Source organism: Pseudomonas sp. GW456-12-1-14-TSB6, from assembly GCF_059424205.1.
Window position 1 is genome coordinate 114,265 of record NZ_JBWKZE010000004.1, and the last position, 56,586, is coordinate 170,850.

General features: G+C 61.0%; 50 protein-coding genes (2 of these 50 cut by a window edge). 20 read left to right on the forward strand and 30 right to left on the reverse strand.

The window, feature by feature from the left end; translation table 11 throughout:
* The 5 genes from AC07Y2_RS05095 to AC07Y2_RS05115 form a co-directional block, all read left to right on the forward strand.
* On the forward strand, positions 1-741 hold the 3' portion of the coding sequence (locus AC07Y2_RS05095) for a MetQ/NlpA family ABC transporter substrate-binding protein (protein WP_011331930.1). The gene continues 57 nt to the left of window position 1, outside the view; only the last 741 of its 798 coding nucleotides appear in the window; the start codon falls outside the window, past its left edge; its stop codon occupies positions 739-741.
* Between the two features lie 599 nt (positions 742-1,340).
* Complete coding sequence (locus AC07Y2_RS05100) at positions 1,341-2,006, forward strand: amino acid ABC transporter permease (RefSeq protein ID WP_074689410.1); 666 nt, start codon at positions 1,341-1,343, stop codon at positions 2,004-2,006.
* Complete coding sequence (locus AC07Y2_RS05105) at positions 1,987-2,646, forward strand: amino acid ABC transporter permease (RefSeq protein ID WP_007952770.1); 660 nt, start codon at positions 1,987-1,989, stop codon at positions 2,644-2,646. The genes AC07Y2_RS05100 and AC07Y2_RS05105 overlap by 20 nt, the downstream gene beginning before the upstream one ends.
* On the forward strand, positions 2,643-3,440 hold the full coding sequence (locus AC07Y2_RS05110) for an amino acid ABC transporter ATP-binding protein (RefSeq protein WP_103385561.1): 798 nt from the start codon (positions 2,643-2,645) through the stop codon (positions 3,438-3,440). The genes AC07Y2_RS05105 and AC07Y2_RS05110 overlap by 4 nt, the downstream gene beginning before the upstream one ends.
* Positions 3,437-4,315: a transporter substrate-binding domain-containing protein gene (locus AC07Y2_RS05115; protein WP_103385562.1), complete on the forward strand. Its 879-nt coding sequence runs from the start codon at positions 3,437-3,439 to the stop codon at positions 4,313-4,315. The genes AC07Y2_RS05110 and AC07Y2_RS05115 overlap by 4 nt, the downstream gene beginning before the upstream one ends.
* A gap of 151 nt (positions 4,316-4,466) precedes the next feature.
* Here AC07Y2_RS05115 and AC07Y2_RS05120 read toward each other — a convergent pair whose 3' ends face one another.
* On the reverse strand, positions 4,467-5,627 hold the full coding sequence (locus tag AC07Y2_RS05120; protein WP_103385563.1) for an AAA family ATPase: 1,161 nt from the start codon (positions 5,625-5,627) through the stop codon (positions 4,467-4,469).
* Positions 5,628-5,771: 144 nt separating this feature from the next.
* Here AC07Y2_RS05120 and AC07Y2_RS05125 point away from each other — a divergent pair, with 144 nt between their 5' ends.
* The 4 genes from AC07Y2_RS05125 (at position 5,772) to AC07Y2_RS05140 (ending at position 13,341) form a co-directional block, all read left to right on the forward strand.
* Positions 5,772-6,875: an efflux RND transporter periplasmic adaptor subunit gene (locus AC07Y2_RS05125; RefSeq protein ID WP_039764525.1), complete on the forward strand. Its 1,104-nt coding sequence runs from the start codon at positions 5,772-5,774 to the stop codon at positions 6,873-6,875.
* Entirely contained in the window at positions 6,872-7,936 is a 1,065-nt protein-coding gene (locus AC07Y2_RS05130; RefSeq protein ID WP_103385564.1) for an efflux RND transporter periplasmic adaptor subunit, read from the forward strand. The genes AC07Y2_RS05125 and AC07Y2_RS05130 overlap by 4 nt, the downstream gene beginning before the upstream one ends.
* Positions 7,933-10,998: an efflux RND transporter permease subunit gene (locus tag AC07Y2_RS05135; protein ID WP_103385565.1), complete on the forward strand. Its 3,066-nt coding sequence runs from the start codon at positions 7,933-7,935 to the stop codon at positions 10,996-10,998. The genes AC07Y2_RS05130 and AC07Y2_RS05135 overlap by 4 nt, the downstream gene beginning before the upstream one ends.
* Before the next feature lie 90 nt (positions 10,999-11,088).
* The gene (locus AC07Y2_RS05140; protein ID WP_103385566.1) at positions 11,089-13,341 is read left to right on the forward strand and encodes a glycoside hydrolase; all 2,253 of its coding nucleotides are present in this window, start codon (positions 11,089-11,091) and stop codon (positions 13,339-13,341) included.
* 3 nt (positions 13,342-13,344) lie between these two features.
* On the opposite strand, the gene AC07Y2_RS05145 is transcribed toward AC07Y2_RS05140, so the two are convergent.
* A complete protein-coding gene (locus tag AC07Y2_RS05145; protein WP_039764532.1) occupies positions 13,345-13,971 on the reverse strand; it encodes a class I SAM-dependent methyltransferase in 627 nt (208 codons plus the stop codon).
* A gap of 217 nt (positions 13,972-14,188) precedes the next feature.
* Between AC07Y2_RS05145 and AC07Y2_RS05150 the strand changes: the two genes are divergently transcribed.
* The gene (locus AC07Y2_RS05150) at positions 14,189-15,559 is read left to right on the forward strand and encodes a hypothetical protein (protein ID WP_052266505.1); all 1,371 of its coding nucleotides are present in this window, start codon (positions 14,189-14,191) and stop codon (positions 15,557-15,559) included.
* A 53-nt stretch (positions 15,560-15,612) separates the two neighbouring features.
* Here AC07Y2_RS05150 and AC07Y2_RS05155 read toward each other — a convergent pair whose 3' ends face one another.
* The 11 genes from AC07Y2_RS05155 to AC07Y2_RS05205 form a co-directional block, all read right to left on the reverse strand.
* Positions 15,613-16,257, reverse strand: coding sequence for a methionine ABC transporter permease (locus tag AC07Y2_RS05155; protein ID WP_103385567.1), 645 nt, complete (start codon positions 16,255-16,257; stop codon positions 15,613-15,615).
* Positions 16,247-17,371: a methionine ABC transporter ATP-binding protein gene (locus tag AC07Y2_RS05160; protein WP_074689424.1), complete on the reverse strand. Its 1,125-nt coding sequence runs from the start codon at positions 17,369-17,371 to the stop codon at positions 16,247-16,249. The genes AC07Y2_RS05155 and AC07Y2_RS05160 overlap by 11 nt, the downstream gene beginning before the upstream one ends.
* Positions 17,372-17,373: 2 nt before the next feature.
* The gene (locus tag AC07Y2_RS05165) at positions 17,374-18,183 is read right to left on the reverse strand and encodes a MetQ/NlpA family ABC transporter substrate-binding protein (protein ID WP_007952748.1); all 810 of its coding nucleotides are present in this window, start codon (positions 18,181-18,183) and stop codon (positions 17,374-17,376) included.
* A gap of 67 nt (positions 18,184-18,250) precedes the next feature.
* Positions 18,251-19,603: an LLM class flavin-dependent oxidoreductase gene (locus AC07Y2_RS05170; RefSeq protein WP_074689426.1), complete on the reverse strand. Its 1,353-nt coding sequence runs from the start codon at positions 19,601-19,603 to the stop codon at positions 18,251-18,253.
* Positions 19,603-20,796: an SfnB family sulfur acquisition oxidoreductase gene (locus AC07Y2_RS05175; protein ID WP_039764543.1), complete on the reverse strand. Its 1,194-nt coding sequence runs from the start codon at positions 20,794-20,796 to the stop codon at positions 19,603-19,605. The genes AC07Y2_RS05170 and AC07Y2_RS05175 overlap by 1 nt, the downstream gene beginning before the upstream one ends.
* Before the next feature lie 24 nt (positions 20,797-20,820).
* The gene (locus tag AC07Y2_RS05180) at positions 20,821-22,062 is read right to left on the reverse strand and encodes an SfnB family sulfur acquisition oxidoreductase (protein WP_039764545.1); all 1,242 of its coding nucleotides are present in this window, start codon (positions 22,060-22,062) and stop codon (positions 20,821-20,823) included.
* 266 nt (positions 22,063-22,328) lie between these two features.
* Entirely contained in the window at positions 22,329-23,093 is a 765-nt protein-coding gene (locus AC07Y2_RS05185; protein ID WP_103385568.1) for a hypothetical protein, read from the reverse strand.
* 453 nt (positions 23,094-23,546) lie between these two features.
* Positions 23,547-24,296 carry an L-cystine ABC transporter ATP-binding protein TcyN gene (gene tcyN / locus AC07Y2_RS05190; protein WP_064382730.1) on the reverse strand — a complete coding sequence of 250 codons (750 nt, stop codon included), beginning with the start codon at positions 24,294-24,296 and terminating at the stop codon, positions 23,547-23,549.
* 4 nt (positions 24,297-24,300) lie between these two features.
* A complete protein-coding gene (tcyL, locus tag AC07Y2_RS05195; protein ID WP_007952735.1) occupies positions 24,301-24,966 on the reverse strand; it encodes a cystine ABC transporter permease in 666 nt (221 codons plus the stop codon).
* A complete protein-coding gene (gene tcyJ / locus AC07Y2_RS05200; protein WP_039764552.1) occupies positions 24,966-25,766 on the reverse strand; it encodes a cystine ABC transporter substrate-binding protein in 801 nt (266 codons plus the stop codon). The genes tcyL and tcyJ overlap by 1 nt, the downstream gene beginning before the upstream one ends.
* 245 nt (positions 25,767-26,011) lie before the next feature.
* The gene (locus AC07Y2_RS05205) at positions 26,012-27,016 is read right to left on the reverse strand and encodes a D-cysteine desulfhydrase (RefSeq protein WP_039764555.1); all 1,005 of its coding nucleotides are present in this window, start codon (positions 27,014-27,016) and stop codon (positions 26,012-26,014) included.
* A gap of 190 nt (positions 27,017-27,206) precedes the next feature.
* Between AC07Y2_RS05205 and epsC the strand changes: the two genes are divergently transcribed.
* The gene (gene epsC, locus AC07Y2_RS05210; protein WP_007952730.1) at positions 27,207-28,133 is read left to right on the forward strand and encodes a serine O-acetyltransferase EpsC; all 927 of its coding nucleotides are present in this window, start codon (positions 27,207-27,209) and stop codon (positions 28,131-28,133) included.
* A gap of 408 nt (positions 28,134-28,541) precedes the next feature.
* On the forward strand, positions 28,542-30,503 hold the full coding sequence (gene betT / locus AC07Y2_RS05215) for a choline transporter BetT (RefSeq protein ID WP_178082843.1): 1,962 nt from the start codon (positions 28,542-28,544) through the stop codon (positions 30,501-30,503).
* Positions 30,504-30,527: 24 nt separating this feature from the next.
* Here the strand turns inward: betT and AC07Y2_RS05220 are convergent, their stop codons facing one another.
* Together AC07Y2_RS05220 and AC07Y2_RS05225 are read right to left on the reverse strand one after the other, a co-directional pair.
* Positions 30,528-30,788 carry a hypothetical protein gene (locus AC07Y2_RS05220; RefSeq protein ID WP_007952727.1) on the reverse strand — a complete coding sequence of 87 codons (261 nt, stop codon included), beginning with the start codon at positions 30,786-30,788 and terminating at the stop codon, positions 30,528-30,530.
* A gap of 87 nt (positions 30,789-30,875) precedes the next feature.
* Complete coding sequence (locus tag AC07Y2_RS05225) at positions 30,876-31,913, reverse strand: LacI family DNA-binding transcriptional regulator (RefSeq protein ID WP_039764559.1); 1,038 nt, start codon at positions 31,911-31,913, stop codon at positions 30,876-30,878.
* A gap of 206 nt (positions 31,914-32,119) precedes the next feature.
* Between AC07Y2_RS05225 and AC07Y2_RS05230 the strand changes: the two genes are divergently transcribed.
* The 3 genes from AC07Y2_RS05230 to mgrA are packed head-to-tail and all read left to right on the forward strand — an operon-like array spanning position 32,120 to position 36,743.
* Positions 32,120-34,345, forward strand: coding sequence for a TonB-dependent receptor (locus AC07Y2_RS05230; RefSeq protein ID WP_103385570.1), 2,226 nt, complete (start codon positions 32,120-32,122; stop codon positions 34,343-34,345).
* A 1-nt stretch (position 34,346) separates the two neighbouring features.
* Positions 34,347-35,666 (forward strand): LLM class flavin-dependent oxidoreductase, encoded by a 1,320-nt coding sequence (locus AC07Y2_RS05235; RefSeq protein ID WP_103385571.1) that lies wholly within the window; start codon positions 34,347-34,349, stop codon positions 35,664-35,666.
* Positions 35,667-35,705: 39 nt separating this feature from the next.
* Positions 35,706-36,743, forward strand: coding sequence for an L-glyceraldehyde 3-phosphate reductase (mgrA, locus tag AC07Y2_RS05240; protein WP_008087334.1), 1,038 nt, complete (start codon positions 35,706-35,708; stop codon positions 36,741-36,743).
* A gap of 143 nt (positions 36,744-36,886) precedes the next feature.
* Here mgrA and tauD read toward each other — a convergent pair whose 3' ends face one another.
* From tauD to AC07Y2_RS05275, 7 genes are all read right to left on the reverse strand, one after another.
* Positions 36,887-37,729 (reverse strand): taurine dioxygenase, encoded by an 843-nt coding sequence (gene tauD / locus AC07Y2_RS05245; protein WP_074689444.1) that lies wholly within the window; start codon positions 37,727-37,729, stop codon positions 36,887-36,889.
* 57 nt (positions 37,730-37,786) lie between these two features.
* Positions 37,787-38,626, reverse strand: a complete 840-nt coding sequence (gene tauC / locus AC07Y2_RS05250; protein WP_085647943.1) for a taurine ABC transporter permease TauC — start codon at positions 38,624-38,626, stop codon at positions 37,787-37,789.
* Positions 38,623-39,417, reverse strand: a complete 795-nt coding sequence (gene tauB, locus AC07Y2_RS05255; RefSeq protein ID WP_011331959.1) for a taurine ABC transporter ATP-binding subunit — start codon at positions 39,415-39,417, stop codon at positions 38,623-38,625. The genes tauC and tauB overlap by 4 nt, the downstream gene beginning before the upstream one ends.
* Positions 39,418-39,433: 16 nt before the next feature.
* Positions 39,434-40,411: a taurine ABC transporter substrate-binding protein gene (tauA, locus tag AC07Y2_RS05260; protein ID WP_007952702.1), complete on the reverse strand. Its 978-nt coding sequence runs from the start codon at positions 40,409-40,411 to the stop codon at positions 39,434-39,436.
* 341 nt (positions 40,412-40,752) lie between these two features.
* A complete protein-coding gene (gene gshA / locus AC07Y2_RS05265) occupies positions 40,753-42,336 on the reverse strand; it encodes a glutamate--cysteine ligase (RefSeq protein ID WP_039764572.1) in 1,584 nt (527 codons plus the stop codon).
* Between the two features lie 214 nt (positions 42,337-42,550).
* Positions 42,551-42,934, reverse strand: a complete 384-nt coding sequence (locus tag AC07Y2_RS05270; RefSeq protein WP_064382742.1) for a PaaI family thioesterase — start codon at positions 42,932-42,934, stop codon at positions 42,551-42,553.
* Positions 42,934-45,258, reverse strand: coding sequence for a Tex family protein (locus AC07Y2_RS05275; RefSeq protein WP_074689448.1), 2,325 nt, complete (start codon positions 45,256-45,258; stop codon positions 42,934-42,936). The genes AC07Y2_RS05270 and AC07Y2_RS05275 overlap by 1 nt, the downstream gene beginning before the upstream one ends.
* Positions 45,259-45,618: 360 nt before the next feature.
* Between AC07Y2_RS05275 and ompR the strand changes: the two genes are divergently transcribed.
* Positions 45,619-46,359, forward strand: a complete 741-nt coding sequence (ompR, locus tag AC07Y2_RS05280) for an osmolarity response regulator transcription factor OmpR (protein ID WP_007952694.1) — start codon at positions 45,619-45,621, stop codon at positions 46,357-46,359.
* 114 nt (positions 46,360-46,473) lie between these two features.
* Positions 46,474-47,787, forward strand: a complete 1,314-nt coding sequence (locus tag AC07Y2_RS05285; RefSeq protein WP_039764576.1) for an ATP-binding protein — start codon at positions 46,474-46,476, stop codon at positions 47,785-47,787.
* Positions 47,788-47,884: 97 nt separating this feature from the next.
* Here the strand turns inward: AC07Y2_RS05285 and rimK are convergent, their stop codons facing one another.
* Genes rimK through rimA form a run of 3 tightly spaced genes read right to left on the reverse strand, consistent with a single transcriptional unit; the run spans position 47,885 to position 50,062 of the window.
* Entirely contained in the window at positions 47,885-48,790 is a 906-nt protein-coding gene (gene rimK, locus AC07Y2_RS05290; RefSeq protein ID WP_007949201.1) for a 30S ribosomal protein S6--L-glutamate ligase, read from the reverse strand.
* Positions 48,787-49,266: a retropepsin-like aspartic endopeptidase RimB gene (gene rimB / locus AC07Y2_RS05295; RefSeq protein WP_011331964.1), complete on the reverse strand. Its 480-nt coding sequence runs from the start codon at positions 49,264-49,266 to the stop codon at positions 48,787-48,789. Before rimB ends, rimK begins: the two co-directional genes overlap by 4 nt.
* Positions 49,267-49,282: 16 nt before the next feature.
* On the reverse strand, positions 49,283-50,062 hold the full coding sequence (rimA, locus tag AC07Y2_RS05300; RefSeq protein WP_007952688.1) for a S6 modification regulatory phosphodiesterase RimA: 780 nt from the start codon (positions 50,060-50,062) through the stop codon (positions 49,283-49,285).
* A 116-nt stretch (positions 50,063-50,178) separates the two neighbouring features.
* On the opposite strand from rimA, the gene AC07Y2_RS05305 reads away from it, so the two are divergent.
* Positions 50,179-50,586, forward strand: coding sequence for an RNA-binding S4 domain-containing protein (locus tag AC07Y2_RS05305; protein ID WP_011331966.1), 408 nt, complete (start codon positions 50,179-50,181; stop codon positions 50,584-50,586).
* A gap of 70 nt (positions 50,587-50,656) precedes the next feature.
* Here AC07Y2_RS05305 and AC07Y2_RS05310 read toward each other — a convergent pair whose 3' ends face one another.
* Positions 50,657-51,457: a phosphatase PAP2 family protein gene (locus tag AC07Y2_RS05310; protein ID WP_064592738.1), complete on the reverse strand. Its 801-nt coding sequence runs from the start codon at positions 51,455-51,457 to the stop codon at positions 50,657-50,659.
* A gap of 104 nt (positions 51,458-51,561) precedes the next feature.
* On the opposite strand from AC07Y2_RS05310, the gene hslO reads away from it, so the two are divergent.
* The gene (hslO, locus tag AC07Y2_RS05315; RefSeq protein WP_011331968.1) at positions 51,562-52,464 is read left to right on the forward strand and encodes an Hsp33 family molecular chaperone HslO; all 903 of its coding nucleotides are present in this window, start codon (positions 51,562-51,564) and stop codon (positions 52,462-52,464) included.
* 181 nt (positions 52,465-52,645) lie between these two features.
* Complete coding sequence (locus AC07Y2_RS05320) at positions 52,646-54,187, forward strand: phosphoenolpyruvate carboxykinase (RefSeq protein ID WP_007952682.1); 1,542 nt, start codon at positions 52,646-52,648, stop codon at positions 54,185-54,187.
* Positions 54,188-54,252: 65 nt separating this feature from the next.
* On the opposite strand, the gene nadS is transcribed toward AC07Y2_RS05320, so the two are convergent.
* The 4 genes from nadS to AC07Y2_RS05340 all read right to left on the reverse strand — a co-directional run.
* A complete protein-coding gene (gene nadS / locus AC07Y2_RS05325) occupies positions 54,253-54,540 on the reverse strand; it encodes a NadS family protein (RefSeq protein ID WP_041475108.1) in 288 nt (95 codons plus the stop codon).
* A 2-nt stretch (positions 54,541-54,542) separates the two neighbouring features.
* The gene (locus AC07Y2_RS05330; RefSeq protein ID WP_011331970.1) at positions 54,543-54,857 is read right to left on the reverse strand and encodes a type II toxin-antitoxin system RelE/ParE family toxin; all 315 of its coding nucleotides are present in this window, start codon (positions 54,855-54,857) and stop codon (positions 54,543-54,545) included.
* Between the two features lie 111 nt (positions 54,858-54,968).
* Positions 54,969-55,268, reverse strand: coding sequence for a hypothetical protein (locus AC07Y2_RS05335; protein WP_103385572.1), 300 nt, complete (start codon positions 55,266-55,268; stop codon positions 54,969-54,971).
* A gap of 550 nt (positions 55,269-55,818) precedes the next feature.
* Positions 55,819-56,586, reverse strand: the 3' portion of a protein-coding gene (locus AC07Y2_RS05340; protein ID WP_103385573.1) for a hypothetical protein. The gene runs 360 nt beyond the window's last position; the window shows 768 of its 1,128 coding nt (coding positions 361-1,128); the start codon falls outside the window, past its right edge — the gene reads right to left on this strand; its stop codon occupies positions 55,819-55,821.

Below are 56,586 nucleotides of genomic sequence, written 5' to 3' on the forward strand. Positions count from 1 at the left end.
CAGGCCGGCGAGAAACTGGTGGTTGCTGCGACGCCGGTACCGCACGCCGAGATCCTCGAACTGATCAAGCCGACCCTTGCCAAAGAAGGTGTGGATCTGGAAATCAAGGTCTTCACCGACTACGTACAGCCGAACGTACAGGTTGGCGAGAAGCGTCTGGACGCCAACTACTTCCAGACCAAGCCTTACCTGGACAGCTTCAACGCCGGCAAATACAAGGACGACAAGGCCAAGTACCTGGTGACCGTGCAAGGCGTGCACGTTGAACCGTTCGGTGGCTACTCGAGCAAGTACAAGACCCTGGCTGAACTGCCGGACGGCGCTACCATCGCCATTCCGAACGAAGGCAGCAACAGCGGTCGCGCTCTGATCCTGCTGCAGAAGGCTGGCCTGATCGAACTGAAAGATCCGAAGAACGCCCTGGCCACGCCGAAAGACATCGCCAAGAACCCGCACAACTTCAAGTTCAAGGAACTGGAGTCGGCCCTGCTGCCGCGTGTTCTGAAAGAAGTCGACCTGGACATGATCAACACCAACTACGCGCTGGAAGCCAAGTTGAACCCGACCAAGGACGCCCTGGTGATCGAAGGCGCGGATTCGCCTTACGTGAACTTCCTGGTCGCCCGTGAAGACAACAAGAACAGCGACGCCATCAAGAAACTGGCCGCTGCCCTGACCAGCCCTGAAGTCAAAGCGTTCATCGAGAAGAAGTACAACGGCGCGGTACTGCCGGCGTTCTGATCCGACGCAACAGCAACCCCCTTCAAGGTTGAAAAAAAACGCCGATGACCAGCGATGGTCATCGGCGTTTTTGTGTGTGCGTTTGCGATGATCGTTCCCACGCTCTGCGTGGGAATGCCTCATCGGACGCTCTGCGTTCGGCTCTTGATGGGACGCGGAGCGTCCCGGGCTGCATTCCCACGCGGACGGTTCGACGCCTCGACGTGGGAACGATCGAAGTGGGGGCTACGCAGCGCTGGTTTTCAGCGCCCTGCGCAAAGCCACCAGCCATTTCACGAAATCCTGCGGGTCCGGTCGCTGCGGCACTTTTACGTCCATGTTCTCTTCCTTGTTATGGGTTTGGCCGGGGGAGTCTGGCCAAAAGCTGTTCGTCCTTGGAGGGCTTTCATGAAAAAAAGATCCGTCCTACAGCGAAAGGAAAAATAGCCTTCTTATTCTGTCGGGGCAAACCCGCAGGATAGTTTTTTGCGTGATATCAATATGCTTTAACGGTATTTAAATTCTTTTTCTTATACCTTTAAAGTCGGTGCCTGCCGGACAGTTACCCGCTGTCCATGGACTGCACCACCGTCGCTTACCGAGCGGCGTCAGGATGTTTCATGACCTTCGATTACGCATTTATCCTCAGCACTCTGCCGGCGTTTCTCAAGGCCGTGGGCGTGACGCTCCAGGTCGGTTTGATCGCCATTGGCACGTCGCTGCTGGTGGCGTTGCTCAATGCGACGATTCTGGTGTTCCGCACGCCTTACCTGCAAAAGCTGGTCGGCCTGTATGTGGAGCTGGCGCGCAACACACCGCTGCTGATCCAGCTGTTCTTCGTCTACTTCGCGTTGCCGGCCCTGGGAATCAAGGTTTCGGGATTCAGCGCCGCGATCATCACCATGACGTTTCTCGGCGGCGCCTACCTCACTGAAGTGCTGCGCGCCGGTGTCGATGCGGTGCCTCAGGCGCAGCTTGAATCGGGCCGCTCCATCGGTTTGTCCCACGGCCAGTTGCTGCGCTACGTGATCCTGCCGCAGGCGGGAATCCTCAGCCTGCCGTCGCTGTTCGCCAATTTCATTTTTCTGCTCAAGGAGACCACCGTGGTCTCGGCCGTGGCGGTGCCGGAAATACTTTACACCACCAAGAGCTACATCGCGCTCTACTACAAGACCTACGAAATGCTCGCCGTGCTGACGCTGATCTGCGTGCTGCTGTTCCTGCCGCTGTCGCTGCTGTTGAGCCGTCTGGAAAGGAGGCTCCAGCATGGCCAGTTCGGGTCTTGAACTGCTCTGGGTGTCGTTGCCGCAACTGGCCAAAGGCGCCGGGCAAACCCTGTCGATCTCGTTCCTCAGTATCGCCATCAGCACCGTCGGCGGCGTGCTCTACGGCGTGCTGCGCACGCTCAACGTGACGTGGCTGAACGCGCTGCTGCGGATCTATCTGGAGCTGTTCCGGGCGATCCCGGTGCTGGTCTGGTTGTACCTGCTGTTTTTCGGCCTGCCGATTTTCTTCGGTCTGAGCCTGCCGAGCTTCTGGTGTGCGGTGCTGGTGCTGTCGCTGTGGGGCGCCAGCGAGGTTGGCGAAGTGGCGCGCGGTGCGTTGCATTCGTTGCCGCGCGGGCAGCGTGAAGCGGGGCTGTCGATCGGGCTGAACGCGGCGCAGCTCTACGGCTATGTGCTGCTGCCCCAGGCGCTGAAACGCATGACACCTCCGACCATCAACGTCTACACGCGGATCATCAAGACCAGTTCGCTGGCGGTGCTGATTGGCGTGGTGGATGTGATCAAGGTTGGCCAGCAGATCATCGAACGCACCTACGAATCGGTGCTGATCTACGGCGCGCTGTTTCTGTTTTTCTTTTTCATCTGCTACCCGCTGTCGGCCGCTTCGCGCGTGCTGGAGCGGCGCTGGACGCAAGCATGAGCGCATTGATCGAGTTTCAGGGTTTCAACAAATTCTTCGGCGAACAGCAGGTGCTCAAGGGCATCGACCTGCAAGTGAAATCCGGCGAAGTCATCGTCATCCTCGGCCCCAGCGGCTGCGGCAAAAGCACCCTGCTGCGCTGCCTCAACGGTCTGGAAACCGCCCACAGCGGTCACCTGAAGTTCGCCGGCCGTGAATTGCTGGACAAGGCCACCGACTGGCGCGAAGTGCGTCAGCAGATCGGCATGGTGTTCCAGAGTTATCACCTGTTTCCGCACATGAGCGTGCTCGACAACCTGCTGCTCGGCCCGCTGAAAGTGCAGAAACGCGAACGCCGCGAAGCACAGCAACAAGCCGAAGCGTTGCTCGAACGCGTGGGCCTGGCGGACAAACGCGACGCCTTCCCGCGCCAGCTCTCCGGCGGCCAGCAGCAACGCATCGCCATCGTCCGCTCGTTGTGCATGAACCCGCGGGTCATGCTCTTCGACGAAGTCACCGCCGCCCTTGATCCGGAGATGGTCAAGGAAGTGCTGGAAGTGATTCAGGGCCTGGCCCGCGAAGGCATGACCCTGTTGATCGTCACCCACGAAATGGCCTTCGCCCGCGCGGTGGCCGATCGCATCGTGTTCATGGATGGCGGGCGCATCCTTGAGCAGAACCCGCCCGAGCTTTTCTTTACGAACCCGCAAACCGCACGCGCGCAGCAGTTCCTGGAGAAGTTCTCCTACGTCGAAGCGCTGACTTCAACGACTTCGCCCACAACGTCTCAAACCAAGGAACTGGAACTGCCATGAAAACTGCCAAAGCCTTATTCGCACTACCGCTGATCAGCCTCGCGCTGTTGGCCGGCTGCAACAAGACCGAAGAACCGGCCAAGCCGAAAGTCGCCAGCGAAAGCACCGCGCCGGCCGGTTACCTGGACAAGATCAAGGCCCGCGACAAACTGATCGTCGGCGTGTTCACCGACAAGCCGCCGTTCGGTTTCGTCAACGAAGCGGGGCGTTACGTCGGCTTCGATACCGATATCGGCCGTCAATTCGCCAAGGATCTGCTGGGCGATGAAAACAAGGTCGAGTTCGTGGCCGTGGAGCCGGCGAGCCGAATTCCGTTCCTGCAAAGTGACAAGGTCGACCTGATCCTCGCCAACATGACCGTGACCCCGGAGCGCAAGGAAGCGGTGGAATTCACCAACCCGAACCTGAAGGTCGCGGTGCAGGCGCTGGTGCCCCAGGGCAGCGAGGTGAAAAAACTGGATGACCTGGCGACCCGCACCACCATCGTCACCACCGGCACTACCGCCGATATCTGGCTGACCAAAAACCATCCGGACTGGAAACTGCTGAAGTTCGAGAAAAACTCCGAGTCCCTGCAAGCCCTGGCCAACGGCCGTGGCGATGCCTACGCGCAGGACAATCTGGTGCTGTTCAGCTGGGCCAAGCAGAACCCGGGCTACCGAGTGCTGGATGAAAAACTCGGTGCCGAAGCGCCGATTGCGCCGGCGGTTAAGAAGGGCAACATCGAATTGCGCGATTGGGTGAACGCGGAGTTGGCCAAGCTGGGGGAAGAGAAATACCTGCTCAAGCTGTATGACCAATATGTGCGTAAAGATCTGAGTGATGACACCAAGCCTGAGAGCGTGATTGTCGAAGGCGGGAAGTGGCAGGGTTAACTCCCTGGTAGATGATCGTTGATCGTTCCCACGCTCCGCGTGGGAATGCAGCCCGTGACGCTCCGCGTCACTGGACGCGGAGCGTCCCCAGAGGCATTCCCACGCAGAGCGTGGGAACGATCAGGTACGGTGTGGGAGCGAGAGTGTGAGGCTAATCAGGCCAATTCCACGCAGGCTCATCCAGAACCCTCTGCCCGACGATCCCGGTCTGGCCGAGGGTCTTTTCCAGCACGATGCAATTGCATTCCGGGTCTTCCTGCAGCGCCGAAATCAATCGCCGGGCATGGGACACCACCCACACCTGACACTGCTCCGACACCCGGATGATCAACCGCGCCAGCGCCGGCAGCAGATCTGGGTGCAGGCTGGTTTCCGGTTCGTTCAGCACCATCAGCGACGGCGGGCGTGGCGTCAGCAGCGCGGCGACCAGCAGCAGATAACGCAACGTGCCATCCGACAGTTCCGCTGCCGACAACGGCCGCAACAACCCTTCCTGAAAGAACTCGATGGCGAAGCGGCCGCCCGCCAGCGGTGCGATGTTCAGCCGTGCGCCGGGAAAGGCGTCGCTGATCGCCGCCTGCAACGCCTCGGGATCGCCGATCTCGCGGATGGTCTGCAACGCAGCCGCCAGATCGCGGCCATCGTGATGCAGCACCGGCGTGCGCGTGCCCAGTTGCGGCTGGCGCACCGGGGCGTCGGCGTCGCTGCGAAAGTGATCGTAGAAGCGCCAGCGGCGGATGAACTCGCGCATCTGGAACACCTCCGGCGAGGAGCGCAGGCTGCCGACCTGATCGAACAGGCTGTCGAAGTTCGGCGTGTGCTGGGCCAGCACGTCCCAGCTGCGACCCTCACGGGTGCGGATCATCGGCCCGTCGCGATCCACCAGCAGGCTGGCCGGACGATAGAGCGGTCCGGCCCAGATGCATTCCTTTTTGATTTCCGGGTCGAGGGAAAAGAACGAAAGGCTCGGCTCCGGCAAGCCCAGGGCGATCGAATAGCTGAAATCTTCCCCGGCAAAGCCCAGGCGCAGGCGTTTGACGCCCTGGCGCACGGTGGACTGGATCGGCACCTCGCCGTTGCGCATGCGCCGGCTGATGGTTTCCGGCCCGGCCCAGAACGTCGAGTCGAGCCCGCCCTCACGGGCCAGCGCATTGACCACGCCGCCCTGAGCGGTTTCCGCGAGCAACCGCAGCGCCCGGTACAGGTTGGATTTGCCGCTGCCGTTGGGGCCGGTGATCAGGTTCAGACGGCCCAGCGGAATCACCAATTTATTGATCGAGCGGTAATTGGCCACCGCGAGGGTCTTGAGCATGAAAATCCTTCTTGAGTGCCCCGAAATCCGGGTCAGGATACTCGCTGCACAGAAATGCATATATCGCCCGGACGAAGGTTGAACCCTGTTCTAAGCTCACAGTCGTATCGTCACTTGCACGTTCGTACACAGGAAGGAGTCTGCATGGCGAGTCCCGGATTGAAAACAGCGGTCATGCTGAGTCTGCTCGCTTTATTGAGCGCATGCGGCGAGAAAAAGGCCCCCGCCGAATACCTGCCCCGGGTCTTCGTGCAGGAGGTCAACCCCGCCAATTACGCCGCCGCCGTGACTCTCACCGGCGACGTCCAGGCCCGCGTGCAGACCGAACTGTCGTTCCGGGTCGGCGGCAAGATCATCCAGCGCATGGTCGATGTCGGTGACCGCGTCTCGGCCAAACAAGTGCTGGCCAAGCTTGATCCGAAGGATTTGCAGACCAACGTCGATTCCGCACAGGCTCAGGTAGTGGCCGAGCAGGCGCGGGTCAAACAGAGCGCCGCCGCGTTCGTCCGCCAGCAGAAACTGTTGCCCAAGGGCTACACCAGCCAGAGCGAATACGATTCCGCGCAGGCTGCATTGCGCAGCAGCCAGAGTGCTTTGAGCGCAGCGCAGGCGCAGTTGGCCAACGCCAAGGATCAATTGAGCTACACCGCGCTGATCGCCGATGCGCCCGGCGTTATAACCGAGCGTCAGGCCGAAGTCGGCCAGGTGGTTCAGGCCACGGCGCCGATATTCAGCCTGGCCCGTGACGGTGACCGCGACGCCGTGTTCAACGTTTATGAATCCCTGCTGGCCGAACGGCCGGCGGAGCGTTCGATTGTCGTCAGCCTGCTCGACAACCCCGCCATCAAGACCACCGGCACCGTGCGCGAAATCACCCCGGCGGTGTCCGCGCAGTCCGGCACGGTGCAGGTCAAGGTCAGCCTCGACAGCCTGCCGCAGGGGATGCAGCTGGGCTCGGTGGTGAGCGCCACGGCCAAGGGCACCGGCAAGTCGGCCGTTGAATTACCGTGGTCGGCGCTGACCAAGAACGTCAGCGATCCGGCGGTGTGGATGGTCGACGACAAAGGTGAAGCGCAGTTGCACAACGTCACCGTCAGCCGCTACCTGATCGGCAAGGTCATCATCAGCGAGGGCCTCAAGGGTGGGGAAAAAGTCATTGTCGCGGGTGGGCAGTTGCTGCATCCGGGCATGAAGGTCGAAATTGCCGAAAACACCTACAAGGATCTGCAACCGGGAGCACAGCCATGAAGCGTCTGGGGCTGTTATCCATTGGCGTGTTGCTGGCCGCCTGTTCGAAAAGCGAGCCACCGCCGGAACCAGTACGGCCGGTGTTGTCGGTCAAGGTCGAAGCGATGAGCGAGGAAAACCTCGGGCGTTTCGCCGGCAGCATTCAGGCGCGCTATGAAAGCAACACCGGTTTTCGTGTCGGCGGGCGCATTGCCAGCCGTAACGTCGATGTCGGCACCGAAGTGCAGAAGGGCACGCTGCTTGCCACCCTCGATCCGACCGATCAGCAGAACCAGTTGCGTTCGGCCCAGGGCGACCTCGCCAGGGTTCAGGCACAACTGATCAATGCCCAGGCCAATGCCCGCCGTCAGCAAGCGCTGTTCGACCGTGGTGTCGGCGCGCAGGCACAACTGGACATTGCCATGACGGACCTGAAGACCACTCAGGCCTCGCTGGATCAGGCGCGCGCGGCGGTCAACCAGAGCAAGGATCAACTTGATTACACCCAGCTACGCTCCGACCACAAGGCGGTGGTCACCGCGTGGAACGCCGAGGCCGGACAAGTGGTGACGGCGGGCCAGCAGGTGGTGACCCTGGCGCAACCGGACATCAAGGAAGCCGTGATCGATCTGCCGGACACCCTGGTCGATGAGATCCCGTCCGACGTGGTGTTTCTGGTGGCCGGACAGCTCGACCCGAGCATCAACACCACGGCCACCCTGCGCGAGATCGAACCCCAGGCACAAAGTGCGACGCGCACCCGCCGCGCACGGTTGACCCTGGCCAATACGCCCGAAGGCTTTCGCCTCGGCACCGCGATCAGCGTCACCCTCAGCTCGGCGATCAAGCCGCGTATCGAATTGCCTGCCACGGCATTGCAGGAGGTCGATGGAAAACCGCGAATCTGGGTCATCGACACCCAAAGCAAAACCGTCAGTCCGCGCGACGTCAGCGTGATCAGCCGCACCGACAGCAGTGTTGTACTTGCGGGGGGCGTGAAGAACGGCGAGCGTGTGGTCAGCGCCGGCGTCAACAGTCTCAAACCCGGACAATCCGTGAAACTTGACGAGGACAGTCAATGAAAGGCTCTTTCAATCTCTCCGAATGGGCCCTCAAACATCAGTCGTTCGTCTGGTATCTGATGTTCGTCGCATTGCTCATGGGGGTGTTCTCCTACTTCAATCTGGGGCGCGAGGAAGACCCGTCGTTCACCATCAAGACCATGGTGATCCAGACCAAATGGCCGGGCGCGACCCAGGAGGAAACCCTCAAGCAGGTCACCGACCGCATCGAGAAAAAACTCGAAGAACTCGATTCCCTCGACTACGTGAAAAGCTACACGCGCCCCGGCGAATCGACGGTGTACGTGTACCTGCGCGACACCACCAGCGCCAAGGACATTCCGGAAATCTGGTACCAGGTGCGCAAGAAGATCGACGATATCCGCGGGCAGTTTCCTCAAGGTATCCAGGGGCCGGGATTCAACGACGAGTTCGGTGATGTGTTCGGCTCGGTGTACGCCTTCACCGCCGACGGCCTGACCATGCGCCAGTTGCGCGATTACGTGGAACAGGCGCGGGCCGAGATCCGCAATGTCCCGGGGCTGGGCAAGATCGAAATGATCGGCCAGCAGGACGAAGTGATTTACCTGAACTTCTCCACCCGCAAACTCGCGGCGCTGGGCATCGATCAGCGCCAGGTGGTGCAGAGCCTGCAGTCGCAGAACGCCGTGACTCCGGCCGGTGTGATCGAGGCGGGTCCGGAGCGGATTTCCGTGCGGACTTCGGGCCAGTTCGCTTCGGAGAAAGACCTGGCCGAGGTCAATCTCAAGCTCAACGACCGCTTCTATCGCCTGGCAGACGTCGCCGACATCACTCGCGGTTACACCGACCCGGCCACGCCGGAATTCCGCTTCGACGGCAAACCGGCGATCGGGCTGGCGATTGCCATGCAGAAGGGCGGCAACGTTCAGGAATTCGGCAAGGCCCTGCACAAGCGCATCGATGAACTGACCGCGGATCTGCCGGTTGGCGTGGATGTGCACACGGTGTCCGATCAGGCCGTGGTGGTGGAGGAAGCCGTCGGCGGCTTCACCAGTGCCTTGTTCGAAGCGGTGGTGATCGTGCTGGTGGTCAGCTTCATCAGCCTCGGCGTGCGCGCCGGGCTGGTGGTGGCGTGCTCGATCCCGCTGGTGCTGGCGATGGTATTTGTGTTCATGGAATACAGCGGCATCACCATGCAGAGGATTTCCCTCGGCGCTCTGATCATTGCCCTCGGCCTGTTGGTGGACGATGCGATGATCACCGTGGAAATGATGGTCACGCGCCTGGAAATGGGCGAGAGCAAGGAGGAGGCTGCGACGTTCGCCTACACCTCGACCGCGTTCCCGATGCTCACCGGTACGCTGGTGACGGTCGCCGGTTTCGTCCCCATCGGCCTCAACGCCAGTTCTGCCGGCGAGTACACCTACACGCTGTTCGCGGTGATTGCCGTGGCGATGATCGTGTCCTGGATCGTGGCGGTGTTCTTCGCCCCGGTGATCGGCGTGCACATTCTCAGCACCAACGTGAAACCCCATGAAGCCGAACCGGGGCGCGTTGGTCGGGCGTTCAATGGCGGTTTGCTGTGGTGCATGCGCAATCGCTGGTGGGCCATCGGCATCACCGTGCTGTTGTTTGTGCTGGCGGTGTTCTGCATGCGATTTGTGCAGAATCAGTTCTTCCCGTCCTCGGATCGACCGGAAATTCTGGTCGACCTCAACCTGCCGCAAAACGCCTCGATCGACGAGACCCGCAAGGCCGTCGACAAGCTCGAGGCCACGCTCAAGGGCGACGCGGACATCGTGCGCTGGAGCACCTACATCGGTCAGGGCGCGATCCGTTTCTACCTGCCACTCGACCAGCAATTGCAGAACCCGTACTACGCGCAACTGGTGATCGTCAGCAAAGACTTCGAAGCCCGCGAGGCCCTGAGCCAGCGCCTGCGCGAACGGCTGCACAAGGACTTCGTCGGCATCGGCAGTTACGTGCAGGCGCTGGAAATGGGCCCACCGGTAGGGCGTCCGATCCAGTACCGGATCAGCGGCAAGGACATCGACCAAGTGCGCAAGCATGCCATCGACCTGGCGACTGAACTGGACAAGAACGAGCACATCGGCGAGATCATTTACGACTGGAACGAGCCGGGCAAGGTCCTGCGAATCGATATCGCCCAGGACAAGGCGCGCCAGCTCGGGCTGTCGTCCGAAGACGTGGCGAACCTGATGAACAGCATCGTCAGTGGCGCGCCGCTGACCCAGGTCAACGACGACATCTACCTGATCAACGTGGTCGGTCGGGCGGTGAACTCGGAACGCGGTACGCCGGAAACCCTGCAGAACCTGCAGATCGTCACGCCCAACGGCACGTCGATCCCCTTGCTGGCCTTCGCCACCGTTCGTTATGAGCTGGAGCAGCCGCTGGTGTGGCGCCGTGACCGCTTGCCGACCATCACCATCAAGGCGTCGGTGCGTGACGAGATTCAGCCGACCGATCTGGTGAAACTGTTGAAGCCGTCCATCGACGCGTTCGCCGAAAAACTGCCCGTTGGCTACAAGGTCGCCACCGGCGGTACGGTCGAGGAGAGTGGCAAGGCCCAAGGGCCGATTGCGAAAGTGCTGCCGTTGATGCTGTTTTTGATGGCGACGTTCCTGATGATCCAGTTGCACAGTGTGCAGAAGCTGTTCCTGGTGGCCAGTGTCGCGCCGCTGGGGCTGATCGGCGTGGTGCTGGCGCTGGTGCCGACCGGTACGCCGATGGGCTTCGTGGCGATCCTCGGGATTCTGGCGTTGATCGGCATCATCATCCGCAACTCGGTGATCCTTGTGACCCAGATCGACGAGTTCGAGCGCAAAGGCTACGCGCCATGGGATGCGGTGGTGGAAGCCACCGAACACCGGCGCCGGCCGATCCTGCTGACCGCCGCCGCAGCGAGCATGGGCATGATCCCGATCGCCCGGGAAGTGTTCTGGGGGCCGATGGCGTACGCGATGATCGGTGGGATCGTGATTGCGACCCTGCTGACGCTGCTGTTCCTGCCGGCGCTGTACGTGGCCTGGTACAAGATTCGCGAGCCGAAGAAGGACGCTGCGTCATCGGCACAGTGAGTACGCCTGTTACATATTTGCGAAGGGTCTGACTTACAGCATCGGAGTATTCGGTTACCGTCCCTTCTCCTCCAGGAGAAGGGATGTCTGATGCTTACCGTTACCTTCTGGCTGCGCGTGTTATTGCTGATTGCCGGTTTGAGCCTGCCGTCCCCGTCACAGGCCGATACGGTATTGGAGAACCCGCTTTGGCGCGTGCAACTCGATCCGGCAACGCTGGCTGTTCGTATCACGCCTGCAAACGGTGCGACGGTGCAGGCCTCGGCGGGCGTTGCCGCGCATAAGGTCAGCCACTTGAGCAGACGGGGTGATCGTATCGATTGGCAATGGGATGACGGAGCCTGGACCCTCAGTGTCGCGCTCGATCAACGTGATCTGTCCTTCTCGATCACGGCGCGCGAGCCCGCGGAACTGGAATTTCTGCGTCAGCCCGCCAGCGCGATGGGCAAGGGACTGATCTGGCCCCTGGCCGAGGGGCACTATGTGCCGCGAGGCGATCCGGTGTGGCAGGCATTCCTTTTGAGTCAGGGCGAATTCAATACCACTCAGGATCTGAGTCTGCCGCTCTGGGGTGTTGAACAGGATGGCTTCAGCCTGCATTGGCTGATGACCAATCCCTTCAACAATCGGCTGTTGTTCAGTGCCCAGGGCAAGGCTTTGGCACTGTCCGCGCGGCATCACTTCACTTCGCTCGATCCGTCCGCGCCATTGACGTTCACGCTGTTTCTCGGGGCGGCGGACCCGCTGGCTGGCGCCAAACGCTACCGGCAATGGCTGATCGATAACGGTCGCTATGAAACGCTGAGCAGCAAAATCGAGAAAACGCCTCAGGCGAAGCGGCTGCCGGGAGCCAGTCATCTGTATCTTTGGGGCAACGATCTGCTGGGGGCCAAGGATGTGCGCAGCTGGCCCGTGCTGCTCGACACGTTGCGCGGCAGCGGCTCACTGGCCCGTGAGCTGAAAACGGGGATGGACCGTGAGGCGTTGCAGATACTTGCCACTGGCGGGGAGTTGAACGGTTATCAGAAAAAAGTGCTTTTACGCAGTCTCAACCACGCCCTGAATACCCTTGCACGCAAGACCTGGCAGGCCCGAGCGGTGCCGGACATGCAGGCTCTCGTCAAAGGTTACGCTGAAGTACGCGCGAAAGTGGCAGCCGATCTCGGCGACGCATTGATTCCCGAGCCGGAGCGATGGGGCAGCACTCTGTCACTGGACACGATCAAGCAATTGCAGAACGCCGGACTGTCCCGTTTGTGGTTGGGACTTGGTGAGGGCTGGGAAGGCGGCCTCTGGCACCCCGAGACGATCAAGGCGGGCGTGGCGGCGGGCTATCTGATCGCGCCTTACGATTCCTATGAGACGGCGCTGAGCCGCAGTGAAAATCCTGACTGGACCACCGCACACCTGGGGGACAAGGCGAATCTTGAATGCGCAATCGTGAAGAGCGATGGAACGCTGAAAAGCGGCTTCCAGCAATCGGGGCATTACACCGATCCCCGGTGCGTGCGCCCACTGCTTGAGCGACGTGTGACGGCCATTCGGGATGCCGCCGGTTTCAATAGCTGGTTTCTCGATGCCTATGCCACCGGGATGCTGTTCGACAGCTACCGTCCCGGGGCAACGATGACCCAGGCACAGAATGCCGAGGGCAACATCGGAGCATCACGCTGGATCAATGAAGTGCTTAAGCTGCCTGCCGGTTCGGAGGATGGCAACGCAACGACCGCGCAAGGCGTGCTGTTCGCCCATGGAATGCAGACCCCGGTGATCGGTTGGGGCGACGTCGAAATGAGCAAGAACACCAAGTCCAGGTATTTTGCAGGCAAGTGGTATCCGCCGGAGCAGCCGGAGGTTTTTTTCAAACCTGTGCCGATCAAGGAATCTTTGCGCCGTATTCACTTTGATCCGGCCAGCCGTCTGCCGTTGTATCAGGCGGTGTTCCATGGCTCGGTCATCACGTCCCACCATTGGCTGTTCGATAGCCTGAAACTGACCAATGTACGGGCAGATAACGAACTCGCTCAGTTGCTCTACAACGTCGCGCCGCTGTATCACCTCAGCGCCGACACTCTGGCGCAACGCATACCGCTGATTGCCCGTCAGGATGCTTTTTTCCGTCCTTTGCATGAACGTCTGGCGCCCCAGGCGCTCACCGGTTTCGAATGGTTGAGCGAAGATCGGCTGGTGCAGCAGACAGCCTTTGAAGACGGCACGCAATTGCTGGCCAATTTTGATGTGCAGGGGCGTGAAGTACAGGGGCAGACATTGCCCGCACGGAGCATCACTGTGCGCTCGCCCGAGCAGGCGCCAGCTTACTTTCAGGTTGAGACAGGGCCCTGAGTCTCAGGTCTTGCGCCAGACACTCGCCAGCCAGGGCTGCTGCTCACGCGGCAGCCCCGCTGGCCGGTAGTAATGCTCCAGCTCGACAAACCCGGCAGCGGTCAACAACCCGCGCCATGCTTGCAGATCGTGATACGAGCCATAACGCGGCCCGTTCCAGCCCTCACGGTTATCCCCGCGCGGATTGGAACTGAACAGCACGCCGCCCGGTTTCAATGTCCCGTGCAGTTGTTTCAAGACCCGGGGCAACTCCTGCAACGGCACATGAAACAGCACCGCATTGGCGAAGATCCCGTCGAAGCGTTCTGCCGGCAGATCCAGCTTCAGAAAGTCCTGACACCATACTTCACAGCCACTGTCATCCCGCGCCATCTGCGCGAATTTCTCCGCGCCGTCGAGACCGACGGCGACGTGTCCCATCCGGGTGAATGTCTGCAAATCCCGCCCCGGCCCGCAGCCGAAATCGAGGATGGAAAACGGCGCGTCACCCTGGATGTGCCGCAACAGGGCGTCGATGTTCTGGCTGACATCGTGATCGCGGGTGCCTTCACGAAAATCCTCGGCCACCGAATTGTAGTGGCCGAGGGTGGTGGAGGTGATCTGCTCAAGGTCGAGAGGATTCTGTTTCATGGTCGGGCTGCGGTGGCAATCGGGTTATCGGAATATACGCCATGCGTGCGAGGCCTGTGAGACCAGGGATCCGCAATGAGGTCGGTGTCGATGTCATAACTATTTACCGCACGGCGTGTTCGGGCGACTGCTGAAATAGCGCCCGTGCGATAGATGGCTGTCGCGTTGTCTGCCCTTTTCAATCAGGAGGGACTCACTTGGAAAAACAGGATTTCCCATGATCACGGGTCGCAAAACCACCGTTACCTCACCGCCCCCTCGTTCTGCGACGGACACGACCTTCAACCGCTTGCGGCCTGGCAGGACGCATTCGATCGACGAGCCTGCGGTGAAGGTGTCACGAGTTGCACAACCAGTCGCCGACAGTCAGCCCGGGCTCCCGATATTTTCCGATCACATCACGACCAGTCCGCTGCCGCTTGTTGAAAGTGCTTCCATTCAATCGGTGCTGCCATCGCTGAACAACTACCGATTGACACTTCCCGCTCAATTGCCAGCGGCCGACGCCAAGGGCATCAGGCACTTCAAGGGGCGCCAGTTCGTCGACATCGCACCGGGCGAAGTCGTGCAGATTCGGCAGGACGCGACAACAGGCGAGTATCGCGCCACTTTATCGTCCGAAGGGGTTGCATCAGGACCTGCGCTGGTACTCGATCGTCGGACGATGATCTGGAAGCCGGTGCACGCTTCGATTCTGTCCGACATCAGTAACGTCATGAACACCCGGACAGACGCGCCGGGAAAATTCTACGAGGGCCGCGATGACCGGTTCGAGCAACGGGTTTCCGAGTCCGTAACCATTGTCGCGCGCGGTCTGGGACAGTTTTCCCCCCAGCATTCAGCCATTTTGCGTTCGGAGCTTGGAAGGGCGCAGGGAATGTTCTCCGATGCAAAGGACTGCATCGGGGCGAACTATGTCGAGACCACAGAAGTATTGCAGGGGTACTTCGGTCAGCATTATGAACTCGTCAGGGAGCGACTCGGCGATTGCCTGTCGCGGGGCGAGGCGCTGTCCAGGGAGTATCAGGGACCGTGGGGGCAGGACAAGTTCGTGGGCGTGGAGTTTGACCCGGATCGCAGGGCCCGGATGTTCACACTCGACTTCCATGGCCGGTTCTTCATCAGCCAGAATCTCATCGAGCCAGGGGGATTTGCGGCTGTTTTGGGCCACGAAATGATGCACACCAACCGGATCAATCGATTCAAGAGCGTAGGGCCCGGTGCAGTGGATTTCTTTTACCTGGATGTCCTGATGGGAAAAGCACTGGATCGTCCCGTCCCTGCCTACGACATTGCCGAGCGCGGTGTGTCCGAGGTCATCATGCAGGGTGGATTGACGGTGGCGTATCTGAACGGCTTCACGAGTGACCATGACAGCTTCATCGCTGGAGTCGCGCAGGCTTTGGGGGTTTCGGATGCGCTGGATGTTCAGAGTGCCGTTGAGCTGTTCAACGCCCATCCGACGGTGCGGACACAGATGGCTTCGAACAATGCCGACAGCATTGTTTATGCTGCGAAAAGCCTGCAGCAATTGCATCTGGCGAGAACGGCCGACAGCCGCTTGATGAGCAGTTTGTTGGTGAGCTGAACCCTTGGCCCGGCAAGGCGCGAAAGCGGACATTTGCGCTTTCGTGCGAGAAATCAGCGCTTGTTCAAACCCCGCGCCAGGCGATCGCCACCCAGCTGAATCACCGCCACCAGTGCCACCAGCAGCACGATCACGGTCAGCATGATCTGGCTGTCGAAGCGCTGATAGCCGTAGCGATAGGCGATGTCGCCCAGACCGCCGGCGCCAATCGCTCCGGCCATGGCCGATGAGTTGATCATCGTCACCAGGGTGATGGTGAAGCCACCGACAATCCCCGGCAGCGCCTCGGGCAGCAGCACATGCCAGACGATGTGCCAGCGCCGGCAGCCCATGGCCTGCGCGGCTTCGATCAGGCCGTAGTCGACTTCACGCAGGCTCACCTCGGCGATACGCGCGAAGAACGGCGTGGCCGCAATGGTCAACGGCACGACCGCCGCCCACACGCCGTAGGTGGTGCCGACGATCAGGCGGGTGAACGGAATCAGTGCCACCATCAGAATCAGAAACGGGATCGAGCGAAACAGGTTCACGAACGCACCCAACGCGCGATTGAGCACTGGCGCTTCGTAAATGCCGCCCTTGTCGCTGGTGACCAGAGTCACTGCCATCGGAATCCCGACGAGCAACGCGATCAGCGACGACACGCCGACCATCAGAAACGTGTCGATAAAACCCTGCAGCAAGCGATCAAACCACATAACCCAGCACCTCCGTGCGTTGTGCCCATTGCCCGGCGCGCTCACGCAATTGCTCGGCATTCAGCTGCGAACCCGCGACCGCCAGCAACAGTTGCCCGAGCGCGTGGCCCTGAATCCGTTCCACGCCGCCCTGGAGCAATTTCACCCGGCCACCGAGCGCGGCGAACAGCGCGGCCAGATCCGGTTCGTCCTGTTGGCTGCCAGTGAACTGCAAGCGCAGCACCACGGCCGCATCGGGCGACGACGGTTGCGCCTGCAAACGGCTTTGCAATTCTTCGGGCAAGGCGTGTTGCAGCGGCGCGAGCAAGGTCTGGCTGACCTCGTGCTGTGGGTTGCCGAACACTTCCCAGACCGGGCCCTGCTCGACGATGCGGCCGTGTTCGAGCACGACGACGCGATCGCAGATCTCCCGGATTACTGCCATCTCGTGGGTGATCAGCACGATGGTCAGGCCCAGGCGTTTGTTGATCTCGCGCAGCAGGCCGAGGATCGACTGGGTGGTTTCCGGATCGAGGGCCGAGGTGGCTTCGTCACACAACAGAATATCCGGGTCATGCACCAGCGCACGGGCGATGCCGACGCGCTGTTTCTGCCCGCCGGACAGCTGCGCCGGATAAGCCTTGTGCTTGGCTTGCAGGCCCACCAGTTCCAGCAGTTCGCGCACCTTGTTCTCCCGCTGTTCCTTCGGGACGCCGGCGACTTTCAGCGGCAGTTCGACGTTCTGCCACACCGTTTTCGCCGACATCAGGTTGAAGTGCTGGAAGATCATGCCGATCCGCCGGCGCAGGGCGACGAGGCGATCCTCGTCGTATTCGCCGATGTCCGCCTGATCGATCAGCACCCGGCCCGAGGTCGGTTGTTCGAGGCGGTTGATGGTGCGGATCAGCGACGATTTGCCGGCGCCGCTGCGGCCGATGATGCCGAACACTTCACCGCGCTGGATCGCCAGGTCGATGCCTTGCAGGGCGGCGACCGGGCCTTGTTTGCCGTCGTAGGTCTTGCCGAGCCCGACGAAGCGCACATGAGCGCGGTTCAGTTCGGGATGCAGTTCGGTGCGCTGTGCCAGCGCGGGTGGCTCTGGAAGATCCAGTCGCCGTTGGATGGCCGCGGTCATCCTCAGCTTTCCCAACCGGCCTGGTAGAGCTTGCCGTGGGCCTTATCCAGTGCGGCGCGCACGGCCGGCGAATGCTGGTAGATGTCGACGAACTTGATCAGGCGCGGGTCGGTCTTGCTCTTCGGCTGGATCACGAACTGAATCACGTATTCCTTGTGGTCGAGGCCGTCGAACAGCAGCGCGGAGCCGGCGTCGAAAGTCTTCGCCAGACGGATGTAGGCCGGGTAGCCCTGGACCAGATCGGCGTCATCGTAGGCGCGCACCAGTTGCACGGCTTCGACTTGCAGGATCTTGATCTTCTTCGGGTTGGCGACGATATCGTCTTCAGTGGCCTTGTAGCCAACACCCGGTTTGAGGGTGATCAGACCGGCCTTGGCCAGCAATTGCAGCCCGCGTCCGCTGTTGATCGGGTCGTTGGCGATGGCGACGCTGGCGCCTTCCGGCAGCTCGTCGAAGCTTTTGTATTTCTTCGAGTACAGGCCGACGTTGTTGATGATCCCTGGCGCGAACGGCACCAGGTCGAAACCGGAGGCGGCCTTGGCGTTTTCCAGGAACGGGATGTGCTGGAAGTAGTTCACGTCAATGTCACCGGCGGCGAGGCTGACGTTCGGTGCGATCCAGTCGGTGAATTCCACCAGCTCGACTTTCAGGCCTTGTTTGGAGGCCTCTTCGACGGCGGCTTCCAGCGGAATCGCGAAGGCGGCGGTGGTGCCGATTTTCAACGGGGCATCTGCGGCGAACACCGCCGAGCTGAACAGGCCGAAGGCCAGGGCCAGTGCTTTGACTGGGTGGGACAGGAGCTTCTTGGTCATGGTGGTTTTCCAGTCAGTGAAATTAGCCTGATTCCCACGCCGAGCGTGGGAACGATGAGTGCCGGGGTTAGTGTCGGTAGTGGGCGCCGGTGTGTTGCTGCGGCAGGTGCGCTTCGCCGTGAAACAGTTTTTCCCGCAGGCTGCCGGTGTCGTACGCGGTCTTGTACGAGCCGCGCCGTTGCAGCTCCGGAATCACCAGATCGATGAAATCCACATAGCTTTCCGGGGTGACGATGCGGGTCAGGTTGAAGCCGTCGAGGCCGGTTTCGGCGATCCACGATTCCAGTTCATCCGCCACTTGCTGCGGTGAGCCGACCACGGTGATGTAGCGCCCGCCCAGAGCGTGCTGGTCGAGCAATTTGCGCCGGGTCCAGTCGTTGTTCTGCAGGTTCTTGGTGGCGGACTGGATCGCGTTGCTCTTCACGTACTGGATCGGTTCGTCGATTTCGTACTGGGAAAAGTCGATGCCAGTGGACGCCGAAAAATGCGCCACGCCCGCTTCGGCGCTGGCGTAGCTCAAGTATTCGGCATGCTTGGCCCAGGCCGCTTCCTCGGTCTCGCCGACGATCACATTGAGGCCCATGAACACCTTGATGTCCTCGGGATTGCGACCCGCTTCGACGGCGCTGGCGCGGACCTTGTCCACCTGCACTTTGGTCGACTGCTTGTTCTGGCCGCTGATGAACACGCACTCGGCATGACGCCCGGCGAACAGCAGACCGCGATCCGAACTGCCGGCCTGGAACAGCACCGGCGTGCGCTGCGGTGACGGTTCGCACAGGTGATAACCCTCGACCTGATAGAACTCGCCCTTGTGTTCGACCTTGTGCACCTTGTCCGGCTGCGCGTAGATCCGCTGCTGCGGATCGTTGAGCACCGCGCCGTTTTCCCAGCTGCCTTCCCAGAGTTTGTAGAGCACTTCGAGGTACTCGTCGGCCTGGTCGTAACGCCGGTCATGTTCGACCTGTTCACTGAGGCCCATGGCCTTGGCGGCGCTGTCCAGATAACCGGTGACGATGTTCCAGCCCACCCGTCCACGGCTCAGGTGATCGAGTGTCGACATGCGTCGGGCGAACAGATACGGCGGCTCGTAGGTAAGGTTGGCGGTCAGGCCGAAACCGAGGTTTTTGGTCACCGCGGACATCGCCGACACCAACAGCAGCGGATCGTTGACCGGCAGCTGGATCGACTCTTTCAGGGTGACGTCCACCGAGTTCTGATAGACGTCGTACACGCCGACGATGTCGGCGATAAACAGCCCGTCGAACAGCCCGCGCTCCAGCAGTTGCGCCAGTTCGGTCCAGTACTCGATGGTCTTGTACCGGGTCGAGGTGTCGCGCGGATGCGTCCACAACCCGTGGTTGATGTGGCCGATGCAATTCATGTTGAACGCATTGAGCAGGATCTTTTTCTTGCTCATCAGATGGTCCCTCGCAGCGGAGGGTTTTCATCGTTGAGGTAGTAATTGCCGACCGCGTGATATTTCCAGCGCACCGGGTCGTGCAGCGTATGTACCCGGGCGTTGCGCCAGTGACGGTCGAGGCCGTGCTCGATCAGGGTGGCCTGGCTGCCGGCCAGTTCGAACAGGGTGCTGCCGGCGGCCAGGGAGATTTCGGTGCTGATCGCCCGTGCTTCGGCGACGGCAATCGAGGCCGCTGCAACCGTCTCGGCATTGGTCTCAGCCTGGGCCGCATCGAGGAATTCGCCGGCGCGTTCGAGCAGGGCTTCGGTGGCGTGCAGGCGGATGCTCAGGTGGCCGAAGCTCTTGAGGGTCAGCGGGTCTTCGGTGGCCTTGTCGTTGCCCGAGTCGATCCATGGCCGGGTCTTGCTGCGCACGAAGTGCAGCGCATCTTCGTAAGCGGCGCGGGCGATGCCGGTGTCGATGGCGGCGTGAAGGATCTGCGCCAGCGGGCCGACCGGGGTCGGGCGCTCGAAAGCGCTCTGGAACGGGATGACATCTTCGGCGGCGACATACACGTCTTCGAACACCACTGAACCGCTGCCGGTGGTGCGCTGGCCGAAGCCGCTCCAGTCGTCGATCACGGTCAGGCCTTTGCTGTCGCGCGGGACGAAGGCCAGTTGCTGCACGCCGTTTTCATCGACCACGGACGTTGGAATGCGTTGGGCGTAAATCGCACCGGTCGCATAGAACTTGCGACCGTTGATGCGATAACCGCTGCCGTCGCGTTCGAGGCGGGTGACCCGGTCGTGGGCGGTCCTGGTGCCCAGTTCTGCCAGGGCATTGCCGAAGCGCTGGCCGGCGAGGACTTCGGCGTACAAGCGTTGTTTCTGCTCGTGGCTGCCGTTCACCCGAAGCACTTCGAGGGCATAGAAATGGTTCTGTGGAATCTGCCCCAGCGAGCCGTCAGCCCGGGCGATCAGGGCGATGACTTTGGCCAGGGTCACGTTGGATACGCCGGCGCCGCCGTATTCCTTGGGCACGCTGATGCCCCACAGGCCGGAGCGGGAAAACACGTCGAGTTCCGGCAGCGGCAGCCGGCGTTCGCGGTCGCGCAGGTTGCTGTCGCGCTGGAAATCTTCGGCCAGGTCGCTGGCGACGATCAGGGCTTGCTCGTCGCTGGTGATGAGCGCGACGGGATGGGAAAAGGTCATAGGTTTTCTCCAGATGTCTGGTCGTCAGATCCAGGAATGGCGAGCCGGAAGTTTTCCGTTGAGGCGATAGGCGCCGACCGCGTGGTACTTCCAGCGCACCGGGTCGTGCAAGGTGTGCACCCGGGCGTTGCGCCAGTGACGGTCGAGGTTGAATTCGGCGAGGGTGGCGCGGCTGCCGGCCAGCTCGAAGAGCTTTTCGCTGGCCAGCAGCGAGATCTCGGTGGTCAGCACCTTGGCTTCGGCTACGGCAATCGATGCGCGGGCGGCGGATTCGGCGGTCAGTGGCGCGGCGTGCACCTGATCCAGCACCTGCCCGGCCTTGCGCAACAGCGCTTCGGCAGCGTGCAGTTCGATTTTCAGTTTGCCGATGTCGGCGATCACGTAGAGGTCATCACTGGCCCGTTCGACGTTGGCGTCGATCCACGGCCGGGCGCGGGTCTTGACGAATTCGATGGCATCATCGATGGCGCCACGGGCGATCCCGGCGTCGATCGCTGCCTGAATCAGCTGCGACACCGCGCCCTGGGTGTTGGGCTTTTCGTTGATCTTCCAGTTGTCCACCACGAGGCCGGCATCGACCCGCACGTTGTTCAACAGGATCGTGCCGCTGGCGGTGGTGCGCTGGCCGAAACCCGACCAGTCATCGACGATGCGCAATCCCGGCGTGCCGCGACGGACGAAGGCCAGGACTTGCTTGCCGTCATCGTTGAGCGCCTTGACCGCCACCCAGTGGGCGAACAGGGCGCCGGTGGAATAGAACTTCTGGCCGTTGATCACGTAGTCATCGCCGTCGGCGGTGATGCGCGCCTTCAGTTCCAGGGTGTCCTTGGTGCCGCGTTCAGGTCCGGCGTTACCGATGCGCCAGCCTTCGAGCACGCTCTGCAGCAGATGCTTTTTCTGCTGCTCGGTGGCGCTGCCGAGGATCAGGTTGATGATGCCGAACTGGTTTTGCGGGATCTGTCCCAGTGCCGGGTCGGCCGCGGAAATGATCGCGAACACCTCGGCCAGGGTGACGAAGGAAACCTGCGGGCCGCCGTACTCGCGTGGAATCGCGATGCTGCCGAGGCCACTGCGGGTGAACTGTTCGATTTCCGACCATGGCAGCTTGCGCTGGCGATCACGTTTGGCGGCCTGCACACGGGCGACCTGCGCCAGCTCATGGGCGGCCTTGATGGCTTGAGCGTCGTTGCGCAGCACTTGTGCGGGCAACAACAGCGGGGCGATGTCCAGGTCACTCTGGACGTTTGCGTCTGCCAGACTGGACATCAGTGCCGCTCCTTGGCTGCACGCAATGCCCTGGCGATCTGCACTGGGGTGATTGTGTTCCGGACCATGCTACCTACCTCACATCTCATGAAAAACGCCGCAAAGGTGCGGCGAACGAAAGAATGTCCGGTGGTCCGGTGCATATACCCTAATCGCGTATAAAATTTAAATAAACTAACTTTTAGGAATATGTATAGAAGGGGGCGTGGTCTGGCTGGTCAAGCGTGCGGCGACGAGGGACGGCGTCCCTCATCGACCGTTTTGGCTCATTTCTTTTGTGGCTCTGCCGCCTTCAGCGTTTCCTTGAGCGGCACCTTGAGGTAGGGATTCACGCAACCGATCTTCAGCGTTCGCGGCGGCGCCCAGCGCGAGTTGTTGCCGACCCGGTCGAGAATGCAGTAGGTCACGTCCAGCCGCAGGTCCTCGCCTGCTTCGGTGATGATCGCCGGCGGCACCCAGACCTGAATCGGCTTGCCGACATCGGCAGGGGTGATGAGTGCCAGATCCATCCGCACATCGCCCCAGCGCAAGGTGATGGCATCGCCTTCGGCCATGTTCAGATACGGCTCGATAGTCAATGGTACGCCGCGCCTGATCTGGTTCGCGTTGACGCCCTGACGGCGAATGGTGTCGGGCAGGGTCACGGGGGCCAGTTGCTGGTTTTCGTCACCGCACACCGCCGGTGGTTGCCCGCCGGGGCAGTCGAGCTTGGCTGTGACCCGCGCGGCTGCCGACAACGATGGGCCGTGACCTACCCGCATGACCCGATAGTGGATGCATGACGAGCCGCTGGCGATAAAACTCTCCGGCACTCGCAGGCTGACCGGGGTCGCGACGTCCTGCGCTGTCAGCATGTGAGAAGCGACGTAGCAGTTGTTCCAGAACAGTTCGATCAGGTCGCCCGTATCCATGTCCGGGTAGGGCGGCACATTGACCAGCAGCTGAGCCGCTGCCGCGAGGTTGATGCCGTTGTTCTGGGATGGCGCCAGGCTCGGCGCGGCCAGTTCGGGGATAGGCGAAGTGCGGGTCATGAAATCCTCTCCTTGAAGCCTTGCAGCGAAATCCGTTTCTGAAAGTTCAAATGGCCAGAATTGCCCGGTAATAAATACGGGGTCTTTCGGTCAATCGTTATTTGGTCTTTTTGATGTGGCGGGTTGCGATAAGTGACTAGATAAAAGTTCGCCGGAAGTTCTGTCAATGGACGGGGTTGGTTAATTGCAGAATTACGGATTTATCAGAATTCTCCTACAGTGGTAAAGCACTCTACCTATCTGGTATGGCGAATTGAACCACGGTATCTGCCGGGCTTTGCGTGCTCTGGCAGCTATTGGATCGTGCAGTGGGAAATTCGAGGGCGCGCACTTTAATCATGTCGAGTCTGTTGCAGGACGTATATATATTCTGCAATCGCTTGATCAAGTTTTGTCGGGAGGTGTAAGTAGAACTTCCATCCATGGAAGTTTGTATTCCGGAAAGTTTACAGGTCAGCCGTTATTTCTGAACTTGCTGAGGAACTGTCGAGTGCGTTCTTCTTTCGGATTGGCAAACAACGCTTTAGCTTCGCCTTGTTCGACGATCACGCCTTTATCGAAAAACACCACGCGGTTGGCCACATCACGAGCGAACGCCATTTCGTGGGTGACGATCACCATGGTGCGTTTCTCCTCGGCGAGGCCGCGGATGGTCGCCAGCACTTCACCCACCAGTTCCGGATCGAGGGCCGAGGTCGGCTCGTCGAACAGGATCACTTCCGGCTCCATCGCCAGCGCCCGGGCAATCGCCACGCGCTGTTGCTGGCCACCGGACAGGCGCCGTGGGTAGGCGTCTTCCTTGCCCGCCAGGCCAACCTTGGCCAGCAGCTTCTTGCCCAGGGCAATGGCTGCATCGCGGGGCGTCTTCTTGACCACGATCGGGCCTTCGATGACGTTTTCCAGAGCGGTGCGGTGCGGGAACAGGTTGAAGTTCTGGAACACGAAGCCCACATGCTGGCGCAGGTTGCGCACCAGGCTCTGCTGCTGGTTCAGCGGGCGGCTGGTATCGATCTCGATCTCGCCGACCTTGATCCGGCCGCTGGTGGGTTCCTCGAGGAAGTTCAGACAGCGCAGGAATGTGGTCTTGCCCGAGCCGCTGGGGCCGATGATTGCCACGACCTCGCCTTCCTTCACCTCCAGATCAATGCCGTTGAGCACGACTTGACCCTTGAACTGCTTTGTCAGTTTTTCCACGACAATCATGGGGTCAGGACTCCTGGTCGTGCCGATTGACCCGCTCTTCCAACTTGTTCTGGAAGTGCGACAGCACCGTGGCCAGAATCCAGTAGATCAGCGCGGCGGCAAGATACATGGTGAAGACTTCGAAAGTCCGGGCGGTAATCAGCTGCGCCTGACGGAACAGCTCCGGCACCTGAATGGTGGCGGCCAGCGCGGTGTCCTTGACCAGCGAAATGAAGCTGTTGCCCAGCGGCGGCAAGGCCGTGCGCATCGCCTGCGGCAGGATGGCCCGGCGCAGGGTCTGCGCGCGGGTCATGCCGATGCTCGCGGCGGCTTCCCACTGGCCGCGTTCGATCGAACCGATCGCGGACCGCAGGATTTCACAGGCGTAGGCGGCCATGTTCAGCGAGAAACCGATCAGCGCCGCCGGCAGCGGGTCGAGTTCCATGCCCAATTGCGGCAAGCCGTAATAGATCACGAACAGTTGCACCAGCAACGGCGTGCCGCGAAAGAACGACACGTAGATGCGGGCCAGCCAGCTGACCGACTTGAAACGCGACAGGCGCATCAACGCCAGGCCAAAGCCCAGCAGCAGGCCGAAAAACATGCCGCCGAGGCTGAGGATTACCGTGTAGTACGCGCCCTTCAACAGGAAGGGCGCGGAGTCCAGTGCGAGTTGGAAAGCTTCTTCCATTATTGGGTGACGTCAGCGTTGAAGTATTTCGTGGACAGCTTCTCAAGGGTGCCGTCGGCACGCAGTTCGTCGAGGGCCTTGTTCACGGCGGCCAGCAGTTCAGGCTCGCCTTTGCGCAGGGCAATACCGGCTTCCTGACGCGAGAAGGCTTCACCGGCGGCGACGGTTTTCGGCGCTTTCTTGGCGTATTCCAGTGCGGCCAGACGGTCGATCAGGATCGCGTCGGTACGGCCGTTGTTCAGGTCGGCGAACTTGGTCGGATCATCGTCGTAGGTGCGCACGTCGGCACCCGGCACGTTGGCGCGGACCCACTGTTCGTAGTTGGTGCCCAGGCCCACGCCGACTTTCTTGCCGGACAGGTCAGCGGCGGATTTGATGTTCAGCGCGGCGGCCTTGTCTTTCAGTACCAGCGCCTGAATCCCGGAAACGGTGTACGGCTCGGAGAAGTCATACTTCTTCTTGCGCTCGTCGGAAATGGTCACCTGATTGACCACGACGTCCAGCCGCTTGGATTCCAGGGCCGCGAGGATGCCGTCCCATTTGGTCGGCTGAATCTTGGCCTTCACGCCCAGCTTCTTGGCCAGGGCTTCGGACAGTTCGACTTCGAAACCCGACAGCTTGCCGTCGGCATCGACGAAGCTGAACGGTGGGTAAGTGCCTTCCAGGCCGACGTTGATAACGCCTTTGTCCTTGATCTGTTGCAGTTGCTCACCGGCAACCGCCTGCCCCAGCAGACCGGCGCTCAGTGCCAGGCCCAGCGAACCTACCAGCAGATTTCGACGTAGTGCGGAAAGAATCATGACAAGCCCCTGTGTTTTCTTATGGAAGACGCTTAAGGAAAGTTGGCGAATCCGGGAATTGGACGACAGCGCTATCCTGCCTTAAAGCAGCTTATGCGTCTCTCGCGAAATTCGCCTGCGGCGAGACTATATGATGGTTCTTTTAGAATGGAAAATAATGAATTTTCCGTTTGTTATTCATCTGTGGAATATGTGTTTTTAGTATTCCGGGATGCATTCCCACGCAGAGCGTGGGAACGAGCGCGTCAGAGAAAATCCTTGTACGCGAACAACGCCGGGGCGCCGCCGGTGTGCAGGAAGATGATCGGGCCGTCGTCGAAACGCCCGCGACCGATGCCGTCGAGCAACCCGGCCATGGCCTTGCCGGTGTAGACCGGATCGAGCAGCACGGCGTCCTGGCTGGCCAGCAGTTTCACTGCCGACAGCGTCCCGGCATTCGGCTCGCCGTAACGCGGGCCGAAGTATTCGTCCCACAACTCGACCTTGAAGCTGTCCGGCAGCGCCACACCCAACAGATTGGCGGTGCGCTCGGCCAGGCCTTGGACTTTCGGGCGCTGATCTTCTTCGCTGCGCGAGACGGTCACGCCGATCACCGGCAGTTGCGGCAGGGCTTCGCTCAACGCCAGCGCCAGACCGCTGTGGGTACCGGCACTGCCCGAGGCCAGGACCACGGCGGAAAATTGCAGGCCGGTGTCCTTGATCTGCTCTGCCAGCTCCAGTCCGGCGCGCACGTAACCCAGCGCGCCGAGGGCGTTGGAGCCGCCGATCGGCACCAGATACGGCTTCTTGCCGTTGCTGCGCAGGCGCACGGCGAGGGCGGCCAGTTGTTCGTCGGCGTTGTCGAGGTTGTCGACCAGCTCGACCTTGGTGTCGAACAGGTCCAGCAGCAGGCGATTGCCGTTGCCGGTGTAGTTGCTGTCGTCGGTGCCCAGTGGATTTTCCAGCAGCGCCACGCAGCCCAGGCCCAGTTTCGCGGCCAGCGCGGCGGTCTGGCGAACGTGGTTCGATTGCAGTGCACCAGCGGTGATCAGGGTATCGGCGCCTTGGGCGAGGGCATCGGCGGCGAGGTATTCGAGCTTGCGCAACTTGTTGCCGCCCATGGCCAGCGGCGTCAGGTCGTCGCGTTTGATGTAGACATCGCGGCCGAGCCAGGTGGACAGACGCTCGAGCTTTTCCAGTGGGGTCGGTTGGCCGAGCAGGTCGAGGCGGTTGAAGCGTTGCAGCTGTTGTTTGATCGGTTGTGTGGACATGGTTCCGTACTGGCGGAGGAAGATCACCGGACTATAGGCACGCCGATTTACCGGGGCAACCGTCAATCGCTTATAGCCAAATGTGCTTAGTCCAGCACTATCGGTTCTTAATTCGCCCCGATGGGGTTGCCGTAAAGTAGTCGCCGTTGACGCGGCCAGACAGTCCGGCCGCCCGTGAGGAGTCTTTACCGTGAGCGAGCGTTCCAGCCATTGGCAATTGCAGACCATCGTCAGCCAGCTGCGTACCGCGCGGGATCAGTGGCGTGCACAAAATGGCCGTGCTTCCGGCGAGCAGGGCGGGCGCGAGTTGCCGTCCCGTGACGCGATGGCGCAGATCCTTGAAGCCCTGTGCGGGGCATTGTTCCCGATGCGACTGGGGCCGGTTGATCTGCGTGAGGAGAGCGAGGATTTCTACGTCGGCCACACCCTTGATGTCGCCTTGAATGCACTGCTGGCCCAGGCACGACTCGAACTGCGTTACGTCGCCCGTCACAGTGCCCAGGCCGACACTGAGGTCGAGGCGCAGGCGATCAGGATCATCCAGGATTTCGCCCTCGCATTGCCGGGCCTGCGCAGCTTGCTCGACACCGATGTGCTGGCCGCCTACCACGGCGACCCGGCGGCGCGCAGCGTCGATGAAGTGCTGCTGTGCTATCCGGGGATTCTGGCGGTGATTCACCATCGTCTGGCCCACCATTTGTACCGCGCAGGCCTGCCGCTGCTGGCGCGGATCAGCTCGGAAATCGCCCACTCGGCGACCGGCATCGATATTCATCCGGGCGCGCAGATCGGCCGCAGTTTCTTCATCGACCACGGGACGGGTGTGGTGATCGGCGAGACCGCGATCATCGGCGAGCGCGTCAGGATTTATCAGGCGGTGACCCTCGGCGCCAAGCGCTTCCCGGCGGACGAGGACGGCCAGTTGCAGAAAGGCCATCCACGCCACCCGATCGTCGAGGACGACGTGGTGATATACGCCGGGGCGACGATTCTCGGGCGGATCACCATCGGCAAGGGTTCGACCATCGGCGGCAACGTGTGGCTGACCCGCAGCGTGCCGGCCGGGTGCAACCTGACCCAAGCCAATCTGCAGCATGACGACGGGACGCAGAAGTAACGATTACCCCTGATCGTTCCCACGCTCTGCGTGGGAACGCCTCCAGGGTCGCTCCGCGTTCCGGACGTCCCCCGAATTACAGAGTGGCCTGCAATATGACGCGGAGCGTCAAGGGCGGCATTCCCACGCAGAGCGTGGGAACGATCACTTGGGAACGATCGTCCTCGCCACAGCGTCATACCCCCTCTTGAGCTAGCGTACGAAAGGTACCGCTGAGCCCTGCGATTAGTCCTTGGCGCACTATCCATGTTTAACTTGAACGTTCATTCAAGTTAAACCGGCGGTTCGCCGCCCGCTCACAACAGGAGGCTTGCCTTTGCTGAGTCCGATCATTTCAGCCATTTTCCAACCCCTTGAGGTGCACCGTTCATGAGTGCATCGTCTACCCCCGCCAGCGGTCTGGTACGCATGAATCCGCCGGTGTTCTGGTTCGCCGCGACGGTGATCCTGCTGTTCGGCCTGACCGTCATCGACATGCCGGAACAGGCCGGCGCCTGGCTTCTCGAAGCGCAAAACTGGGCGGCCAACACGGTCGGCTGGTACTACATGCTCGCCATGACCCTGTATCTGATCTTCGTGGTGGTTACCGCGTTGTCGGGCTACGGCAAGATCAAACTCGGTGCCGACCACGACGAACCCGAATTCAGTTACCTGTCCTGGGCCGGCATGCTGTTCGCCGCCGGGATCAGCATCACGCTGTTTTTCTTCTGCGTGTCCGAACCGCTGACCCACATGCTTCAGCCGCCGCAAGGCGAGGCCGGCACGGCGGACGCGGCGCGTCAGGCGATGCAGATTCTGTTTCTACACTGGGGCCTGCACGGCTGGGGCGTGTTCGCTTTCGTCGGCATGGCGCTGGCGTATTTCGCTTATCGGCACAACCTGCCACTGGCCCTGCGTTCGGCGCTGTATCCGCTGATCGGCAAACGCATCAACGGCCCCATCGGCTACGCGGTGGACGGCTTCGGCATCATCGCCACGGTGTTCGGCCTCGGTGCGGACATGGGCTTCGGCGTGCTCCATCTCAACTCCGGTCTGGACTACCTGTTCGGCATCGCCCACACCCAGTGGATTCAGGTCGGCCTGATCACGCTGATGATGGGCGCGGCGATCATCGTCGCCGTCTCGGGTGTGGATAAAGGCGTGCGGGTCATGTCCGACATCAACATGCTGCTGGCCTGCGCGCTGCTGCTGTTCGTGTTGTTCGCCGGCCCCACCCAGCATTTGCTCAACACCCTGATCCAGAACCTTGGCGACTACCTCGGCGCGTTGCCGATGAAGAGTTTCGACCTCTACGCCTACGACAAACCGAGCGACTGGCTCGGCGGCTGGACGGTGTTCTACTGGGCCTGGTGGATTGCATGGTCGCCGTTCGTGGGCCTGTTCATCGCACGGATTTCCCGTGGCCGGACCATCCGCGAATTCGTCTTCGGCGTGCTGCTGATTCCGCTCGGTTTCACCCTGGCGTGGATGTCGATCTTCGGCAACAGCGCCATCGACCAGGTGCTCAATCACGGTATGTCAGCATTGGGCATGTCGGCCCTCGACAACCCGTCGATGACCCTTTACCTGCTGCTGGAAACCTACCCGTGGAGCAAAACCGTCATCGCGGTAACGGTGTTCATCAGCTTCGTGTTCTTCGTCACCTCCGCCGACTCCGGCACCGTGGTGCTCTCGACCCTGTCGGCCAAGGGCGGCAACCCGGATGAAGACGGGCCGAAATGGCTGCGGGTGTTCTGGGGCGCGATGACCGCGCTGGTGACCAGTGCACTGTTGTTCTCCGGCAGCATCGATGCGTTGAAGTCGGCGGTGGTGCTGACCTCGTTGCCGTTCTCGATGATCTTGCTGCTGATGATGTGGGGCCTGCACAAGGCGTTCTATCTGGAGTCGCAGAAGCAGATCGCGCAACTGCATTCCCTGGCGCCGGTCTCCGGTTCACGGCGTGGCAAGGGCGGCTGGCGTCAGCGTTTGAGCCAGGCTGTGCACTTCCCGTCGCGCGACGAGGTGTACCGCTTCATGGACACCACGGTGAAACCGGCCATCGAAGAAGTGACGGCCGTGTTCGCCGAGAAAGGCCTGAACGTGGTCACCCAACCGGACCCGGCACACGACAGCGTCAGCCTGGAAATCGGTCACGGCGAGCAGCACCCGTTCATCTATCAGGTGCAGATGCGCGGCTACTTCACGCCGTCGTTTGCCCGTGGCGGCATGGGCTCCAAGCAGCTTAACAATCGCCGCTACTACCGCGCTGAAGTGCACTTGAGCGAGGGCAGTCAGGATTACGATCTGGTCGGTTACACGAAAGAGCAGATCATCAACGACATCCTCGACCAGTACGAACGGCACATGCAGTTCCTGCATCTGGTGCGTTGATCGGGGCAGAGCGCCGGGACGCTTTCAAGTCTCGGCGCTCAGCACCATGAACAACACCATCGCCGCCAGCGGCACACCATACACGGCGCTGCCGATCGCAATCTCCGACCCCAACGGCTGCCCGGCGTGGACCACGCCGACCGCACCATTGATCACCGTCAACGCCAGCCACAACGCCGCGAAACCATAGGCCAGCGTCTGCCGACTGAAGCCGATGCGCTCGCCGATGTAAAACATCAGCGCCAGCAGGATCAGGCCGAAGAAGATGATGATTGCGGTGTGCATGGGGAGGCCTGCGGCATAGTCGGTGTTTGGTCGGGCGCCTTCGCGGTTTCATTTAGAGCATAGCCAAACCCGCCCACGCCATATTCGTCAGGTACTTTCCCGCTCTATGACCGTGCACTGCAGCAGATTCAACCGCTGTACCTCATCGCTCGGCAACACGCCAAGGCTTTCCAGCACCCGCGTCGCTGCCAGTACACCGATCTCCAGCGCCGGCGGTTTGATGGTGCTCAGGCTCGGCAGCAGCATCTCGGCGAACGGGTAGTCGCCGAAACCGAGGACGGCGCAGTCTTCGGGGATCTTGAGGCCGGCGCGTTGTCCGGCCAGCAGGCCGCCGGCGGCGAGGTTGTCGTTGGCGAAGATGATCGCGTCCGGGCGGGGTGAGGCGTTCATCAGCGCTTCCATTGCTTGCTTGCCGGCCTCGAATGGGGCGCGATCGGCGTCCGGTGCGAACACCCACGGTTCCAGGCCCAACTCACGCACGGTCGCCGCATAACCGTCGCGGCGCTCCAGTGCGCTGAAGTCGCCGGGTGCGCTGTTCTGCACGAAGGCGATGCGTCGATAGCCTTTGTTGTGCAAATAACGAGCGGCGCTGACACCCACTTCGAAGTGCGAAAAGCCGATCTGCATCGGCTCGCGATCCGGTTGGTAATCCCAGGTTTCGATCACCGGGATATCCGCTTCGGCAAGCATCTTTTCTGTGCCCGCGCTGTGGAAGTGACTGGTCACCACCAGCGCCGCCGGCGACCAGCCGAGGAAGGCCCGCACGGCGTTTTCTTCCTGTTCAGTGCTGAAGTAACTCGAGGCAAGAAGTAGCTGGTAGCCGTGACGGCTGAGGGTGTCGCTGAAGCCCTGAATGGTGTTGGCGAAGATCGGCCCGGAGATGTTCGGGATCACCATGCCGACGATTTTCCCCCGCGCCGAGGCGAGCCCGCCGGCCACCAGATTCGGCACATAACCCAACTCGGCGACCACCGCCGCGATGCGCTCGCGGCGTTCGGGCGAGACCTGTTCCGGCTGGTTGAAATAGCGCGACACGGTGATCGCCGAAACACCGGCCTGGCGCGCCACCGCGTTGAGAGTCACGCGACCGGCGCCACGGCGTTTGCGGGGCTTTTCTTCGCTCAAGGCTCGATCCTTCTTAAAAACCAAAACGCATATAAAAGTAATTTTTCAGTATTGGACGGTCTATGTCCGGCTTGCCAATACTGGCGATGTTAGCGCTAACAAAGCGCGTTGTCTGCTACTCGCTCGAGCGAATGCCCAAGACACCGAGACAGGCGCTGTCGTCGCAGAACGGCAGCGGTTCAGGGCAACTTTTCGAGCGGGCAAACATGCACAACATTCCTGGGGCGACACACACATTGGCGCAATCGATCCGCGCTGCGGGCTGGCTACTCACCGGGCTGGCCGCGCTGCCGCTGCCTGCCGCGTTCGCCGCCGATAGCACCGATCCGGAGCCGACCCTCAAATCCGTCACGGTCACCGCCACCCGCCGCGAAGAGTCGCTGCAAAAAGTGCCGGTGGCGGTATCGGTGATCAACGGCGAGCAGCTGGAACGCGACAACCGCAACAGCGTGGCGAGCATCGTCCAGCAAGTGCCGTCGCTGAATTTCCGCACCGGCGCATCGAACAAGGACACCTCGTTGTTCGTGCGTGGCGTGGGGACGATTTCCACCTCGCCGGGCGTCGAACCGACGGTGGCCACGGTGATTGATGGCGTGGTCTACGCCCGTCCCGGCCAGTCGACCCTCGATCTGCTGGACCTGGAACGCGTCGAAGTCTTGCGCGGCCCGCAAGGCACGCTGTTCGGCAAGAATGCCTCGGCCGGCGTGCTGAACATCACCAGCAAGGCGCCGACCGCCGAGACCCACGGCTACATCGATCAGTCGTATTACAGCGGCAACGAAAGCCGCACCCGGTTCGGCATCGGCGGCAGCCTGATTCCGGACACGCTCAAGGGCTCGATCAGCACCTTGTTCGGCACTTACGACGGCAACGTCGACAACCAGCACAACGGTCATGAGGTCAACGGTTACAACCATCGCGGCGTGCGCGGCAAACTGGAATTCACCCCGAACGACGACGTCACCTTCACCCTGATCGCCGACTACATGCAGTCCCACGATGACGGCCCCAACGGCGTCGTGACCAAGGCTCTGACCCCGGCTTTCGCCAATGCGTTGAGCCCGGTCAGTGCCACCAGCCACAACCGCGACATCAACACCGACACCCGCTCCCACGTCGAGGACACCAACAAGGGCCTGTCCGGCCAGCTCGACTGGCAACTGGGCGATTACACCCTGACCTCGATCACCGCGTGGCGTGGCTGGGACAACACTCAGTATCAGGACGGCGACCGCCTCGGCACGGTGACGGCGGCGTTCCCCGGCACGGCGGACAAGGGCGATCTGGCCTTCGACCAGTACTCGCAGGAGCTGCGTCTGGCGTCGCCGAAAGGCGAGTTCCTCGAATACGTTGGCGGCCTGTTCTACATGCACGGCAAGGACGAGGAAACCTATCAGCGCACGCTGACCACCACCACACGAACTGATCGCGGCGTCGCCGATTACAGCACCACCAGCGACAGCTATGCGGTGTTCGGCGAGAGCACGCTGAATTTCACCTCGGACTTGCGTGGCATCGCCGGCCTGCGCTACACCCACGACGATCTGGAATACGATCACCGTCGCGTTTCCACTTCCGCCACCACCGTCAGCGGCATTCAACCGGCCACCCGCAGTTCCGGGTCGGTGGATGAGGACGGCTGGTCCGGTCGGCTCGGTTTGCAGTACGACCTGAGCGATACCGTCACCACTTATCTGACCTATTCGCGTGGCTACAAAGGCCCGGCCTACAACGTGTTTTTCAACATGCAGCCGCGCGACACCGAAGCGCTGAAACCGGAAACCTCCAACACCTGGGAGGCGGGGATCAAGGCTTCGTCCTGGAACAATCGCCTGACCACCAACCTCGCGGTTTTCCACAGCGACTACGACAACTATCAGGCGAATTTTTTCGACACCGTCGCCGGGCAAGTGGTGACGCGCCTGATCAACGCCGGCAGCGTCAGCACCGAAGGTGTAGAACTTGATTTCGCCCTGCAGGCGACCCAGCAACTGAAGTTCTCCGGCGCGCTGGCCTACACCCGGGCCCGCATCGACGAGTTCGCCTGCCCGGCGAGCGCGGCGGCGTCGTGCAACGTCAACGGCAAACCGCTGCCGTTCAGCCCGGACTGGAAAAGCTACGTGCGCGCCGACTACACGATTCCGCTGGATAACGGCCTGGATATCGAACTCGGCACCGACTACAGCTGGCAGAGCGAAGTGCAGTACGACATCAGCCAGAACGCCGACACCAAGCAGGGCGCCTACGGCCTCTGGAACGCCAGCGTGGCTCTGGCCGATTACACCAACGGCTGGCGCGTGGCGTTGCTCGGCAAGAACCTCACCGACAAGTCCTATTCGCCGCTGCTCGCCAGCGGAGGCAACTACATCTACCGCGCCGTGCCTCGCGACGACGAGCGCTACTTCGGCGTGCAACTGCGCAAGGACTTCTGAGATGAGCAGACAGCTGAAACTCGGCGCGTTCCTCATGGCCACCGGACACCACGTCGCCGCGTGGCGTCATCCGGACGTTCCGGCCAACGCGGGACTGGATTTCGCCCATTACAAACGCCTGGCGCAGATTGCCGAGGCAGCGAAGTTCGACACCCTGTTCGTCGCCGACAGCGTCGCTGCGCCGACCCAGGACATCGCCAGCCGCATGGCCCGTTCGGATCACTTCGAACCGTTGACCTTGCTTTCGGCCTTGAGCGCGGTGACCGAGCACATCGGCCTGATCGCTACCGCCACCACCAGCTACAACGAGCCGTATCACGTGGCGCGCAAGTTCGCTTCGCTCGATCACCTGTCCGGCGGGCGAGCGGGGTGGAATCTGGTGACCTCGGACAACGCCGCCGAAGCGCAGAATTTTGGCCGCGACGAACACATCGGCCATGTCGAACGCTACAGCCGCGCCCGGGAATTTCATCAGGTGGTCACCGGGCTCTGGGACAGTTGGCAGGACGATGCCTTCATTCGCGACAAGGTCACTGGCGCGTATTACGACCCGGAAAAACTGCATGTGCTGGATCACGTCGGTGAGCACTTCCGGGTCAAGGGCCCGCTGAACGTCGCGCGTTCGCCACAGGGTCAGCCGGTGATCGTGCAGGCCGGCTCGTCGGAAACCGGACGTGAACTGGCGGCACAGACCGCCGAAGTGGTGTTCACCGCGCAGACTTCACTGGCCAGCGCCCAGGCGTTTTACGCCGACCTCAAGGGGCGCTTGCCGAAGTACGGACGCAGTGCCGATTCGCTGAAAATCATGCCCGGCGTGTTTGTCGTGGTCGGGCAGACGGAAGCCGAAGCGCAGGAAAAATGTGAAACGTTTCAGCAATTGGTCGAACCCGAGGTTGGTGTCGCCTTGCTTGGGCGTATGCTGGGCAACTTCGATCTGTCGAAGTACCCGCTGGACGGGCCGCTGCCGGAGTTGCCGCTGACTGACAGCGGCCAGCAAAGCCGACAGAAACTGTTGACCGAACTGGCCGGCCGAGAACATCTGACCCTGGCCGAACTGGGTCGCAGAATCGCTGGCGGTCGCGGGCATTACAGCGTCGTCGGCACTCCGGCGCAGATTGCCGACCGCTTGCAGGAGTGGTTCGAGCAGGGCGCGGCGGACGGCTTCAATGTGCTGGTGCCGCACCTGCCCGGCGGGCTCGAAGACTTCGCCAATGGCGTGGTCCCGGAACTGCAACGGCGTGGGCTGTTCAGAATCGAATACGAGGGCCGGACCTTGCGCCAGAACCTTGGCCTCGCCCGGCCCGGTAACAGATTTGCGTAGCAATCGACACCCGATTCAAGACCGACAAGAGAGGATTCGATGACTTACACCGCTGCCGAAAACCGCTATGACTCCATCCCTTACCGCCGCGTCGGACGCAGCGGTCTGGTGCTGCCGGCGCTGTCCCTGGGCCTGTGGCACAACTTCGGCGACAGCACGCCGATCGACACCCAGCGCTCGTTGCTGCGCACGGCGTTCGACCTGGGCATCAACCACTTCGACCTGGCCAACAACTATGGCCCGCCCTACGGCAGCGCCGAGATCAACTTCGGCCGTCTGCTGCGCGAAGACTTCAAGCAGTACCGCGATGAACTGATCATCTCCAGCAAGGCCGGTTGGGACATGTGGCCCGGCCCTTACGGCCAGGGCGGCGGCTCGCGCAAATACGTGCTGGCCAGCCTCGACCAAAGCCTGCAACGCCTGGGCCTGGACTATGTGGATATCTTCTATTCGCACCGCTTCGACCCGGACACCCCGCTGGAAGAAACCGCCAGCGCCCTCGCCACGGCGGTGCAGCAGGGCAAGGCGCTGTACATCGGCATCTCGTCGTACTCCGGAGTGAAAACCCGCGAGATCGCCGCGTTGCTCAAAGAGTGGAAAGTGCCGCTGCTGATTCACCAACCGGCGTACAACCTGCTCAACCGCTGGGTGGAAAAGGACCTGCTCGACACCACCGATGAGCTCGGCACCGGCGTGATTGCCTTCACCCCGCTGGCGCAAGGCCTGCTGACCGACAAATACCTCAACGGCGTGCCGGCGGATGCGCGGGTCAATCGTCCGGGTGGTGGTTCGTTGCAGGCTTCGCACTTGTCCGAGGCGAACATCGCTCACGTGCGGGCGTTGAATGAAATCGCCAAACGTCGCGGGCAGAGCCTGGCGCAACTGGCGTTGGCGTGGACGCTGCGCGATCCGCGAGTGACTTCGGCGCTGATTGGTGCGAGCCGGCCAGAGCAGATTATCGAGAACGTCGGGGCGTTGAAGAATTTGAGTTTCAGTGCTGAGGAACTGGCGGAGATTGACCGGTTTGCTCAGGAGGGCGGGATTAATCTTTGGGAGAAGCCTTCGACGGCAGAATAACGACACACAGATCGTTCCCACGCTCCGCGTGGGAATTCAGCCCGGGACGCTCCGCGTCCCCTGCCAAGCCGAACGCGGAGCGTCCGTAGAGGCGTTCCCACGCAGAGCGTGGGAACGATCAATCTTGCTCTTGCGTTAAAGGCTCAGCGAAAAAACGGCACATCCCCCAACACCGTAGCCCGCTGCATCACCCGCCGCGCCGGACGGTAGTCATCCACCGCGTAATGCTGCGTCACGCGGTTGTCCCAGAACGCAATGTCATCTTTCTGCCAGCGCCAGCGAATGGTGAATTCCGGCCGCGTCGCATGCGCGAACAAGAACTTCAACACCGCTTCGCTCTCGGTCTCCGACAGCTCATTGATCTTCGACGTGAACCCTTCGTTGACGAACAACGAGCGCCGTCCGCTCACCGGGTGCGTGCGAATCACCGGGTGCGACAGCGGTGGATTCTTGCGTCTCGCCGCTTCCCACTGCGCCAGCGCTTCCGGCGTGTTGCCGTAGCGCTCCAACGGAAAAGAACGGGTGAAATCGTGAGTCGCGGTCAGCCCTTCGAGCAGTGCTTTCATCGGCGCCGACAGCGCTTCGTACGCAGCAATCCCGCTGGCCCACAATGTGTCGCCACCAAATTCCGGCAGCAGCTTGGCGCTGAGCACCGCGCCCATGGCCGGGGTTGGCAGGAAGGTCACGTCGGTGTGCCAGATCGCGTTGTCGCGCACGTCGGTGACGGCGGTGTCGAGGATCAGCACTTCCGGTTGTTCCGGTACGTTCGGGTAGATCGGGTGAATATGCAGGTCGCCGAAATAGGCGGCGAAGCGCGCCTGTTGCGAAGGCTCGATCGGCTGATTGCGGAAGAACAGCACCTGATATTTGAGCAGTGCCTGCTCGATGGCGTCGCGCTGTTCCAGGTTCAGCGGCTGGCTGATGTCGACGCCGCTGATCTGTGCGCCGAGGGCCGAGCTTAAAGGGGTGATGTTCAGGCTGCTCATGGTGGTTCTCTTCAATTCCGGGGCCCCGAAACTGTCGGGGTAGTCAGTGCTGAAAAATCAGTGGGCCTGGCCGTGCCACGGCACCAGTTTGCGTTGCAGGGCGCGCAGGCCCATTTCCATGGCGAAGGCGATCAGGGCGATGACCAGAATCCCCAGCACCACCACATCGGTGACCAGGAACTGCGCAGCCGACTGCACCATGAAGCCCAGGCCGCTGGTGGCCGCGATCAGTTCGGCGGCGACCAGGGTCGACCAACCCACACCCAGGCCAATGCGCACACCGGTCAGAATGTCCGGCAGCGCACTTGGCAAAATCACATGGCGGATCAGTTGCGCGCGGGTGGCGCCCAGCGACTGCGCGGCGCGCAATTTGGCCGGGTCGACGGTGCGCACGCCGGTGGCGGTGGCAATCGCGATCGGAGCGAAAATCGCCAGGTAGATCAGCAGCACTTTCGACAGCTCGCCGATGCCGCACCAGATCACGATCAGCGGCAGATAAGCGAGGGGCGGAATCGGCCGGTAGAACTCGATCAGCGGATCCAGCACGCCACGGGCGATGCGGTTGGCGCCGATGGCAATGCCCACCGGCACCGCGGTCAGAATCGCAAAACCAAGGCCCAGGCCGATTCGGCTGAGGCTCGCGCCCAGGTGCTGCCACAACGTCGAATCCATGTAGCCCGTAGTCGCCAGCAACCAGCCTTTTTGCAGCACGGCGGACGGTGGTGGCAGGAACAGCGGCTCGATCAGGCCAGTGGCCGTCACCGCCCACCAGATCACCAGCAAGGCGAACAGGGTCAGCAGGCTGATCCAGCGGGTGCTGAGACGGCGGCGCACGGGAATCACCACCGATGTGGCGGCGGGTTTCACTGCGGTGGCGGAAACGTCGTAACTGCTCATGCGCGCTCCTGCCGCTGAACGGCGCTGCGTTGCGAGAACACTTTGGCCAGCACGTGTTCGCGGGTTTCGATAAAACGCGGGTCGGATTTGATGGCTCGTGCCGACTCACCGGCGGCGTAACGCTGGCCGAAGTCGAGATGCAGACGCTCGACGATCTGCCCCGGATTCGGCGCCAGCAGAATCAGGTCAGTGGCGAGGAACACCGCTTCTTCAATGTCGTGGGTAATCAGGAACACCGGTTTGGCGGTGCGTTGCCAGACTTGCAGCAACAGCTCCTGCATCTGTTCACGGGTGAAGGCGTCAAGGGCGCCGAAGGGCTCGTCCATCAGCAATACACGTGGGTCGGCGGCGAGAGCGCGGGCCAGGCCAACACGCTGTTTCTGGCCGCCGGACAGCTGCCAGATGCGACGATGTTCAAAACCGGAAAGGTCGACCAGTGCGAGCATTTCCCGAGCGCGCTGTTCGCGTTTGTCCTTGGCCACACCGGCCAGTTCCAGACCGAAAGCGACGTTGGCCAGCACGTCCTGCCAGGGCAACAGGGCGTCGTCCTGGAACACCACGCCGCGTTCGGCGCTCGGACCTTTGACCGGCACGTTGTCGAGGGTGATGCGGCCGGCGCTCGGTTCGACGAAACCGGCAATCAGGTTCAACAGCGAAGTCTTGCCACTGCCGGACGGGCCGAGGGCCACCAGCAATTGCTGCGGGCCGAGGGTCAGGGAAATGTCGGACAGTACCGGTTCCGGGCTGCCGGGATACTGTGCGCTGATGCGCTCCAGCTGTAGCAAGGCCATCGCAATTAACTCCCGATCAGTTGGTGATGTACTTGGCGCTGACGTACGGCGCGTAGTCCGGCAGTACCGCTTCGACCTTGCCTTGCTCCTTGAGGAACGCAGCGGTGTCGGTGATGGCTTTGGTGGTCGGTGCGCCGAGGTCGCTGACCTGATCCGCCGCCAGTGGGTAGACGTTGCCTTGCAGCAGCAATGGGATGTCGCTGGCTTTGGCGCCGGACAGTTTCACCAGCTTGTCGACGTTGCTCTGATTGGCCAGCCAGGCTTTCGGATCCTTGCGGTAATCGGCGTAGGCGTCGAGGGTGACCTTGGCGAAGGCAGTGACGATTTCCGGGTGCTTCTCGGCGAAGTCCTTGCGCACGATCCAGGCGTCGAAGGTCGGCGCGCCGAACTTGGCCAGTTCACCGGAAGTGATCAGCACTTTGCCGTTTTCCTTGGCCACACCCAGCGCCGGATCCCAAACGTAGGTGGCGTCGATGTCACCGCGTTTCCACGCGGCAATGATTGCCGGCGGGGCGAGGTTGAGCACGGTGACTTTCGAAGGATCGATGTTCCAGTGCTTCAGCGCGGCCAGCAGGCTGTAGTGACCGGTGGACACGAACGGCACGGCGATTTTCTTGCCGACCAGATCCTGCGGGGTCTTGATGCCGGAGCCGTCACGGGCGACCAGCGCTTCGGCGGCGCCGATCTGGGTGGCGATGAGGAAGGTTTCCACCGGAACTTTGCGGGTGATCGCAGCGGTCAGCGGGCTGGAACCGAGGTAGCCGATCTGCACGTCGCCGGAGGCGATGGCGGCAATGATGTCGGCACCGTTGTCGAATTTGCGCCAGTTGATGTCGGCTTTGGTGGCTTTCTCGTAGGCGCCGTCGGCCTGGGCGACTTTCGCCGGGTCAACGGTGGTCTGGTAGGCGACGGTGAGGTCGGCGGCCTGAGCCAGGAAACTCGCAGCAGCCAGAGAGGCCACGGCCAGCAGGCGAAGCGGGAAATTCAGTTTCATTCAAGAGCTCCATATCAGGCGACCGAGCGTCGGCGTGAAAGGAGACTAAATGATCTAAGAATCTAAAAATAAATAACTTTTTAGAATGAGCTTATGAGCGGAAAAATCTAAGCCGGGGGTATTTGATAGTTCCCACGCTCTGCGTGGGAATTCAGCTTGTGACGCTCCGCGTCACTGGGACGCAGAGCGTCCCTTGAGGCTTTTTTTGATCGTTCCCACGCTCTGCGTGGGAATGCAGCTCGTGACGCTCCGCGTCACTTGAACGCGGAGCGTCCATTGAGGCGTTACCACGCAGACGGTTCGACGCCTCGACGTGGGAACGATCAAAGAACCTTCTGATGTCAGTTGCTGATCGCCAGAATGCTCGCCTGATACGACCCGACAAACACGTCGAAATCGCCCACCTCGTTCTGCTCCAGCTCCGCCTGTTGCGCCAGCGAAGACCGCGCCAGTTCTTCGAACTTCGCTTGCTCTTCAGCCGCCAACGGCTCGCTGCGGAAGAACTCGGCGTGAGCCTGGCTCTGGCGCAGGGAGAATTGCGCGAAGCTTTCCTTGTGCGTGGCCATGGCCGCCAGCACCTGGGCCGAAGGCGTCAGGGATGAATCCTTGACCTTGGCCAGTTGCGCATCGAGCGCCTTGCTGTGGGCATCGCCGCCATGGCTTTGATCCAGCAGCGCCGCCAGCGGAGCGATTTTTTCCAGCAGTTCGGCAGCCCATTCCTTCAGCTCGACCGGTTGGCCGTCGCGCTGCAATTGCAGGCCCGGACGGCGACCTTCCTTGACCACACTGAGGAAGTTGGAGGTGGCGTTGCCGCAGGAATTGTTGGTCAGCAGCGGGCTTTCGTTCAGCGCGCAGTACAGCAGGAATGCGTCGAGGAAGCGCGACTCGGTGAGGTCGATGCCCATCGGCAGGAACGGGTTGATGTCCAGGCAGCGCACTTCGACGTACTGGATGCCACGGGCCATCAAGGCCTGGATCGGCCGCTCGCCGGTGTAGGTCACGCGTTTCGGGCGGATGTTGGAGTAGTACTCGTTTTCGATCTGCAGGATGTTGGTGTTCAGTTGCACCCACTCGCCATTCTGGTGCGTACCGATTTCAACGTACGGCGCGTACGGCGTGGCCACCGCTTGGCGCAGGCTGTCGGTGTAGCTCGCCAGATCGTTGTAGCACGGGGTCAGGCCCGCCTGGGCGTTGCTCTGGTAACCGAGGTCGCTCATGCGCAGGCTGGTGGCGTAGGGCAGGTAGAGGGTGTCCGGATCCAGCTGTTCCAACTGGTGCGAGCGACCGCGCAGGAAACCCGCGTCCAGCGCCGGCGAAGCGCCGAACAGGTACATCAGCAGCCAGCTGTAGCGGCGGAAATTACGGATCAGCGCGATATAGGACGACGACTGGAAATCCCGGTCGGTGCCGACGAAGCCTTCGGCTTCTTTCAGCAGCGGCCAGAGCTTTTCCGGCAGGGAGAAGTTGTAGTGAATCCCGGCGATGCACTGCATGGTCTTGCCGTAACGCAGGGCCAGGCCCTTGCGGTAGACGTACTTGAGCTGACCGATGTTGGAGGTGCCGTAATAGGCGATCGGGATGTCTTCCTCGGCCGGCAACGGGCACGGCATCGATGGACTCCACAGGTACTCGTTACCGAGCTTGCTGTAGGCGAAGCGATGAATCTTGTCCAGGCTGGCGAGGGTATCGGCCGGGTCCGGCAGGGCGGGCGTGATGAACTCCAGCAGCGACTCGGAATAGTCGGTGGTGATCTGTTCGTTGGTCAGCGCGGAACCCAGGGCTTCAGGGTGCGGCGTCTGGGCCAGGCGGCCTTCGCCGGTCACCCGCAGGCATTCACGTTCGATACCGTGAAGGCACTGCTCAAGCAGAGAGAGGTTAGCGCGCTCGCCGAGCAGAGCCAGGCGGCGGTTGAGAAGTTCGCTCAATTTGGATTCCTTCACGCGTCAGTCGCCCCAATATGGGGGTGGGCAGGACGGTCTACAAGGGTGAAGTTGAAACTGGCGTTTTCGCCTGGTTTTCGGGCCATGAAAGCCCCATTGGAAACGCCAACTTCAGTCCCTGAATCTGGCAGACGCGGGCGAGGAAAACTCCGACGCTGCGATCACAGCGCCGAAATTAACTCAAAATGATGAACAACATCTACAGGACAGCGAACGTGCCTTGCGCTTTTGCGACCAGTTTGTCGCCCTGCATCACGTCGGCTTCGACCACCAGCGTGCGCCGGCCCGGGTGGATCACCCGCGCCGTGCACATCACCTCGCCTTCAGAGACGGCGCGGATGTAGTTGATCTTGCACTCGATGGTTGCGCTCTGCTGGTCGAAACCGTGGGTGCTGGAGCAGGCCAGCCCCATGGCGATATCGACCAGACTGAACAGCGCGCCGCCGTGCAGCTTGCCGCCGCGATTGCGCAGTTCGGGTTCCAGCGCCAGGGCGACTTGCGCCACCCCGGTTTCCAGGCTGTGCAGACGGCAGCCCAACAGCTTGAAAAACGCGCTCTCGACAAGCCCGGCCGGCATTTCCATCAGCGTTTCTTCAACTGCTTGGCGTTGGCGAACAGCGAGGCCATTGCGTTATTCACCGGAGCCGCCGGGGTGCTTTCCTTGCGTGGCGCCGAACCCTGCGACTGGCGTGGCGCCGAGCCCGGACGTGAACCACGGGCACCGTCGATCTTCTCGCCCGGGGTGTCGCTCATGCGCATCGACAGGCCGACGCGTTTGCGCGGGATGTCGACTTCCATGACCTTCACCTTCACCACGTCACCGGCCTTCACCGCCTCGCGCGGATCCTTGATGAACTTCTCCGACAGCGCCGAAATGTGCACCAGACCGTCCTGATGCACGCCGATGTCGACGAACGCACCGAACGCGGTCACGTTGGTCACGACGCCTTCGAGGATCATCCCCAGTTGCAGATCCTTCAGGTCCTCGACGCCTTCCTGGAACTCGGCGGTCTTGAACTCCGGACGCGGGTCGCGGCCCGGTTTTTCCAGCTCTTGCAAGATGTCGGTAACGGTTGGCAGACCGAAGGTCTCGTCGGTGAATTTCTTCGGATCCAGACGCTTGAGGAACGCCGCATCGCCGATCAGCGAGCGGATGTCACGGTCGGTTTCAGCGGCGATGCGCTGCACCAGCGGATAGGCTTCCGGGTGAACGGCCGAGGAGTCCAGCGGATTGTCGCCGTTCATCACGCGCAGGAAGCCGGCGGCCTGTTCGAAGGTTTTCTCGCCCAGACGCGCGACTTTCTTCAGCGCCGCGCGGGTTTTGAACGCGCCGTGCTCGTCACGGTGGGCCACGATGTTCTGCGCCAGGGTCGCGTTGAGGCCGGAGATCCGCGCCAGCAGTGCCACGGAGGCGGTGTTCACGTCCACGCCCACGGCGTTCACGCAGTCCTCGACCACGGCGTCCAGACCGCGCGCCAGTTTCAGCTGCGACACGTCGTGCTGGTACTGACCGACACCGATGGATTTCGGGTCGATCTTCACCAGTTCGGCCAGTGGATCCTGCAGACGACGGGCGATCGAGACCGCGCCACGGATCGACACGTCCAGATCCGGGAATTCCTTGGCTGCCAGTTCCGAGGCCGAGTACACCGATGCACCGGCTTCGGACACCATGACCTTGGTCATTTTCATTGCTGGATATTTTTTGATCAGTTCGATGGCCAGCTTGTCGGTCTCACGGCTGGCGGTGCCGTTGCCGATGGCGATCAGGTCGACCGAGTGCTTGGCGCACAGGGCGGCCAGGATGGCGATGGTCTGATCCCATTTGTTGTGCGGCACGTGCGGGTAAACCGTGGCGTGATCCAGCAGCTTGCCGGTGGAGTCGACCACCGCGACCTTGCAGCCGGTACGCAGGCCCGGGTCGAGACCCAGGGTGGCGCGCGGGCCGGCGGGGGCAGCCAGCAGCAGGTCGTGCAGGTTGTGGGCGAACACGTTGATCGCTTCGGTTTCGGCGCCGTCGCGCAGCTCGCCGAGCAGGTCGGTTTCCAGGTGGGTGTAGAGCTTGACCTTCCAGGTCCAGCGCACCACTTCGCTCAGCCATTTGTCGGCCGGGCGGTTCTGGTTCTGGATGCCGACGTGCTGACCGATCATGCCTTCGCACGGGTGCAGGGTGCCCGGCAGCTCTTCGCCGACTTTCAGTGCAGAGCTGAGAATGCCTTCGTTGCGGCCACGGAAAATCGCCAGCGCGCGGTGCGACGGCATGCTTTTCAGCGGTTCGTCGTGTTCGAAGTAATCGCGGAATTTCGCGCCTTCCTCTTCCTTGCCGGCGATCACGCGGGCACTGAGAGTGGCTTCCTGCTTCAGGTAGGTGCGCAGTTTTTCCAGCAGGTTGGCGTCTTCGGCGAAGCGCTCCATGAGGATGTACTTGGCGCCTTCCAGTGCTGCCTTGGCGTCGGCCACGCCTTTTTCCGCGTTGACGAAGCGCGCGGCTTCGGTTTCCGGGGTCAACGACGGGTCGTTGAACAGACCGTCGGCCAGTTCGCCGAGGCCGGCTTCCAGGGCAATCTGGCCCTTGGTGCGGCGCTTCTGCTTGTACGGCAGGTACAAGTCTTCGAGGCGGGTCTTGGTGTCGGCGAGTTTGATTTCGCGCTCCAGCTCAGGGGTGAGTTTGCCCTGCTCCTGAATGCTGGAAAGAATGCTGATGCGCCGTTCGTCGAGTTCTCGCAGGTAGCGCAGACGCTCTTCCAGATGACGCAGTTGGGTGTCATCGAGGCTGCCGGTCACTTCTTTCCGGTAACGGGCGATGAAGGGAACGGTAGAGCCTTCATCGAGTAGCGCGACGGCCGCTTCGACCTGTTGTGGGCGTACGCCGAGTTCCTCGGCGATGCGGCTGTTGATGCTGTCCATAAAACCACCTGACAAATTGTGAAAGCAGGCTCGCAGGCACGTAAATGAAGGCCCGGAGTCTGGTGGGGCGGCTTGATGCTGGCCGCTGCCTGGGTCAAAAGGCATCCCATTGACCCGTGAAATCGAACAATTACTGCGGCGCCCATGAAAATAAGGGACGGCCACCTGCGGTAACGATTCAGACGTTGCCTGGCACAAAAGGCCGCGCATTATAACCAGCGTTCTGTCATTCGGGGGCGACGCAGTCTGTAGGCACAAGCCCCGGTTTTCTGGCAGTGAAGGAAAAATCTGCTAACAATGCACACGGTGCGTATAACGGCAGCTACGCCATAATGCGCGCCGAGCTAAAAGGAGCATCCAATGAGCAGCACTGCACAAACTGCTGAAGGCGAAAAAATTCTCATCGTTGACGACGATCCGGGGCTGAGCAGCCTGCTGGAACGCTTTTTCGTCAGCAAGGGCTACCGTGCCCGCGCCGTACCGAACACCGAGCAGATGGATCGTCTGCTGTCGCGTGAAGTGTTCAACCTGGTCGTCCTCGACCTGATGCTGCCCGGCGAAGACGGCCTGACTGCTTGCCGTCGCCTGCGTGGCGCAAACAATCAGATTCCGATCATCATGCTGACCGCCAAGGGCGACGAGCTGAGTCGTATCAAGGGCCTGGAACTGGGCGCCGACGACTATCTGGCCAAACCGTTCAACCCGGACGAGCTGATGGCCCGCGTCAAGGCCGTGTTGCGCCGTCAGGCCGCACCGGTGCCGGGCGCGCCGGGCAGTGAAGAAGAAAACGTCACGTTCGGCGACTACGTGCTCTCCCTGGCCACCCGCGAACTCAAACGCGGCGATGAAGTGCACATGCTCACCACCGGTGAGTTTGCGGTACTCAAGGCTTTGGTGATGAACGCCCGTCAGCCGCTGACCCGCGACAAGCTGATGAACCTGGCCCGTGGCCGTGAGTGGGATGCCCTTGAGCGTTCCATCGACGTGCAGATTTCCCGTCTGCGCCGGATGATCGAACCCGATCCGTCCAAGCCGCGTTACATCCAGACCGTCTGGGGTGTTGGTTATGTGTTCGTGCCGGATGGCAACTCCACCAAGTGATGGGTGATTTGTAGGAGCGAGTCTGCGGGGGACGGTCGGAAACGCCGTCCGCGCAGACTCGCAATCCGCAATATGCGAGCATTGCTCGCTCCTGCAAGTGTGTAGCGGTTATCCATGAAAACCCCCGTCTGGTTCCCCCAAAGTTTCTTCTCCCGCACCCTGTGGCTGGTGCTCATCGTCGTATTGTTTTCCAAGGCATTGACCCTGGTTTATCTGTTGATGAACGAGGACGTGCTGGTGGACCGCCAATACAGCCACGGCGTCGCCCTGACGCTGCGTGCCTACTGGGCCGCCGATGAAGAAAACCGCGCGAAAATCGCCGATGCCGCGACCTTGATCCGGGTGGTCGGCGCCGGTGTGCCGGAAGGCGAACAGCATTGGCCCTACAGTGAAATCTACCAGCGGCAGATGCAGGCGGAGCTGGGCGCCGACACCGAAGTGCGCTTGCGCATGCACTCGCCGCCGGCCTTGTGGGTTCGCGCGCCGAGCCTCGGTGATGGCTGGTTGAAAGTGCCACTGTATCCACACCCGTTGCGTGGCCAGAAAATCTGGAACGTGCTCGGCTGGTTCCTGGCGATCGGGTTGCTGTCCACGGCGTCTGCGTGGATTTTCGTCAGTCAGCTCAACCAACCGTTGAAGCGTCTGGTCTACGCCGCCCGGCAACTCGGCCAGGGCCGCAGCGTGCGCCTGCCGATCAGTGACACCCCCAGCGAGATGGCCGAGGTTTATCGCGCCTTCAACCAGATGGCCGAAGACGTCGAGCAGGCCGGCCGCGAGCGTGAGCTGATGCTGGCGGGGGTCTCGCATGACTTGCGTACGCCGCTGACCCGTTTGCGGCTGTCGCTGGAGTTGATGGGGGACCGCACGGATCTGACCAACGATATGGTGCGCGACATCGAAGACATGGACGCCATCCTCGACCAGTTCCTCGCGTTCATTCGTGATGGTCGGGACGAGTCGGTGGAGGAAGTGGATCTCAGTGATCTGGTGCGTGAAGTCGCGGCACCGTACAACCAGAGTGAAGAGAAAGTGCGCCTGCGCCTGGAGCCGATCCAGCCGTTCCCGTTGCGGCGGGTGTCGATGAAGCGTTTGCTGAACAACCTGATTGGCAACGCGTTGAATCATGCCGGAGGGAGCGTGGACGTCGCGGCCTATGTATCCGGGGACACGAGTGCGCCGTACGTGGTGCTGAGCGTAATGGACCGTGGGGCGGGAATCGCCCCGTCGGAACTTGAGGCGATTTTCAACCCGTTCACCCGAGGTGATCGGGCGCGGGGCGGAAAAGGTACCGGCCTGGGGCTGGCGATCGTCAAGCGGATTGCTTCGATGCACGGCGGCAATGTTGAACTGCGCAACCGCTCCGGTGGCGGGCTGGAGGCGCGGGTTCGATTGCCGCTGGGGTTGATGCTGCCAAGAGATGCCGTTTAACGGCAGCGGCAAGCGGCAAGCGGCAAGCGGCAAGCTACAAGCCAAAGCTGCTTTCACTCGCCGCTTGCAGCTCGTAGCTCGCCGCTCCCCAGTGCCCCTATCCCTTGCCTTTTGTGCGGGTCATGTTCGGCCCGCCATTCTTCTCAAGGTGTTCGATGATGATCCCCGCCACGTTTTTGCCCGTGGTGGTTTCGATCCCTTCCAGGCCCGGTGACGAGTTCACCTCCATCACCAGCGGCCCGTGGTTGGAGCGCAGGATATCCACACCCGCCACCGCCAGCCCCATGACCTTTGCCGCACGCAGCGCGGTCATGCGTTCTTCCGGAGTGATCTTGATCAGGCTGGCACTGCCGCCACGGTGCAGGTTGGAGCGGAATTCGCCGGGCTTGGCCTGACGCTTCATGGCCGCGATCACCTTGTCGCCGACCACGAAGCAGCGGATGTCGGCGCCGCCAGCCTCCTTGATGTATTCCTGCACCATGATGTTCTGCTTCAGGCCCATGAACGCCTCGATCACCGACTCCGCAGCCGTTGCGGTTTCGCACAGCACCACGCCGATGCCCTGGGTGCCTTCGAGCACTTTGATCACCAGCGGCGCGCCGTTGACCATGTCGATCAGATCGGGAATGTCGTCCGGCGAGTGGGCGAAGCCGGTCACTGGCAAACCGATGCCCCGGCGCGACAGCAACTGCAGCGAACGCAGCTTGTCCCGCGAGCGGGCGATGGCCACCGATTCGTTGAGCGGAAACACGCCCATCATTTCGAACTGACGCAACACCGCACAGCCATAAAACGTCACCGACGCGCCGATCCGCGGGATCACTGCATCGAAACCCTCCAGCGGCTTGCCGCGATAATGGATCTGCGGCTTGTGGCTGGCAATGTTCATGTAGGCGCGCAAGGTGTCGATCACCACCATTTCATGCCCGCGCTCGGTTCCTGCTTCGACCAGACGGCGGGTGGAATACAGACGCGGATTCCGCGACAGCACAGCGATCTTCATGCAACACCTGTGGAGGAGGTAGATACCGGGAACACCGGCTTGTCTTGTACATATTTGATGCCCGGATTGACCACCAGTTGGCCGTCGATCAGGGCTTTGGAACCGAGCAGCAGGCGATAGCGCATGGACTTGCGGCAGGCGAGGGTGAACTCGATCGGCCAGACCCGATCACCCAGGGCCAGGGTGGTGCTGATCACGTAGCGCACCTGGGCCTGGCCATTGGAACTCTTGATGGTCTTGCGGGCGACCAGCGGCGCTTCGCATCGCCGATGGCGCAACTGCACGACGGTGCCCAGGTGCGCGGTGAAGCGCACCCACTTCTCGCCGTCGCGTTCGAACGGCTCGATGTCGGTGGCATGCAGGCTGGAGGTGCTGGCGCCGGTGTCGATTTTTGCCCGAAGGCCGGCGACTCCCAGATCCGGAAGCGCCACCCACTCGCGCAGACCGATAACGGTCAAATGGTCAAATGTCTTCAATGGAAAAAACCAACAATTAACGCGTCCACGCTTCAGGGGACACCTGGGCCAACGCTTTGAATGCGGGCCTGGCGAACCAGTAACCCTGCATCAGAAATATTCCGCAGTCCGCCAGGAAATCCCGTTCACCCGCACTCTCTATGCCTTCGGCGATGACTGTAACGTCCAACTCCGCACAGATTGTGACAATCCCCCGAACGATAGCCTGACGAACACGGTCACGGTCGATATCGCGAATCAGCGCCATATCGAGCTTGATCAGGTCCGGTTGGAAATCGGCCAGCAGATTGAGCCCCGAATAGCCGGCACCGAAATCGTCGATGGCCGTCTTGAAGCCGAATTCGCGGTATTCACGCAGAATATTGGTCAAATGGCGATAGTTATCTACATGCTCGCTTTCCAGGGTTTCGAAAATCAGCCGGTCGATCGGAAAATTGTGTTTCCTCGCGGCCTCCAGGGTGCTGCGAATACACAACTCTGGACGATAGACGGCGTTGGGCATGAAGTTGATCGACAAGTGTGTCTGCATATTAAGTTCGGCCGCGCCTTCGATGGCGCGAGTCCGGCAGAGCTGGTCGAAACGGTAGCGGTTATCTTCTGTAACCTGATCCAGCACGGTTAATGCGCCTTCACCAGCCGCACCACGAACCAGTGCCTCGTAGGCGTACACCGACTCGTCACGCAGATCCACGATGGGCTGATAAGCGAACGAAAAATCGAAGCCCAGCGGCTCGCTTTGCTGGCAGCCCAGGCACCCGGATTTGGGCGAGGTCAATGAAGACGGAAATTTGGTCACTCGATCACTCCATGCCGTTGAACCGGCGAAGATCACAGTTTATCTGGAGGGCCGAGTTCTTGCGCCCGACAGAATCGGTAGTACAGTTCCGACTACTGGCTGAACGAGGAATTCATATGGCACAAAAAAGCGAAGAGGACGACAAGGTTCGTCTCGATAAGTGGCTGTGGGCCGCGCGTTTTTTCAAGACTCGCGCCTTGGCCAAAGCCGCCATCGAGAGTGGCAAGGTGCATTGTCGGGGAGAGCGCTGCAAGCCTGGCAAAGAACCACGCATTGGCGATGAATTCGAGATTCGCGCCGGCTTCGACGAAAAGACCGTTGTGGTTCAGGCCCTGTCGATCGTGCGTCGCGGAGCACCTGAGGCGCAGACGCTGTATGCCGAGACCGAGGCCAGCATTGCCAAGCGTGAAGCGGCTGCGGCGATGCGCAAGGCAGGCGCTCTGGGTGTGACCACCGACGGCAAACCGAGCAAGAAGCAGCGTCGGGATCTGTTTAAATTTCGTGGGAACAGTAGCGGCGAATAAAAAAACGCAGCCTGCCGGCCTGGGTGCAAGACCCCGCCGGCGGCTGCGCTTTTTGTTCAGCAATGTTCGATTATTGCGCGGACACCACACTCATCCGCGAAACCACCGGCAGTTTGCCCAGCAGCCGGAAAACCGGTGCCGTGACCTTCAACCAGAAGTTCGCCGCGTGATAAGCAAACGGCGTGTAGTAACCCCAGCCCAGTGCCCACACCGCCAGCAGCATGCCGCCGATGTAATCGTCCTGGCCCCAATGAGCACCGGCGACCAGACGCGGCAACATGAACAGCAGTGCCAGGCCCCAGATCACCAGAAACTGACCAGCCGTACGGCTGAACACGCCCATGAACAGCGCCCAGATCAGCAGCACCGAGGCGTGGTCACCGGGGAAGCTCTGGCTCGAGCGATCCTTCAGCTCCCAGGTCTTCTCCAGATGCGGGAAGTAATCGCTGATATGCACGGCACCTTCGAGCACCATCGACGGGCTGCTGTGCTGCCAGCCCATGTGATCGGAGAACTTGGAAAACAGCGCGCGGATCACCACCATCAGCAGCAGGATCGAGAAAAAACCGAAAAAGGCGCGGCGCACGTCAATCGCCCTGAACACCCAGTCGCCCTTGATCAGCAGTGTCAGCAGAATCAGGCCGACGACGATGTCGAACGGTCGCAGACTTGCAATTGCCCAGATGTGGAGCCATATGGGGTTGCTGGCCAGCGGTGCGTTGAGTGAGCGGAACAGCCACTCGTCGAAAATCACACACAGCATCTGACCTGTAGGCCATAACCAGAAAGCCAGTAGTGCCAATGGCACAACGTTGCACAGAACCAGCCGGCCGAGGTTCCACCTTGATTGGAACAAACCCGGATTGTTCATAAAATGCCTCCCGTGGCTGAACATCGGCATCAAAAAGGATGCCAGAAGCGCGGGATTTTCATTCTTTGTAACCATTTTGTCATCACATTCAGATACCCAGACCTATGACCGATTTCCTCGATACCGATTACACCCAACGCTTCATCTTCGATGACAGCGACACGCGCGGCGAACTGGTGTCGCTGGAGCGCAGCTACGCCGAAGTGCTCGCCAAGCACCCGTACCCGGAACCGGTTGCGCAATTGCTGGGTGAACTGATGGCCGCCGCCTCGTTGCTGGTGGGCACCCTGAAATTCGATGGCTTGCTGATTCTTCAGGCCCGTTCCGAAGGCCCGATCCCGCTGTTGATGATCGAATGCTCCAGCGAGCGAGAAATCCGTGGCCTGGCGCGCTACCACGCCGAGCAGATCCCGGCCGACGCAACCCTCGGCGACCTGATGCCGAACGGTGTCCTGGCCTTGACCGTTGACCCGATCGCCGGCCAGCGCTACCAGGGCATCGTCGACCTCGACGGCGAAACCCTGTCCGACTGCTTCACCAACTATTTCGTCATGTCCCAGCAGGTCGGCACTCGCTTCAAGCTGTGCGCCGACGGCCGTCGTGCCCGTGGTCTGCTGCTGCAGCAACTGCCGGCCGATCGCCTGAAAGACGAAGAAGAACGCGCCGCCAGCTGGCAGCACATCACCGCGCTGGGCAACACCCTGACCGCTGATGAACTGTTGAGCCTGGACAACGAAACGGTCCTGCACCGCCTCTACCATGAGGAGCAGGTTCGTCTGTTCGATGTGCAGAAACTGCGCTTCCACTGCAGCTGCTCCCGCGAGCGTTCCGGCAATGCACTGGTCAGCCTGGGTCTGGAAGATGCGCAGGCACTGGTGGCCGAGCAAGGTGGCCAAGTCGAGATCGATTGCCAGTTCTGCAACCAGCGCTACCTGTTCGACGCGGCAGATATCGCTCAATTGTTCGCTGGCGCGGGCGTCGAGACGCCGTCAGATACCCGGCACTAAAACGGTTCAGCGCAGGTAAATTCACTGCTCAACGACGGAATTACGCCGTTACGACGGGAGGGCCCTACTCTTTTTGGGCTTTTCTGGCATAATCCGGCCCACTTTTTTCGCGGTAGTAGTGCACGACTTTCTACTACAAAACGTTTGGAGCACACTCGGCCACTGGCCGACGGGGAACCTCATGACGCAAGCCAATAACGCCGTGTACACCGATCTGAGTGTTGATGATCTGGTAAAAGAAGCCCTGAACCGCGGTGAAGGCGAGCTTGCCGATACCGGCGCTCTGGTTGTTCGCACCGGTCACCGCACCGGCCGTTCGCCAGTCGACCGTTTCATCGTTGAAGAGCCTTCCACCCAGGCTGCCATTGCCTGGGGCCCGATCAACCGCAAGTTCCCGGCCGACAAGTTCGACGCGCTGTGGGCTCGTGTTGAAGCATTCAACAACGCGCAAGAGCATTTCGTTTCCCACGTGCATGTAGGCGCGGCCGAAGATCACTACCTGGCCGTGAAAATGACCACCCAGACTGCCTGGCAGAACCTGTTCGGTCGTTGCCTGTTCATTAACCCGGCTCAGTACAACCCGGCCGGTCGCGAAGAGTGGCAAGTGCTGAACGTCGCCAACTTCGAGTGCGTGCCAGAGCGTGACGGCACCAACTCCGACGGTTGCGTGATCATCAACTTCGCCCAGAAGAAAGTGCTGATCGCCGGCATGCGTTACGCCGGTGAAATGAAGAAAGCCATGTTCTCCGTGCAGAACTTCCTGCTGCCGGCCGCTGACGTGCTGCCAATGCACTGCGCTGCCAACATCGGCGAAGAAGGCGACGTGACCCTGTTCTTCGGTCTGTCGGGCACCGGCAAGACCACCCTGTCCGCCGACGAAAGCCGTTACCTGATCGGTGACGACGAACACGGCTGGGGCGAAGGCGTTGTCTTCAACATCGAAGGCGGCTGCTACGCCAAGTGCATCGACTTGTCCGAGAAGAACGAGCCGGTCATCTGGAAAGCCATCAAGCACGGCGCGGTGCTGGAAAACGTCGTGATCGACGATGCCAAGCACGCCGACTACGCCGATGTCAGCCTGACCCAGAACAGCCGCGCGGCCTACCCGCTGGAGCACGTTGCCAAGCGTTCCGAGAAGAACCTGGGCGGCGAGCCGAACGCTGTGATCTTCCTGACCTGCGACCTGACCGGCGTGCTGCCGCCAGTGTCGATCCTCAACGAAGAACAAGCGGCCTACCACTTCCTGTCCGGCTACACCGCACTGGTGGGCTCGACCGAAATGGGTTCGGGCAGCGGCATCAAGTCGACCTTCTCCACCTGCTTCGGCGCACCGTTCTTCCCGCGTCCGGCCGGCGAATACGCTGAACTGCTGATCAAGCGCATCCGCGGCTTCGGCTCCAAGGTCTACCTGGTCAACACCGGCTGGACCGGCGGTGGCTACGGCGTCGGCAAACGCTTCAACATCCCGACCACCCGCGCGGTGATCGCAGCGATCCAGAGCGGCGCGCTGATCGGTGCAGCCACCGAGCACCTGGACACCATCAACCTGGACGTGCCACTGGCCGTACCGGGCGTCGAAACCAACCTGCTCAACCCACGCAACACCTGGGCTGACAAGGCTGCGTACGACGAAGCTGCCAAAGCACTGGCCGGTCTGTTCATCGAGAACTTCAAGAAGTTCGAAGTGAGCGATGCGATCAAGGCTGCCGGGCCTAAGTTGTAAGACTGGGTTTTGGTGAATGAAAAAGCCGCCTGTTGAGGGCGGCTTTTTTGTGAGCGTTCATTTTCTCAATGGGCCAATGCATTCAAAACATGAACCGGGTCGTTATGAATGGCCTTGAGCAGAGCTTTTGCCGGCCCGGTTGGCTCGCGACGACCCTGTTCCCAATTTCGTAGAGTGCCGAGCTGGACGTCGATCAGTGCCGCAAATTTGGCCTGGGTCAAACCGGTAGCTTTACGAATTTCTTTGACCTGCAATGCATCAACGTGGAATTCGCGAGAAGGTGTGCGCTCGCCTCGTACGATCTCGTCCATCTCTTGCACACTTTCCATCAGCTCATCAAAAAATTTGCTCATGGTCATCTCCATTTTTCGATCAAGACCTTGAGTGCTTTACGCTCATCGCTGGACAGATCGTGTTGTTCATTTTTAGGGTAGATCATCAATAACCCGATTTGTGATGCCGAAACGAAGTGGTAGTAGATAACCCGTGCTCCGCCTCGCTTGCCGTGTCCTTTCGCTGCGATTCGGGTTTTTCGGATCCCGCCTGTGCCTTCAATTACATCGCCAATCGACGGACTTACAACCAGTTGCTTCTGAAAAGCGGCGTAAGTGTCATCGTCCAGCAGCTCTTTTACTCGACGGGTAAAGATCCGAGTCTCAATAAAAATCATCGCAAATGTACGCCATTGGCTTACCTTCCAGCAATGCTGGCGGGATTTGAGTAGATGACTGGTAAGTGATCGTTCTCATGTCGAACATGGGAACGATCTGATCACTCAACCTCAGACTGGAGCTTTCCAGTTGAGCATTCGCTGCTGGGCGACCTGTAACAGGTCAAAGCCGTCTTTGGTCAGCAGATAAAGGGCGTGGGTGATGTGCGGGATGTCTTCGACGTCGGCGTGTTTGAAGCAGAGGCAGTAGAGGGTTTGCAGCAGGTCGCTTGAGGCGCGCAGACGCTGGACTGCGCATTCGAGGATGTCTTGCGGGTTGGCCTCGGTGTCGATGACCAGGGGCTTGGTGTCGGTGAGGTTGGTATCAAGTGGGCGGTAGCGATCGTTGGGGAATTGGTTCCATAATTTCATTGGTTAGACTCTCTCAAGTATCTGAAGAACCGCCAACATCATGACCAAACGATAGGAGGCGGACTGTGTTCGGGTTGGTCAACCAGAGAGAGAGAACTCCAGGCACGCCGAAGCGTCCCAAACACAGCCGCCATAAAGCGTGCCGCATGAATCAGGCGGCAAGCATACAAGGGCATGCGAAGTTTCTCTCTCATTTTCAGGTGACCAAACCCGAGTCGCTGATTTGGCAACGACAGTCACGACTATAGATTTGAGCTAACAAACGGCGATAGCCGATAAGGCATCGCTCCATGTAGGACGTGGACGAAGATTCAATAGGGTTGTTCCTACTGATTCTTGCTTGTTCTCAACAGTTCACGTTTCGCTGCCATCAAGCGTCTCGACTCTTCATCGGTGATGCTTGGCCGGGGATCATCGATGCTTTTCTGAACTTGCCGAGTAACCCACTCTTTGTAGGCCTCCTCGTCGCAGTGAGGTTCAATTCCGTCAGTGGATCTATCCATCGTTCAATTCTCCCGTGATTGTGTTGACGTCTGTTACCAGTCCCGCCTCAACGAATCGCCTGATACCCTTCAACATCCAGCACACTCGTCGTCAGCCCGGTCGCCGGGGTGTAGATCCCGCCTTTCACCGTCGAGAACGGCACGCCTTTGCTGCCCAGCGAAACGTAGCGCTCGCCTTGATCCAGCTCGGTGAACCAGGTGTAGGAGCACTTCTCCATGGCCTTGTATTTCGCTGCCGCGTTGACGATGGCGGCGGCATGGTTGCGCAGGTCGGCGTCGGTGAGGTTGAGGTTTTTGTCGAGTACGGTGCCCCAGCGTTTCAGGCAGACCTCGGCAAAGTGGCGGACGATGAGGCCGGGTTCGGCCAGCACTTTGGGACCACTGTTGCCATCGGCGGAGGCGTTACCGACCAGGGTGGCGTGACGGCCAGGCATCGGGAAGATGCTGGTCTTGGTGCCGGTCGCGGTTTGCGGGATGACGCAGCTGAAACCCTTGGAGCGTTCGTCCCGTGCATAAAAGCCCACGTATTCCTTTACGTTGTAATTGAGTTTAACCCGATGCTCCTGAAAGTTACCGATACCAGGTACCGGATCAATGGCGAAGATATTAACCGGAATGTTTGTCAGCATGCTGTCATTGAACATAGCGTTGGCCAGCATATGGCAACTGATACCGCCACGGCTCCAGCCCACCAGATTGACTTTTGTTGGAATAACGCCGTCCTTGCGGAAGGTTTTAATGATTTGTTCCTGCAATTTCTGTTGGGTGACGCTGCGGTCACCATAGTTATATTTGCGCCATAGCCAGGAACCTTC

What these genes read in the sequence shown, in the direction of transcription:
- AC07Y2_RS05100 (WP_074689410.1), top strand. Translation starts at nt 1,341, where the DNA reads ATGACCTTCGATTACGCATTTATCCTCAGCACTCTGCCGGCGTTTCTC.
- AC07Y2_RS05105 (WP_007952770.1), top strand. Translation starts at nt 1,987, where the DNA reads ATGGCCAGTTCGGGTCTTGAACTGCTCTGGGTGTCGTTGCCGCAACTG.
- AC07Y2_RS05110 (WP_103385561.1), top strand. Translation starts at nt 2,643, where the DNA reads ATGAGCGCATTGATCGAGTTTCAGGGTTTCAACAAATTCTTCGGCGAA.
- AC07Y2_RS05115 (WP_103385562.1), top strand. Translation starts at nt 3,437, where the DNA reads ATGAAAACTGCCAAAGCCTTATTCGCACTACCGCTGATCAGCCTCGCG.
- AC07Y2_RS05120 (WP_103385563.1), bottom strand. Translation starts at nt 5,627, where the DNA reads ATGCTCAAGACCCTCGCGGTGGCCAATTACCGCTCGATCAATAAATTG.
- AC07Y2_RS05125 (WP_039764525.1), top strand. Translation starts at nt 5,772, where the DNA reads ATGGCGAGTCCCGGATTGAAAACAGCGGTCATGCTGAGTCTGCTCGCT.
- AC07Y2_RS05130 (WP_103385564.1), top strand. Translation starts at nt 6,872, where the DNA reads ATGAAGCGTCTGGGGCTGTTATCCATTGGCGTGTTGCTGGCCGCCTGT.
- AC07Y2_RS05135 (WP_103385565.1), top strand. Translation starts at nt 7,933, where the DNA reads ATGAAAGGCTCTTTCAATCTCTCCGAATGGGCCCTCAAACATCAGTCG.
- AC07Y2_RS05140 (WP_103385566.1), top strand. Translation starts at nt 11,089, where the DNA reads ATGCTTACCGTTACCTTCTGGCTGCGCGTGTTATTGCTGATTGCCGGT.
- AC07Y2_RS05145 (WP_039764532.1), bottom strand. Translation starts at nt 13,971, where the DNA reads ATGAAACAGAATCCTCTCGACCTTGAGCAGATCACCTCCACCACCCTC.
- AC07Y2_RS05150 (WP_052266505.1), top strand. Translation starts at nt 14,189, where the DNA reads ATGATCACGGGTCGCAAAACCACCGTTACCTCACCGCCCCCTCGTTCT.
- AC07Y2_RS05155 (WP_103385567.1), bottom strand. Translation starts at nt 16,257, where the DNA reads ATGTGGTTTGATCGCTTGCTGCAGGGTTTTATCGACACGTTTCTGATG.
- AC07Y2_RS05160 (WP_074689424.1), bottom strand. Translation starts at nt 17,371, where the DNA reads ATGACCGCGGCCATCCAACGGCGACTGGATCTTCCAGAGCCACCCGCG.
- AC07Y2_RS05165 (WP_007952748.1), bottom strand. Translation starts at nt 18,183, where the DNA reads ATGACCAAGAAGCTCCTGTCCCACCCAGTCAAAGCACTGGCCCTGGCC.
- AC07Y2_RS05170 (WP_074689426.1), bottom strand. Translation starts at nt 19,603, where the DNA reads ATGAGCAAGAAAAAGATCCTGCTCAATGCGTTCAACATGAATTGCATC.
- AC07Y2_RS05175 (WP_039764543.1), bottom strand. Translation starts at nt 20,796, where the DNA reads ATGACCTTTTCCCATCCCGTCGCGCTCATCACCAGCGACGAGCAAGCC.
- AC07Y2_RS05180 (WP_039764545.1), bottom strand. Translation starts at nt 22,062, where the DNA reads ATGTCCAGTCTGGCAGACGCAAACGTCCAGAGTGACCTGGACATCGCC.
- AC07Y2_RS05185 (WP_103385568.1), bottom strand. Translation starts at nt 23,093, where the DNA reads ATGACCCGCACTTCGCCTATCCCCGAACTGGCCGCGCCGAGCCTGGCG.
- tcyN (WP_064382730.1), bottom strand. Translation starts at nt 24,296, where the DNA reads ATGATTGTCGTGGAAAAACTGACAAAGCAGTTCAAGGGTCAAGTCGTG.
- tcyL (WP_007952735.1), bottom strand. Translation starts at nt 24,966, where the DNA reads ATGGAAGAAGCTTTCCAACTCGCACTGGACTCCGCGCCCTTCCTGTTG.
- tcyJ (WP_039764552.1), bottom strand. Translation starts at nt 25,766, where the DNA reads ATGATTCTTTCCGCACTACGTCGAAATCTGCTGGTAGGTTCGCTGGGC.
- AC07Y2_RS05205 (WP_039764555.1), bottom strand. Translation starts at nt 27,016, where the DNA reads ATGTCCACACAACCGATCAAACAACAGCTGCAACGCTTCAACCGCCTC.
- betT (WP_178082843.1), top strand. Translation starts at nt 28,542, where the DNA reads ATGAATCCGCCGGTGTTCTGGTTCGCCGCGACGGTGATCCTGCTGTTC.
- AC07Y2_RS05220 (WP_007952727.1), bottom strand. Translation starts at nt 30,788, where the DNA reads ATGCACACCGCAATCATCATCTTCTTCGGCCTGATCCTGCTGGCGCTG.
- AC07Y2_RS05230 (WP_103385570.1), top strand. Translation starts at nt 32,120, where the DNA reads ATGCACAACATTCCTGGGGCGACACACACATTGGCGCAATCGATCCGC.
- AC07Y2_RS05235 (WP_103385571.1), top strand. Translation starts at nt 34,347, where the DNA reads ATGAGCAGACAGCTGAAACTCGGCGCGTTCCTCATGGCCACCGGACAC.
- mgrA (WP_008087334.1), top strand. Translation starts at nt 35,706, where the DNA reads ATGACTTACACCGCTGCCGAAAACCGCTATGACTCCATCCCTTACCGC.
- tauD (WP_074689444.1), bottom strand. Translation starts at nt 37,729, where the DNA reads ATGAGCAGCCTGAACATCACCCCTTTAAGCTCGGCCCTCGGCGCACAG.
- tauC (WP_085647943.1), bottom strand. Translation starts at nt 38,626, where the DNA reads ATGAGCAGTTACGACGTTTCCGCCACCGCAGTGAAACCCGCCGCCACA.
- tauB (WP_011331959.1), bottom strand. Translation starts at nt 39,417, where the DNA reads ATGGCCTTGCTACAGCTGGAGCGCATCAGCGCACAGTATCCCGGCAGC.
- tauA (WP_007952702.1), bottom strand. Translation starts at nt 40,411, where the DNA reads ATGAAACTGAATTTCCCGCTTCGCCTGCTGGCCGTGGCCTCTCTGGCT.
- AC07Y2_RS05270 (WP_064382742.1), bottom strand. Translation starts at nt 42,934, where the DNA reads ATGGAAATGCCGGCCGGGCTTGTCGAGAGCGCGTTTTTCAAGCTGTTG.
- AC07Y2_RS05275 (WP_074689448.1), bottom strand. Translation starts at nt 45,258, where the DNA reads ATGGACAGCATCAACAGCCGCATCGCCGAGGAACTCGGCGTACGCCCA.
- ompR (WP_007952694.1), top strand. Translation starts at nt 45,619, where the DNA reads ATGAGCAGCACTGCACAAACTGCTGAAGGCGAAAAAATTCTCATCGTT.
- AC07Y2_RS05285 (WP_039764576.1), top strand. Translation starts at nt 46,474, where the DNA reads ATGAAAACCCCCGTCTGGTTCCCCCAAAGTTTCTTCTCCCGCACCCTG.
- rimK (WP_007949201.1), bottom strand. Translation starts at nt 48,790, where the DNA reads ATGAAGATCGCTGTGCTGTCGCGGAATCCGCGTCTGTATTCCACCCGC.
- AC07Y2_RS05305 (WP_011331966.1), top strand. Translation starts at nt 50,179, where the DNA reads ATGGCACAAAAAAGCGAAGAGGACGACAAGGTTCGTCTCGATAAGTGG.
- AC07Y2_RS05310 (WP_064592738.1), bottom strand. Translation starts at nt 51,457, where the DNA reads ATGAACAATCCGGGTTTGTTCCAATCAAGGTGGAACCTCGGCCGGCTG.
- hslO (WP_011331968.1), top strand. Translation starts at nt 51,562, where the DNA reads ATGACCGATTTCCTCGATACCGATTACACCCAACGCTTCATCTTCGAT.
- AC07Y2_RS05320 (WP_007952682.1), top strand. Translation starts at nt 52,646, where the DNA reads ATGACGCAAGCCAATAACGCCGTGTACACCGATCTGAGTGTTGATGAT.
- nadS (WP_041475108.1), bottom strand. Translation starts at nt 54,540, where the DNA reads ATGAGCAAATTTTTTGATGAGCTGATGGAAAGTGTGCAAGAGATGGAC.
- AC07Y2_RS05330 (WP_011331970.1), bottom strand. Translation starts at nt 54,857, where the DNA reads ATGATTTTTATTGAGACTCGGATCTTTACCCGTCGAGTAAAAGAGCTG.
- AC07Y2_RS05335 (WP_103385572.1), bottom strand. Translation starts at nt 55,268, where the DNA reads ATGAAATTATGGAACCAATTCCCCAACGATCGCTACCGCCCACTTGAT.